The organism is Amycolatopsis sp. H20-H5, from assembly GCF_035828755.1.
In the GTDB taxonomy this organism is placed as follows: domain Bacteria; phylum Actinomycetota; class Actinomycetes; order Mycobacteriales; family Pseudonocardiaceae; genus Amycolatopsis.
Genome location: NZ_JAYMZS010000002.1, coordinates 96,950 through 154,494 on the forward strand (window position 1 = coordinate 96,950; position 57,545 = coordinate 154,494).

The 57,545-nt window shown below is 69.6% G+C and carries 51 protein-coding genes and 1 pseudogene (1 of these 52 cut by a window edge); 22 read left to right on the forward strand and 30 right to left on the reverse strand.

Annotation, left to right across the window (positions count from 1 at the left end):
• From QMK34_RS01525 to QMK34_RS01535, 3 genes are all read right to left on the reverse strand, one after another.
• Positions 1-1,404: GNAT family N-acetyltransferase (locus QMK34_RS01525; RefSeq protein WP_326410474.1), on the reverse strand; the 1,404-nt coding region annotated here is incomplete at its 3' end.
• Position 1,405: 1 nt separating this feature from the next.
• Positions 1,406-2,578: an acetoin utilization protein AcuC gene (locus QMK34_RS01530; protein ID WP_326410477.1), complete on the reverse strand. Its 1,173-nt coding sequence runs from the start codon at positions 2,576-2,578 to the stop codon at positions 1,406-1,408.
• A gap of 50 nt (positions 2,579-2,628) precedes the next feature.
• Positions 2,629-3,477, reverse strand: a complete 849-nt coding sequence (locus QMK34_RS01535) for a sulfurtransferase (RefSeq protein WP_326410480.1) — start codon at positions 3,475-3,477, stop codon at positions 2,629-2,631.
• A 138-nt stretch (positions 3,478-3,615) separates the two neighbouring features.
• Between QMK34_RS01535 and QMK34_RS01540 the strand changes: the two genes are divergently transcribed.
• From QMK34_RS01540 to galE, 3 genes are all read left to right on the forward strand, one after another.
• Complete coding sequence (locus tag QMK34_RS01540; protein WP_326410483.1) at positions 3,616-4,311, forward strand: metal-dependent transcriptional regulator; 696 nt, start codon at positions 3,616-3,618, stop codon at positions 4,309-4,311.
• Entirely contained in the window at positions 4,308-5,516 is a 1,209-nt protein-coding gene (gene galK, locus QMK34_RS01545; protein WP_326410486.1) for a galactokinase, read from the forward strand. Before QMK34_RS01540 ends, galK begins: the two co-directional genes overlap by 4 nt.
• A gap of 102 nt (positions 5,517-5,618) precedes the next feature.
• Positions 5,619-6,611 (forward strand): UDP-glucose 4-epimerase GalE, encoded by a 993-nt coding sequence (gene galE, locus QMK34_RS01550; RefSeq protein WP_326410489.1) that lies wholly within the window; start codon positions 5,619-5,621, stop codon positions 6,609-6,611.
• Here the strand turns inward: galE and QMK34_RS01555 are convergent.
• Entirely contained in the window at positions 6,580-7,656 is a 1,077-nt protein-coding gene (locus QMK34_RS01555) for a DUF4192 domain-containing protein (protein ID WP_326410492.1), read from the reverse strand. The two genes, galE and QMK34_RS01555, sit on opposite strands and share 32 nt — an antisense overlap.
• Positions 7,657-7,877: 221 nt before the next feature.
• Between QMK34_RS01555 and QMK34_RS01560 the strand changes: the two genes are divergently transcribed.
• Complete coding sequence (locus QMK34_RS01560) at positions 7,878-8,954, forward strand: NAD/NADP-dependent octopine/nopaline dehydrogenase family protein (protein WP_326410496.1); 1,077 nt, start codon at positions 7,878-7,880, stop codon at positions 8,952-8,954.
• Between the two features lie 38 nt (positions 8,955-8,992).
• On the opposite strand, the gene QMK34_RS01565 is transcribed toward QMK34_RS01560, so the two are convergent.
• On the reverse strand, positions 8,993-9,844 hold the full coding sequence (locus QMK34_RS01565) for a M23 family metallopeptidase (RefSeq protein ID WP_326410499.1): 852 nt from the start codon (positions 9,842-9,844) through the stop codon (positions 8,993-8,995).
• Positions 9,845-9,941: 97 nt separating this feature from the next.
• On the opposite strand from QMK34_RS01565, the gene QMK34_RS01570 reads away from it, so the two are divergent.
• Positions 9,942-11,066, forward strand: coding sequence for a sensor histidine kinase (locus QMK34_RS01570; protein ID WP_326410505.1), 1,125 nt, complete (start codon positions 9,942-9,944; stop codon positions 11,064-11,066).
• Complete coding sequence (locus QMK34_RS01575) at positions 11,033-11,695, forward strand: response regulator transcription factor (RefSeq protein ID WP_326410508.1); 663 nt, start codon at positions 11,033-11,035, stop codon at positions 11,693-11,695. Before QMK34_RS01570 ends, QMK34_RS01575 begins: the two co-directional genes overlap by 34 nt.
• A 227-nt stretch (positions 11,696-11,922) precedes the next feature.
• Here QMK34_RS01575 and QMK34_RS01580 read toward each other — a convergent pair whose 3' ends face one another.
• Complete coding sequence (locus QMK34_RS01580) at positions 11,923-13,734, reverse strand: Xaa-Pro dipeptidyl-peptidase (RefSeq protein WP_326410510.1); 1,812 nt, start codon at positions 13,732-13,734, stop codon at positions 11,923-11,925.
• Positions 13,735-13,823: 89 nt separating this feature from the next.
• On the opposite strand from QMK34_RS01580, the gene QMK34_RS01585 reads away from it, so the two are divergent.
• Together QMK34_RS01585 and QMK34_RS01590 are read left to right on the forward strand one after the other, a co-directional pair.
• A complete protein-coding gene (locus QMK34_RS01585; protein ID WP_326410513.1) occupies positions 13,824-15,395 on the forward strand; it encodes a DUF4139 domain-containing protein in 1,572 nt (523 codons plus the stop codon).
• 86 nt (positions 15,396-15,481) lie between these two features.
• Positions 15,482-16,414 (forward strand): hypothetical protein, encoded by a 933-nt coding sequence (locus QMK34_RS01590; protein WP_326410516.1) that lies wholly within the window; start codon positions 15,482-15,484, stop codon positions 16,412-16,414.
• Here the strand turns inward: QMK34_RS01590 and QMK34_RS01595 are convergent.
• Positions 16,411-16,839 carry a CBS domain-containing protein gene (locus QMK34_RS01595; RefSeq protein ID WP_326410518.1) on the reverse strand — a complete coding sequence of 143 codons (429 nt, stop codon included), beginning with the start codon at positions 16,837-16,839 and terminating at the stop codon, positions 16,411-16,413. The two genes, QMK34_RS01590 and QMK34_RS01595, sit on opposite strands and share 4 nt — an antisense overlap.
• Positions 16,840-16,936: 97 nt before the next feature.
• On the reverse strand, positions 16,937-18,364 hold the full coding sequence (pdxR, locus tag QMK34_RS01600; protein WP_326410520.1) for a MocR-like pyridoxine biosynthesis transcription factor PdxR: 1,428 nt from the start codon (positions 18,362-18,364) through the stop codon (positions 16,937-16,939).
• A gap of 81 nt (positions 18,365-18,445) precedes the next feature.
• On the opposite strand from pdxR, the gene QMK34_RS01605 reads away from it, so the two are divergent.
• A complete protein-coding gene (locus QMK34_RS01605) occupies positions 18,446-19,021 on the forward strand; it encodes a TIGR03086 family metal-binding protein (RefSeq protein ID WP_326410522.1) in 576 nt (191 codons plus the stop codon).
• A 357-nt stretch (positions 19,022-19,378) separates the two neighbouring features.
• On the opposite strand, the gene QMK34_RS01610 is transcribed toward QMK34_RS01605, so the two are convergent.
• The gene (locus tag QMK34_RS01610; RefSeq protein WP_442785079.1) at positions 19,379-20,329 is read right to left on the reverse strand and encodes a neutral zinc metallopeptidase; all 951 of its coding nucleotides are present in this window, start codon (positions 20,327-20,329) and stop codon (positions 19,379-19,381) included.
• Between the two features lie 256 nt (positions 20,330-20,585).
• Between QMK34_RS01610 and QMK34_RS01615 the strand changes: the two genes are divergently transcribed.
• A complete protein-coding gene (locus QMK34_RS01615; protein WP_326410524.1) occupies positions 20,586-22,601 on the forward strand; it encodes a prolyl oligopeptidase family serine peptidase in 2,016 nt (671 codons plus the stop codon).
• A 93-nt stretch (positions 22,602-22,694) separates the two neighbouring features.
• Positions 22,695-23,177: a hypothetical protein gene (locus QMK34_RS01620; RefSeq protein WP_326410526.1), complete on the forward strand. Its 483-nt coding sequence runs from the start codon at positions 22,695-22,697 to the stop codon at positions 23,175-23,177.
• 228 nt (positions 23,178-23,405) lie between these two features.
• On the opposite strand, the pseudogene QMK34_RS01625 reads toward QMK34_RS01620, so the two are convergent.
• From QMK34_RS01625 to QMK34_RS01635, 3 genes and pseudogenes are all read right to left on the reverse strand, one after another.
• A pseudogene (locus QMK34_RS01625) lies at positions 23,406-28,397 on the reverse strand (LAGLIDADG family homing endonuclease); the annotation flags it as partial.
• A 35-nt stretch (positions 28,398-28,432) separates the two neighbouring features.
• A complete protein-coding gene (gene nrdR / locus QMK34_RS01630) occupies positions 28,433-28,927 on the reverse strand; it encodes a transcriptional regulator NrdR (protein WP_326410531.1) in 495 nt (164 codons plus the stop codon).
• Between the two features lie 295 nt (positions 28,928-29,222).
• Positions 29,223-29,705, reverse strand: coding sequence for a LysM peptidoglycan-binding domain-containing protein (locus QMK34_RS01635; RefSeq protein WP_326410533.1), 483 nt, complete (start codon positions 29,703-29,705; stop codon positions 29,223-29,225).
• A 279-nt stretch (positions 29,706-29,984) separates the two neighbouring features.
• On the opposite strand from QMK34_RS01635, the gene lexA reads away from it, so the two are divergent.
• Entirely contained in the window at positions 29,985-30,701 is a 717-nt protein-coding gene (gene lexA, locus QMK34_RS01640) for a transcriptional repressor LexA (protein WP_326410672.1), read from the forward strand.
• 54 nt (positions 30,702-30,755) lie between these two features.
• Here lexA and QMK34_RS01645 read toward each other — a convergent pair whose 3' ends face one another.
• Genes QMK34_RS01645 through QMK34_RS01655 form a run of 3 tightly spaced genes read right to left on the reverse strand, consistent with a single transcriptional unit; the run spans position 30,756 to position 33,821 of the window.
• Entirely contained in the window at positions 30,756-31,805 is a 1,050-nt protein-coding gene (locus QMK34_RS01645; protein ID WP_442785075.1) for a hypothetical protein, read from the reverse strand.
• Between the two features lie 38 nt (positions 31,806-31,843).
• Positions 31,844-33,277 (reverse strand): GTPase HflX, encoded by a 1,434-nt coding sequence (hflX, locus tag QMK34_RS01650; protein WP_326410540.1) that lies wholly within the window; start codon positions 33,275-33,277, stop codon positions 31,844-31,846.
• A gap of 43 nt (positions 33,278-33,320) precedes the next feature.
• Positions 33,321-33,821 carry an ArsR/SmtB family transcription factor gene (locus QMK34_RS01655; protein WP_326410543.1) on the reverse strand — a complete coding sequence of 167 codons (501 nt, stop codon included), beginning with the start codon at positions 33,819-33,821 and terminating at the stop codon, positions 33,321-33,323.
• A gap of 72 nt (positions 33,822-33,893) precedes the next feature.
• Between QMK34_RS01655 and QMK34_RS01660 the strand changes: the two genes are divergently transcribed.
• Positions 33,894-35,153, forward strand: a complete 1,260-nt coding sequence (locus tag QMK34_RS01660; RefSeq protein ID WP_326410545.1) for an MFS transporter — start codon at positions 33,894-33,896, stop codon at positions 35,151-35,153.
• On the opposite strand, the gene QMK34_RS01665 is transcribed toward QMK34_RS01660, so the two are convergent.
• From QMK34_RS01665 to QMK34_RS01685, 5 genes are all read right to left on the reverse strand, one after another.
• Positions 35,137-35,316 (reverse strand): hypothetical protein, encoded by a 180-nt coding sequence (locus tag QMK34_RS01665; protein ID WP_326410547.1) that lies wholly within the window; start codon positions 35,314-35,316, stop codon positions 35,137-35,139. The two genes, QMK34_RS01660 and QMK34_RS01665, sit on opposite strands and share 17 nt — an antisense overlap.
• Before the next feature lie 125 nt (positions 35,317-35,441).
• On the reverse strand, positions 35,442-35,579 hold the full coding sequence (locus QMK34_RS01670) for a hypothetical protein (RefSeq protein WP_326410549.1): 138 nt from the start codon (positions 35,577-35,579) through the stop codon (positions 35,442-35,444).
• Complete coding sequence (dapF, locus tag QMK34_RS01675; protein ID WP_326410550.1) at positions 35,572-36,399, reverse strand: diaminopimelate epimerase; 828 nt, start codon at positions 36,397-36,399, stop codon at positions 35,572-35,574. Before dapF ends, QMK34_RS01670 begins: the two co-directional genes overlap by 8 nt.
• 10 nt (positions 36,400-36,409) lie before the next feature.
• Positions 36,410-37,312 carry a tRNA (adenosine(37)-N6)-dimethylallyltransferase MiaA gene (gene miaA / locus QMK34_RS01680; RefSeq protein ID WP_326410551.1) on the reverse strand — a complete coding sequence of 301 codons (903 nt, stop codon included), beginning with the start codon at positions 37,310-37,312 and terminating at the stop codon, positions 36,410-36,412.
• Complete coding sequence (locus QMK34_RS01685; RefSeq protein WP_326410554.1) at positions 37,309-37,986, reverse strand: hypothetical protein; 678 nt, start codon at positions 37,984-37,986, stop codon at positions 37,309-37,311. The genes miaA and QMK34_RS01685 overlap by 4 nt, the downstream gene beginning before the upstream one ends.
• Positions 37,987-38,213: 227 nt before the next feature.
• Between QMK34_RS01685 and QMK34_RS01690 the strand changes: the two genes are divergently transcribed.
• Entirely contained in the window at positions 38,214-39,527 is a 1,314-nt protein-coding gene (locus QMK34_RS01690; protein ID WP_326410556.1) for a DUF349 domain-containing protein, read from the forward strand.
• A gap of 359 nt (positions 39,528-39,886) precedes the next feature.
• Here the strand turns inward: QMK34_RS01690 and QMK34_RS01695 are convergent, their stop codons facing one another.
• Positions 39,887-40,357, reverse strand: coding sequence for an Rv2732c family membrane protein (locus QMK34_RS01695; protein ID WP_326410558.1), 471 nt, complete (start codon positions 40,355-40,357; stop codon positions 39,887-39,889).
• Complete coding sequence (gene miaB / locus QMK34_RS01700; protein WP_326410560.1) at positions 40,354-41,835, reverse strand: tRNA (N6-isopentenyl adenosine(37)-C2)-methylthiotransferase MiaB; 1,482 nt, start codon at positions 41,833-41,835, stop codon at positions 40,354-40,356. Before miaB ends, QMK34_RS01695 begins: the two co-directional genes overlap by 4 nt.
• Before the next feature lie 57 nt (positions 41,836-41,892).
• Here miaB and QMK34_RS01705 point away from each other — a divergent pair, with 57 nt between their 5' ends.
• Positions 41,893-42,831, forward strand: coding sequence for a TAXI family TRAP transporter solute-binding subunit (locus tag QMK34_RS01705; RefSeq protein ID WP_442785080.1), 939 nt, complete (start codon positions 41,893-41,895; stop codon positions 42,829-42,831).
• A gap of 438 nt (positions 42,832-43,269) precedes the next feature.
• Here QMK34_RS01705 and QMK34_RS01710 read toward each other — a convergent pair whose 3' ends face one another.
• Both QMK34_RS01710 and QMK34_RS01715 read right to left on the reverse strand, forming a co-directional pair.
• Entirely contained in the window at positions 43,270-44,691 is a 1,422-nt protein-coding gene (locus QMK34_RS01710) for a sensor histidine kinase (protein WP_326410564.1), read from the reverse strand.
• 4 nt (positions 44,692-44,695) lie between these two features.
• Positions 44,696-45,385, reverse strand: coding sequence for a response regulator transcription factor (locus tag QMK34_RS01715; RefSeq protein ID WP_326410566.1), 690 nt, complete (start codon positions 45,383-45,385; stop codon positions 44,696-44,698).
• A gap of 386 nt (positions 45,386-45,771) precedes the next feature.
• On the opposite strand from QMK34_RS01715, the gene QMK34_RS01720 reads away from it, so the two are divergent.
• The 5 genes from QMK34_RS01720 to QMK34_RS01740 all read left to right on the forward strand — a co-directional run bounded on the left by QMK34_RS01720 (position 45,772) and on the right by QMK34_RS01740 (position 49,954).
• Entirely contained in the window at positions 45,772-46,500 is a 729-nt protein-coding gene (locus QMK34_RS01720; RefSeq protein WP_326410674.1) for an amino acid ABC transporter ATP-binding protein, read from the forward strand.
• Between the two features lie 60 nt (positions 46,501-46,560).
• The gene (locus QMK34_RS01725) at positions 46,561-47,475 is read left to right on the forward strand and encodes a glutamate ABC transporter substrate-binding protein (protein ID WP_326410568.1); all 915 of its coding nucleotides are present in this window, start codon (positions 46,561-46,563) and stop codon (positions 47,473-47,475) included.
• Between the two features lie 84 nt (positions 47,476-47,559).
• Complete coding sequence (locus QMK34_RS01730; protein WP_326410570.1) at positions 47,560-48,207, forward strand: amino acid ABC transporter permease; 648 nt, start codon at positions 47,560-47,562, stop codon at positions 48,205-48,207.
• Positions 48,204-49,097, forward strand: coding sequence for an amino acid ABC transporter permease (locus QMK34_RS01735; protein ID WP_326410572.1), 894 nt, complete (start codon positions 48,204-48,206; stop codon positions 49,095-49,097). Before QMK34_RS01730 ends, QMK34_RS01735 begins: the two co-directional genes overlap by 4 nt.
• 122 nt (positions 49,098-49,219) lie before the next feature.
• Positions 49,220-49,954, forward strand: a complete 735-nt coding sequence (locus tag QMK34_RS01740) for a class I SAM-dependent methyltransferase (RefSeq protein WP_326410574.1) — start codon at positions 49,220-49,222, stop codon at positions 49,952-49,954.
• A gap of 30 nt (positions 49,955-49,984) precedes the next feature.
• On the opposite strand, the gene QMK34_RS01745 is transcribed toward QMK34_RS01740, so the two are convergent.
• Positions 49,985-50,164, reverse strand: a complete 180-nt coding sequence (locus QMK34_RS01745; protein ID WP_326410576.1) for a hypothetical protein — start codon at positions 50,162-50,164, stop codon at positions 49,985-49,987.
• Between the two features lie 156 nt (positions 50,165-50,320).
• Positions 50,321-50,887: a hypothetical protein gene (locus QMK34_RS01750; RefSeq protein WP_326410578.1), complete on the reverse strand. Its 567-nt coding sequence runs from the start codon at positions 50,885-50,887 to the stop codon at positions 50,321-50,323.
• 367 nt (positions 50,888-51,254) lie between these two features.
• Between QMK34_RS01750 and QMK34_RS01755 the strand changes: the two genes are divergently transcribed.
• Positions 51,255-51,803 (forward strand): DUF305 domain-containing protein, encoded by a 549-nt coding sequence (locus QMK34_RS01755; protein ID WP_326410580.1) that lies wholly within the window; start codon positions 51,255-51,257, stop codon positions 51,801-51,803.
• Positions 51,804-51,874: 71 nt separating this feature from the next.
• Here the strand turns inward: QMK34_RS01755 and QMK34_RS01760 are convergent, their stop codons facing one another.
• Genes QMK34_RS01760 through QMK34_RS01775 form a run of 4 tightly spaced genes read right to left on the reverse strand, consistent with a single transcriptional unit; the run spans position 51,875 to position 55,684 of the window.
• Entirely contained in the window at positions 51,875-52,624 is a 750-nt protein-coding gene (locus QMK34_RS01760) for a succinate dehydrogenase/fumarate reductase iron-sulfur subunit (RefSeq protein WP_326410582.1), read from the reverse strand.
• A complete protein-coding gene (locus tag QMK34_RS01765) occupies positions 52,621-54,534 on the reverse strand; it encodes a fumarate reductase/succinate dehydrogenase flavoprotein subunit (RefSeq protein WP_326410585.1) in 1,914 nt (637 codons plus the stop codon). The genes QMK34_RS01760 and QMK34_RS01765 overlap by 4 nt, the downstream gene beginning before the upstream one ends.
• A 35-nt stretch (positions 54,535-54,569) precedes the next feature.
• Positions 54,570-55,400: a hypothetical protein gene (locus QMK34_RS01770; RefSeq protein ID WP_326410588.1), complete on the reverse strand. Its 831-nt coding sequence runs from the start codon at positions 55,398-55,400 to the stop codon at positions 54,570-54,572.
• Positions 55,397-55,684, reverse strand: coding sequence for a hypothetical protein (locus tag QMK34_RS01775; protein ID WP_326410590.1), 288 nt, complete (start codon positions 55,682-55,684; stop codon positions 55,397-55,399). Before QMK34_RS01775 ends, QMK34_RS01770 begins: the two co-directional genes overlap by 4 nt.
• A gap of 257 nt (positions 55,685-55,941) precedes the next feature.
• Here QMK34_RS01775 and edd point away from each other — a divergent pair, with 257 nt between their 5' ends.
• Positions 55,942-57,545 carry the 5' portion of a phosphogluconate dehydratase gene (gene edd, locus QMK34_RS01780; RefSeq protein WP_326410592.1) on the forward strand. It continues 286 nt past the right edge of the window, so only the first 1,604 of its 1,890 coding nucleotides appear in the window; its start codon is at positions 55,942-55,944; its stop codon lies beyond the right edge, outside the window.

Sequence of the window (57,545 nt, forward strand, 5' to 3'; positions counted from 1 at the left end):
GACCTCGGCCGAGGCCGCGGCCAGCTGGGGGCGCACCGCGTGCCGGCCGGACTTCACCGCGACGATCGGCTTCGTGCGGGCGAGGCGGCGGGCGAGGCGGGCGAACTTGCGCGGGTTGCCGAAGGACTCCAGATACAGCAGCACCAGGTCGGTTTCGGGGTCGGTCTCCCAGTACTGCAGCAGGTCGTTGCCGGAGACGTCGGCGCGGTTGCCCGCCGAGACGAACGTCGAGAGCCCGAGGCCGCGGGCCTCGGCGTCGGCGAGGATCGCCGTGCCGAGCGCGCCGGACTGGCAGAAGAACCCGGTGCGCCCGCGCGCGGGCAGGCGGGGGGCGAGCGTCGCGTTGAGGCGGACGGACTTCGCGGTGTTGAGCACGCCCAGCGCGTTCGGCCCGACCACCCGCATCCCGTGCGCGCGGGCCTCGCCGACCAGCCGCAGCTCGGCGTGCAGGCCGTGCGGACCGGCCTCGGCGAAGCCGCCGGACACGATCAGCAGTGTCTTGACCCCCTTGGCCAGCGCACCGTCCAAAACGGACTCGACGGCCTCGGCGGGCACCGCGACGAGCGCCAGGTCGACCTGGTCGGGAATGTCCACCACGGACGGATACGCGCGCACGCCGCGTACCGAGCGGTGCTCGGGGTTCACCGGGTAGACCGTGCCGGCGAAGTCCGCCGAGAGCAGGTTGGTCAGCGCGACGTAGCCGATCTTCGTCGGATCGGTCGACGCTCCGATCACCGCGACCACCCGCGGGTGCAGCAGGTTGTGCACGCTGCGCGCTTCGGCGGCCTGCTCCCGCGAACGGGCGACGGCGAGCGATTCCTCGGTGGGGTCGATGTCGAACTCCAGGTGCAGCACGCCCTCCTCGATCTCGCGGCTGACCTGGTAGCCCGCGTCACGGAAGACGCGGACCATCGGGGAGTTCTCGGCGAGCACCTCGGCGACGAACCGGCGCAGCCCGCATTCCGAGGCGGCGGCGGCGAGGTGTTCCAGCAGGATCGAGCCGAGCCCTCGGCCCTGGTGCGCGTCGTCGACCAGGAACGCCACCTCGGCCGACCCGCCGTGGTCGAGCCGTTCGTAGCGGCCGACGGCGACCACGTCGTCGCCCAGCAGCGCGACGAAGGCGACCCGGTCATGGTGGTCGACGGTGGAGAAGCGGACCAGGTCCCGCTGCGGGATCCGCGGGTAGGCGCCGAAGTAGCGGAAGTAGCGGCTGCGCTCCGAGAGCCTGCCGTGCAGGGCCACCAGGCCGTCCGCGTCGTCGGGCACCACGGGCCGCAGGTGGACGGTGCCGCCGTCGGCGAGCACGACGTCGGCCTCCCAGTGCCGCGGGTAGTCGAACGGATCGCGCGGGCCCTCGGTGTTCGGTGGCTCGGTGTTCGGTGGTTCGGGACCGTCGGTTGCCATGTCAGTCCCTCGGATCGTCCGGGTCGAGACCGTGCAGCGGGAACACCGCTCGGCGGGTTTCGCGGATGGCCACGTCGACCTGCTCGTCCGCGCCGTCGCCCCAGGCCTTGAACGCGGTCTCCCGGTCGTCGGTCATCCGGGCCGGGATCTCGGCGGCGGGCGAGGCCTTGGCGACCATCCGGGTCCAGTTCGACGGCAGCGTCGTCTCCGGCGCGACGTCACGGTCGAGCACCGTGGCGATCAGGTGCGTCCACGACCGGGGCACGACGCGGATCAGCTGGTACCCGCCGCCGCCGACGGCGAGCCACCGGCCCCCGGCGTGGGTGTCGGCCAGCTCGCGCAAGGTGGCGTAGATGGCGCGGTGGCCGTCGACCGACAGCGACAGGTCGGCGAGCGGGTCCTCCTCGTGCGAGTCGACCCCGCACTGGGTCACCAGTATCTGCGGCTGGAACTGCTCCAGCAGGGACGGGACGACCGCGGTGAACGCGCGCAGCCAGCCCGCGTCCCTGGTGCCCGGCGGCAGCGGGATGTTGACGGAAGTGCCCTCGGCGCCGTCCGTGCCCGTCTCCGCGGAATAGCCGGTGCCCGGCCACAGGGTGAGGGGATGCTGGTGCAGGGAAACGGTCAGTACCCGCGGGTCGCCGTAGAACGCGGCCTGGACGCCGTCGCCGTGGTGCACGTCGGTGTCCACATAGGCCACCCGCTCGAACCCGTGGTCCAGCAGCCAGGAGATGGCCACCGCGCAGTCGTTGTAGACGCAGAAACCGGACGCGGCGGCGCGCATCGCGTGGTGCAGCCCACCGGCGATGTTGACCGCCCTGGTGACCTCGCCGCCGGCGATCTTGCGGGCGGCGAGCAGGCTGGACCCGACCACCAGCGCGGACGCCTCGTGCATGTCGCTGAACACCGGGTTGTCGGCGGTGCCGAGCCCGTGGCCGACGTCCCAGCCCGCCATCGGCGCCTGTTTGACCGCTTCGAGGTATTCCTGGGCGTGCACCCGCAGCAGCTCCTCCTCGCCCGCGGCGTCCGGGACGAGGAGCTCCACACCGTCGAGCACGCCGAGCGCGGTGGCGAGGCGGATGGTCAGTTCGAGCCGGACCGGGTTGAACGGATGTTCGCCGCCGAGGTCGTAACCCAGCAGCGAGGAGTCCCAAACGACAGCCGGTGCCCGCATGTCCGCACTGTAATCCCCCGGCACGGCACCCGCCCCCGAACGGCCGGGCCTCAGCCGGGCCGGTCGCCGGTCGCGGCGGGCCGCGCCGGGTCTCGTGACCAGTGCGACCAGGAGCCCGTGTACAGCGCGGCGGGCTCGGGGTGACCGGCGACTTCGAGCGCGAGGACCACCGAGCTGGCGGTGACGCCGGAGCCGCAGTAGGCGCCCACCGCCTTGCCCGCGGTGGCGCCAAGCCCGGCGAAACGCTCGGCGAGCTCGCCGGGTGGCAGCCAGCGGCCGTCCTCGCCGAGGTGCCCGGTGAACGGGGCGTTGACCGCACCGGGGATGTGCCCGGCGCGCGGGTCGACCGGCTCGGTCTCCCCCGCGTACCGGGGCCGGGCGCGGGCGTCGAACAGCACGCCACGCCGGGCCAGCCGGGCCGCCTGGTCCGCGTCGAGCACCGGCATCCCGCCGGGTTCGACCACGATGTCCCCCTCGGCGGGCTCGGCCGCGTCGGTGCTCACGGGGTGACCCTCCGTGACCCAGGCCGCGTAACCGCCGTCGAGCACGGAGACCTCGGTGTGCCCGGCCCAGCGCAGCAGCCACCAGGCCCGCGCGGCGACCGAACCGTCGGCGTCGTCGTAGACCACGACCGGGTGACCCGCGCGGACCCCCGCGGCGCGCAGGTGCCGCTGGAGGTCGCCGGGAGCGGGCAGCGGATGACGGCCGCCCTCGCCGGGCTCGCCCGCCAGCGCCTGGTCGAGATCCACGTAAACTGCGCCGGGGAGATGGCCTTCGCGGTACGAATCGGCCCCCGGCGGGCCGGCGAGGCGCCAGCGGACGTCGAGGACCACGGGTGGCGGGAACGCCGCGGCGCCGAGCAGGGCCGCGAGGTCCGTGGTGGTGATCATGGTGCGCATCCGTCCATCCTCCGGGTCCGGTCGTCGTTCACCCAGCTCGGGCGGACTTTCCCCGCCACACGACTTGTTATCCCCACGCGTGACCGTGAGTGTCGGGGCCAGCGACTACGATATGCAACTGCGGACGAAGGGGACAGCGTGAACGATCTCATCGACACCACAGAGATGTACCTGCGTACGATCTACGAGCTCGAGGAAGAGGGTGTCGTCCCGCTGCGCGCGCGGATCGCGGAGCGGTTGCAGCAGAGCGGCCCCACCGTGAGCCAGACAGTCGCCAGGATGGAACGCGACGGGCTGGTGATCGTCGCGGACGACAGGCACCTCAAGCTCACCGACCACGGCCGCGAGCTCGCCATCGCCGTCATGCGCAAGCACCGTCTCGCCGAACGCCTCCTCGTCGACGTCATCGGGCTCGAGTGGGAGCACGTGCACAACGAGGCGTGCCGCTGGGAGCACGTCATGAGCGAGGCCGTCGAGCGCAAGCTGGTCAAGCTCCTCGACCACCCCACCACGTCGCCGTACGGCAACCCGATCCCCGGGCTGGACAAACTGGCCGCGGGCGAGCAGCCCGCCCCGCCGCCGGAGCCGGACCTCGTCCGGCTCGACGAGTTCGCCAGGGCGGGCGGCGGCAAGGTGGAGATCCGCCGGATCGCCGAGCACGTGCAGCTGGACGAGTCGCTGATGACCGAGCTCAAGAGCGTCGGCATCGTGCCGGGGCAGACCGTGCGCGTCTCGAAGTCGAGCAGCGGCTCGACCATCGAGGTCACCGGGGAGCACAGCACCGTCCAGGTCGCCAGCTCCGTCCTGCACGCGGTATTGGCCCAGGCACGGTGAGCTCGGCCGGAGAGGCCGCGGCGGCCTTCCGGAGCGTGCACGGCCGCGCTCCCGGCGGAGTGTGGTCGGCGCCGGGCCGGGTCAACCTGATCGGCGAGCACACCGACTACAACGACGGTTTCGTCCTGCCCTTCGCCCTGCCCCACCGCCTGGCGGCCGCGGCTTCGCGCCGTGACGACCAGGTGCTCACGGTCTCCACCCTGGGGTCCGACGGCAAGCTCCAGCACTCCGGTCCCCTGGAGATCGGCTCACTGCGGCCCGGTGGGATCGAGGGCTGGGCCGCGTACCCGGCTGGGGTCGCCTGGGTCCTGCGGGACGAGGGTTTCGATCGCGGCGCCGACGTCGTCATCGCGGGGGACGTGCCCTCCGGAGCCGGTCTGTCCTCTTCGCACGCCCTCGAATGCGCCGTCTCGCTGGCCCTGCTGGGCCTGGCCGGGATCGAGCTGGACGGGAACGCCCCCGGCACGCCGAGCCTGCAGGAAGTGGCCCGCTGGGTGCAGCGCTCGGAGAACGATTTCGTCGGCGCGCCCACCGGCCTGCTCGACCAGACGGCTTCGCTGTGCTGCACCGAGTCGAACGTGCTGTTCCTCGACGTCCGCTCGGGCGTCTACGAGCACGTCCCGTTCGACGCGGCGGCCTCGGGCGTGGCGGTCCTGATCATCGACACCCGGACGAAACACTCCCACGCCGACGGCGGCTACGGGGAGCGCCGCCGCGGGACGGAGCGCGCCGCGGAGCTGCTTGACGTGAAGGCGCTTCGCGACGTCACACTCGAGACGCTGGCGGACGCGCTCACCCGGCTCCCGGCGGACCTCGGCCCGCTGGTTCGGCACGTAGTGACCGAGAACCAGCGCGTGCTCGAAGTGGTGGAGCTGCTGCGCGCGGGCAGGCTGGCCGAGATCGGGCCGCTGCTCTACGCCTCGCACGAAAGCATGCGTGACGACTACCGGATCTCCACCGCGGAGCTCGACCTCGCGGTCGAATCCGCGCTGACGGCGGGCGCGCTGGGCGCCAGGATGACCGGCGGCGGTTTCGGCGGTTCCGCCATCGCGCTCGTCCGCGAGTCCGAAGTGGACAGTGTGAGCACCACTGTGGACACGGCTTTCGAGAAGGCCGGGTACCGGCGGCCGCGGATGTTCACCGCGGTGCCTTCGCGCGGCGCGGGCAAGGACGCTGGTGGGAACACTGGCGGGGACACCGTCTAGCGAGGCTCCGGGGTGGTACCCAACCCCGGAGCGTGCGGCACGTCCTAAGTAGGAGACACTGCGCCGCGTAGCCGACGCCCTCCGCACGAGAAAGGCCCGAACGTGAGCGACGACCAAAGCAAGGCCCTGAAACTGATCGTCACGGGCGGCGCCGGTTATGTGGGCGGCGTGTGCGCGGCCCGGCTCATCGAGGCGGGCCACGAGGTCACGGTGGTGGACGACCTGTCCACCGGGCACGCGGACGCGGTGCACCCCCAGGCCCGGTTCGTCGAAGGGGACGCCGCCGAGGTGGCGCGCGACATCCTCGGCGAGGGCTTCGACGGGGTGCTGCACTTCGCCGCCAAATCGCTGGTCGGCGAGTCCATGGTGGACCCCGCCAAGTACTGGCAGGGCAACGTGGTGACCTCGCTGGGCCTGCTGGAGGCGATGCGGGCGCACGGCACCCCGCGCCTGGTCTTCTCCTCGACCGCCGCGACCTACGGCGAGCCCGACGTCTCCCCCATCCCGGAGACGGCCCCGACCCGGCCGACCAACACCTACGGCGCGACGAAGCTCGCGATCGACCACGCCATCACCAGCTTCGCCCATGCCCACGGCATCGCCGCGGTCAGCCTGCGGTACTTCAACGTCGCCGGTGCCTACGGCGCGTTCGGCGAGCGCCACACGACCGAAACCCATCTGATCCCCCTCGTCCTCCAGGTCGCCACCGGTGACCGGGAGCGGATCCAGATCTACGGCGACGACTACCCCACCGCCGACGGCACGGCCGTCCGCGACTACATCCACGTCGCCGACCTCGCCGACGCGCACCTGCTGGCCCTGCGCCACGCGCGGGCCGGTGAACACCGCATCTACAACCTCGGCAGCGGCACCGGTTTCTCCGTCCTCGAGGTGATCGAGGCCTGCCGGACGGCGACCGGGCACGCGATCCCCGCCGTGGTCGCCCCCCGGCGCGCGGGCGACCCGTCGACGCTGGTCGCCTCCAGCGACCTCGCTCGCGAGGAGCTGGGCTGGCGGCCCGAGCGCACCGACCTGACGGGCATCGTCGGCGACGCGTGGGAGTTCACTCGCTCCCGCCTGGCGAACCAGGCCTGAACTGTGGCTCGCCGAGCCCGCCGGGCCCGCCGAAAAGCGAACCCATACTGAGCCCGGCCAGTTTCGCCGGGGGCAGCGCCCGGTCGAGGCAAGCGGCGAGCAGTTGTGCCATGACGTACTCCGGATCAGCCTCCAGCGCGTTCTCGAAGGCCATCCCGGCAAGGGCACCGTCGCCTCGCGCATAGGCCGAGTAGCCCGCCAAGCACGCGGCGGCCGCGCGCTCGGGCGCCGGGAGCTCGCGGACAAGGGTGAGCCACAGCGTCTCGGCGTCACGGGCCAGTGACGTGCCCGCGGGGACGGCGGTGCCCAGGCAGGCGTCCCGCACCTGGGTCTGGGACAGTGCCACGGCGAGGCGGACAGCCTGGGCGTCCGAGAGCTGGTGATCGCCCCGCGAAACCCGGCCCAGCGCCGCGCGGACCTCGGCGCTGCCCGCTTCGATCGGGTCCTGGTCTCCCCACGGCGGGTCCGTCAGGGCCGTCAGCATCGCGGAACGCCGGGCGAGAGTGGCCTTCGAACGGGGTTCGAGCAGCTTTTCGACCTCCTCCCGGCTGTCGAAGGTGACGTGCCCCAGCTCGGTGATCGCCGCCGCCGCGACAGTGCTCTGCCCGTCCGGCTGCACACCTCCGCAGTCTTCGTCCCGGTAGCAGCCCCAGCGGGCGCCCCCGGCGATCTCCGGTGTCCAGATCGAGTGCAGGACAGGTCTGCCCACCGCGGCCAGCGCCTCGGTCAGCAGGTCGACGAAAAGGCGGTGAGGTGGACTGTGCGTCCGGGTGCCGGGGCCGGCGATCACGACCAGCGTGACCGCGGTGAACTCCGGACCGGCGTACCGGCCAGCGAGGTGCCCGGCCTGCTGCCGGGCGTGCTCGTCCGGCGGCAGATCGGCGCGCAGCACCAGCCCCAGCCTGGTGCCCCGGGGCACCAGGTGGCCGAGCATGACGACCGACTCGGCGGGGCGGAAACCGAGCAGGTACGGGAGCGAGGCGAGCAGCTGCCCCGGGTCCTTGATGGCGTTCTTGGTCGCGGCTGTCGAGGTGGAAGTGGTCATGGCCCCACCTTGCGCCGGGCCGGGGCCTGGCGGGGACGGCGGCGCGAATCTGTGGACAGGTGGGGGCGGTGTGGATGATCCCGGCCGCCGCCGGGCGCGAAGGCCGGTTCCTGTCGGTGGGGTGGACTACCCTGCCCGCCTTCCCCACAGGAGGGAGGGGAACTTTCCCACCGCGGACAACGACCTGTCCACTACGTGCCGAGTGGACGGGAGTGGGCGGAATGAGTGTGTTCAGCGGGATCGGGGTGGTGGGCGCCGGCGGTGAGGGCCGCGCGGTGGCCGCTTACCTGGCGTCGCGGGATCTCCCGGTACATCTCCACACGCGGGATCCGCGAGCGGTGGCCGGGATCGCGAACCGCCGGGAGATCGACGCGGAAGGGGCGCTGAACGGCCGGTTCCCGATCCGCTCGGTGAGCGACGACCCCGCCGAGCTGGCCGGGCGGGCGGTGATCCTGATCGCCACGATCACCACGGCCTACCCGGAGGTGGCCGCGCGGATAGCGCCTTACCTGTCACCCGGTCAGGTGGTGGTGCTGTTCTCCAGCAAGCTCTGCGGCAGCGTCGAATTCGCCCACGCGCTGGCCGTCGCCGGTGCGCCCGGCGTCGACGTCGTCGAGACCGACGCGCTGTTCGCCGCGCGGCCTGACGGTACTGGCGGGGTGCGGGTGCTCGGCGTCAAAGGCTGGAACCTGCTTTCGGGGTCCTGCCCCGTGGCGGTTACCCGGCACGCCGGGCAGCTGTGCGAATGGTTCCCGATGCTCGAGGTCGCGGGCAACCCGGTCGAACGCGGCCTGCACGACTTCGGCGCGGTCGCCCACGTGCCGATCGCGCTGGCGAACCTCGGCGCCATCGACCGCGCCGAGGACCTGCTGTTCTACCTCGAAGGCCTGTCCCCGAGGACGGTGGCGCTGCTGGAACGGACCGAGGCCGAGTTCGCCGCCGTCGCCGAGGCGTACGGCGCACGGCTGCTGCCGATGACCGAGGTGCTCGACCGCTACTACGGCTGCACCAGGACCTGCCTGCTCGACGCCATCCGCACGGTCGAGCCGTACAAGGCGATCGCGGCACCGGCCAGCCTCGACCACCGGTTCCTCACCGAGGACATCCGCTCCACGCTGGTGCCGCTCCAGGCGCTCGCGCGCTGCGCGGGTGTCGCCACGCCGATGGTGGACGCCGCCATCACCATCATGTCCGTGCTGGGCGGGGAGGACTTCCGCCGCACCGGCCGCACGCTGCGGCGGCTGGACTGGGACGGGCTGAGCCACGACAGGATCCTGCGGCGGCTGGCCGCGGCCTGAAGCGCGGGGCGGGCCCCCAGGACCCGCCCCGCACCGGATCAGCCGCAGTGCTCGAACGGGCTTTCGTAGGTGTTCGAGCCGACCGAACCGCCCCACTTGACGCAGGTCGAACCGGCCACCTTGCTCACGGGACCGGCGTAGTAGGTGAAGTTGCCCTTGTCGGTTGCCCTGACCGAACCCTGTACCTCGAGGAACGCCGACGCGGCCGTGGCCGTGCCGAGCGAGACGGCCTTCAAGGTGGTCACGCAGTTGGCCTTCGACGACGAGTTGTACAGCAGGTACGCGGTACCGGCGGTGGCCAGCGGCGCCGAGTCGACCACGGAGAACCCGCTGCCGCACACCTGCTCGGCCGAGTACGGGTTGCCGCCGCAGTTGTTCTTGCTGGTGAAGTCCTGGTGCCCGTAGTAGGTCACGGCCACGCCGTTCAGCACGGCGTTCTGCGTGACGCCGTTGAGGTTCTCCTCGAAGTGCAGGTGCGGACCGGTCACGCCGCCGGTGGCGCCCGCCTTGCCGATCTCCGTGCCGCCGTTCACCTTCTGCCCGACGGAAACCTCCTGGACGGACAGGTGCGCGTAGCGGGTCCGCCAGCCGCCGCCGTGGTCCAGCTCGATCCAGCGGCCGTAGCTGGTGCTGCCCTCGTTCGCCACCCTGGTCACCGTGCCCGCGGTGGAGGCGACCACCGGCATCCCGGTGATGCCCGACTTCTGGAAGTCGACGGACTTCTGCGGGTTGTGGCCGCTGAACGTGGCCGCGGTGACGGTCACCCCGCACTTGAACGGGACCTGGAAGTTCGGCGCGGCGGACGCCATGCCCGGCGCGGCGATCGCGAGGCCGAGCGCGGGCAGGACGGCGGCCGCGGCGAGCGTCGCCAGACGTCGCAACCTGGACATGGGATACCTCCATCGAACGGGGAAGCCGGACAGGGCACAGCGAAGCCGGTCGAAGTACATTTTCCGTATAAAGACCCGAGGGAAGAGCGCCGCGACGATGACGACACAGGCAGGTGAACGGCAGGCGAAGCCCGCCGCGCTCGATTGGGCGCGCTGGGGTTTCGTCGTGATCCCGATGCTCACCAGCGTAGTGCACGCGACGCCGCTGTCCTGGGTGCTGGCGGCGGTCACCGTCCTCGCCGCGACGCCGTTCCTGCGGGTCTTCCCCGCGCCAGCCTGGCTGATGCCGGTCGCGACGATCGCGGTGGTCGCGCTGAGCGGCGCGCTGGGGGTGGTCCAGCCGAGCAGCTGGGCGTCGGTGGCGATGTTCGCCACCACGTTCTACGCCGTGCGGACCCTGTCCAAGCCGGTGACGATCGGCGCGCTGGTCACGGCCGCCACGGTGATCGTGGTGTGGACCACCTACCGCGAGGTCAACTGGATCGACGCGCTGCCGCTGGCCGGGCTCCTGGTGGTGATCATGCTGCTGGGCATCAACCGGAACACCCGCGCGGCCAAGCTCGAACAGACCGAACTCGCGCTGGCCAGGGCCCAGACGGCCGCCGAGGAGCACGCGCGGGCCGCCGCGCTGGCCGAGCGCACCCGGATCGCGCGCGAACTGCACGACGTCCTCGCGCATTCGCTGGCCGGGCTGGCGCTGAACCTGCAGGGCGCACGGCTGATGCTGGTCCGCGACGGCGCGAATCCCGACGTCGTCGCCCAGATCGTACGGGCGCAGAAACTGGCCACGGAAGGACTCGCCGAGGCCCGCAAGGCCGTCGCCGCGCTGCGGGAGGACGCTGTCCCGGTCGAGCGCGCGGTCTCCGACCTGCTGGCCGGGTACCGGCTCGACACCGGGGCGCGGGCCGACCTGAATGTCGACGGGGAGGCCAGGGAACTGGACGCCGCCGTGGGCACGATGCTCGTGCGCGCGGTTCAGGAAGCCCTGTCGAACACCCGCAAGCACGCACCGAACGCAGCCGTCGCGGTGACGCTCACCTACACCCCGTCGCGGGTCGAGCTGACGGTCGCCGACAGGCAGGGCAGGCGGCCGACGGCGGCGCTCTCGGCAGGCTACGGTTTGCGGGGCATGGGGGAACGGGTCGCGCTGCTCGACGGGCGACTGGACAGCGGGCCGGTGGAGGACGGATGGCGGGTACACCTGACGGTGCCTTGCGCGTAGTGCTGGCCGACGATCAGGCGGTCGTCCGGGAGGGCCTCGTCACCCTGCTGGGCCTGCTGCCGGGCGTCGAGGTGGTCGGCTCCGCGGCGGACGGGCTGGCCGCGCTCGAACTGATCGCCGAGCACCGGCCGGACGTCCTGCTGGTGGATCTGCGCATGCCGCGCTGCGACGGCGTCGAGACCACCAAACGGGTCCGTGCCGAGCATCCGGGCACCGAGGTCGTGGTGCTCACCACCTACGCCGACGACGAATCCCTCCTGGCCGCGCTGAAGGCGGGCGCACGCGGGTTCCTGACCAAGGACGCGGACGCCGAGGCCATCGCCAGGGCGCTGCGCTCCGCCGCCGACGGACAGTCCACAGTGGACGGTGAGCTGCAGCGGCGGCTGGTCGAGGCCGCGACCCGCGGCACCCCCGTGCGCACCCGGGAGGTCGAAGGACTGACCTCGCGGGAGATCGAAGTGCTGCGCCTCATCGCCGCCGGGCTGTCGAACACCGAGATCGCGCGGACGCTGGTGGTCAGCGAAGCGACGGTGAAGACCCACGTGAACCACCTGTTCGCCAAGGCGGGCCTGCGGGACCGGGCGCAGGCCGTGGCGTTCGCCTACCGCGTGGGCATCGCGGCCACCTGACCCCGCGTTCAGTGGTCCCTGAAGGCCACCATGACGGCGTTTAACGCCGTCAGGCCCGTCGCCGACGAGGCGACGGGCCTTTGGGGACACAGTGGCCTTCAGGGACTTGCGGCGGGCACCCGGCGACGACCAGCAGGTCCCGGGGGCCGAGTTCGATCGTGGTCATACGAGCACAACGAACACCGCCCGCCCCATTGTTCCGTTATGTCCGGCTCAGGCGGAACGGGTCAGCCGAAGGCGCCGCGCAGCGCCGGCTTGCCGCCGGTGATCGGCAGGCTCACCGACGTCCGTGTCAGGTCGATCGCCACGCCCGCGCCCGGCTTCGGCCGCAGCGTGTAGTCGTGATCGCTCGAGGCCACCAGGAACTCCAGCTTGTGGCCCGCCGCCAGGATGTAGTCCTTCGGCATCAGCTCGACCGGGATCCGGTAGGTGGTGCCGGGCGTGATCGGCTCGGTGCGCGCCGGGTCGGTGCGGTTCTGCGGGTCGACCCAGCCGCGGCTGATCACGTGGGACTTGCCGTCCGGGGCGCGGTCGACGAGCACCGCGGTCAGGTTCGCGGCGGGCCGGTCGAACGACACGGACAGGTCGGCCCGCGCGGTGCCCGAGAGGCGCACGGCCTGCTTCGCGGCCGTTGTCGAGTACAACAGGCGGTTGCCAGAAGAGGCCGCGTCGGCGAGCTGCTCGACGGTCTTGCTCGCGTCGTCGGCCAAGGTCTCGACGGCCGGGTTGCCCGGCACCGGGTTACGGGTGTCGAGCGTGCCCTTGGACTTGCCGCCCGGCCACGGGTACACCTTCACGTCCGAGGTGCCCGGCGCCGGCCAGTCGGCCTCGTCGGTCCAGGACTTGTCCTCGCGCTGGATCGTGGCCTTCGGCTCGTTCTGGATGCCGTTGTCGACGCCGTAGAGGTAGTGGGACATCCACTTGTTCAGCGTCGCGAGCCACACGTCACGGCGCAGCGAGTACGGGTCGGCGTGGCCGGACTGGTGCAGCCAGATCTTGTGCTCGACGCCGTGGGCGCGCAGCGCCGCGTACCACTCGGCGACCTGGTCGGTCTTGACGTTCCAGTCGTTGAGGCCGTGTACCGCGAGCACCGAGGCGTGCACCTTCGAGACGTCGTTGCGGTAGTTGCGGACGTCCCAGAACGGGCTGTAGTCGCCGGTCACCCGGTCCTGATCCGCCACTAGCTTGTCGATCACCGGACGGCAGATCGCCTTGTCCGCGCGGGTGTAGACATAGTCGGCGAGCACGTCGGCGTCCTCGCCCTGGTAGCCGCCCGCGGCCACGACGGCGCCGTCGTTGCGGTAGTAGTCGTACCAGCTGGAGATCGCCGCGATCGGCACGATCGTCTCGAGGCCCTGCACCCCAGTGCTGGCCACGGCGTTGGGCAGGGTGCCGTTGTAGGACACGCCCATCATGCCGGTCTTGCCGGTGCTCCAGTCCGCGCTGACGGGGGCGCCCGCCGCGTCACGGGCGGGCGCGCGGTGGTTGAGCCAGTCGACGACCGAGCGGGCGCCGATGGTCTCGTTGACGTCGCCGGTGGTCGGGCAGCCGGTCGACTGGCCGCTGCCGAGCGATTCCGCGTAGACCACGGCGAACCCGCGCGCGACGAAGTAGTTCTGGTACGTCCAGCTGATCGGTGCCGCATTGGGGCCGACGCCGGAGGCCGCGACCCGCGGGCCTTCCGCCGCGCGGGCACCGCCCGGCACGGAGAGCTCGACGTCGACGTTGTGGTTGGCGACGTCGTTGCCGCCCGCGTAGTACGGGCTCGCCTGGTACACGACCGGGACCTTCATGCCCTGCTGGGTGGCGCGCGGGCGCACCACCTCGACGTGCACTTGATCGTCCTTGCCGTCGTGGTCGCTGTCCACCGGCGCGGTGACCCAGAGGTTCTCCCTGACCACGTCGGCCGGGTCGAACACCGGTTGCGCCTGTCCGCCGGAGAACACCGGCGCGGGCGGCGGATCCGCTTGTGCGACAACGGAAGTCACGGGCAGGACCAGCACCGACGTGAGCAGGACAGCAAGACGAGCGGCTCTCAAGAGACCCCCAAAGCCGGACGAAGCGGGCGACGAACTCCTCCGAGGGTTCCGGCCGCCCGCTCCCGCGTCAAGAGACTAACGTCGGTGCCATGCCGACCTCCGTGGAAGCGCCGATCGTCGCCGTCACCGTCTACCCGCAGCACGCCCGGATCACCCGCCGGGGCAGCGCCCGGCTCGACACCGGCTCCCGGTTCACCCTCGACGGGCTGCCCGCCGGGCTCGCCGCCGATTCGGTGCGCGTCACCGGCACCGGGCCCGCGACGATCCTCGGCGTCGACGTCACGACGAAACGGCACGCGAACCCGGCCGATCCCGCGCTGCGGGCGCTGACCGACCGGCGCCGGGCAGACCAGGCCGCGCTCGACGAGGTCACCGACGCGGAGACGGCGGAGACCACGAAGGTGGAGCTGCTGACCAGCCTCGCGCAGCGAAGTGGGGGCAGCTTCGCGAAAGCGCTCGCCGCGGGCACCGCCGAACCCGGCCGGGTGGCCGAGGTGACCGACGCGCTCTCGGCACAGCTCGCCACGGCACTCAAGAGCCGCCGGGAGCTGACCGACCGGCGGGCCGGGCTGGCCGAGGACCTCGCGGCGCTGGACCGGGAGATCGCGAACCGGCAAGGCGTGTCCGAACAGGACAGCACGACGGTGACCGTGGAGCTCGAAGCGGAGCCGGACGCCGCCGCGGACGCGGGGCTGGAACTGGAACTGTCCTATGTGGTCACCGAAGCGCACTGGGAGTCCGGCTACGACGTCCGGCTGCGCGACGAGCAGGTCCAGGTGACCTGGCACGGACTGGTCACCCAGCACACCGGCGAGGACTGGCCCGAGTGCGAACTCGCTTTGTCGACCGCGCGGCCCGCGACCACTGTGGACATCCCGGAACTCGGCCCCTGGTACCTCGACCGCGTCCGGCCCGTGCCCGAGCACGCCGTCCTGTCGGTCAACCGCGGCTACGGCGGCGCCGCGCCCGCCGCCGCGCAGCAGCAGGAAGCCGCGCCCGCGCTGCGGAAACTGGCGTTCCGCCCGGCCGAGGTGGAGCAGGGCGCGGCCGCGGCGACCTACCGGCCAGGGCACCCGGTCGCGGTCCCGTCCGGAGCGCAGGGACATCGCACCACGCTCGCGCAGTTCGACTGGACGGCGAAGCTGGGATACGTCACCGCTCCCGTCCTCGCCGAGGAAGCCCACCTGCGCGCGACGGTCGTCAACGGCTCCGAGCACACGCTGCGGCCAGGGCGGGCCGCCGTCTTCCACGGCTCCGAGTTCGTCGGCACCACAAGGCTTTCCGCCTGGGCCCCCGGCGAAGAGGTCGAGCTCGCACTCGGGGTGGACGACCGGATCCGGGTCGAACGGGAACTCGTCCGCCGCACGGCGGGCAAGGCCGCGCTGTCCGGGACGAAACGGCGTGAGGCCGAATACCGCACCACCGTCACCAACCACGGGCCGCGCGAAGCCGCGGTCACCGTGCTCGACCAGTTCCCGGTGTCGCGCGACGACGCGGTGGTCGTCCGCGACGTGCGCGCCACCCCGGATCCGGCCGAGACCACCGAACTCGGCGAGTTCACCTGGCGGATCGCCGTCGCGCCGGGCCAGGCCGCGGTGGTCACGCTGGCCTTCCGGGTGGACGTCGCGAAGGGGGTCGAGCTCGCGGGCTGGCGCGAGTGAGCGAACACAGCGTCCCCACAGCAAGACACAGGAAACGGACAGGTCAGAGCCGCTGCTGAACGCCGGACGGCCGACGTTGACCCGGTATGAGGACACGGGTTCGCGTCACCCTCGCCTGCGCCGCGCTGACGGCCGTCGCACTGACGGCAGGCGGCCTGGTCGTCACCGCCAGGCACACCGTCACGCCGGTCAACCAGGCGGTGACGGCCCCCGCGACGAGCACGCCAGCGTCATCGGTGAACACCCCGACTGAGACGCCGACGCCCAGCACGACCGTCTCGGCCCCGGCGCTGGACCCGGACGAGCTGGCGGACGCGGTGTCCGATGCCGTCAAGCACGCGGTCCCGGGAACAGAGCTGGGACTCGCGATCTTCGATCGCCAGACCGGCGAAACACTGGCCGAGGCGGACCCCGGAAAGCGCTTCTACACGGCTTCGGTGGTGAAGCTGCTCATCGCGCTCGACGCTGTCTACGACAACGGGTGGCAGGTGCCGGACGACGACCTGGCCGAAGACCTCACGACCATGCTCGCGGGCAGCAACGACTCCATCGCGTCGCGGCTGTGGGAGGACGACGGCGGCGTCACGATCGTCAGCCGGATGGCCGACCTGATCGGCCTCGACGACACCGTCCCACCCTCGGATCCCGGGCAGTGGGGCATGACCTGGACCAGCGCCGACGACGTCGTCCAGATCTACGAATACCTCGACGACACGGTGCCGGACGAGGTCGCCCGGCCGATCGTCGACGCCCTCGCCGCCGCCCGGCAGCCCGCCGACGACGGGTTCGCCCAGTACTTCGGCATCCCGGACGGGCTGCCCGGCGTCGACTGGGCCGTCAAGCAGGGCTGGATGATCCTGCGCTCGTCGGTCGTGCTCGACACCACCGGCGTGGTCGGCTCGCGCTACGTCGTCGCGCTGCTCACGGACATGCCGCGCGCGACCAGCTGGGCGAAGGGCCGTGCGGCCGTCACCGCGGGCATCGCGGCGACGGCCCCGGTGCTCGGGACTGCGAGCTAGCCCTGCGAGATGTAGGCTTCCAGCTGTTCACGGCTCTTTTCCAGCTCTTCCATGCGGTTCTTCACCACGTCGCCGATGCTGACGATGCCCGCCAGCTTGCCCTCGACCAGCACCGGCACGTGCCGGATACGGCGTTCGGTCATCAGCACGGTCAGCTGGTCGACGGAGTCCTCCGGCCCGCAGCTGGCGACCATCTTGGTCATGATCTCGGCGACCGGCCGGGCGAGCAGGCCGGGGCCGTGCTCGACGAGGCGCCGGACCACGTCCCGTTCCGACACGATGCCGGCGATCTGGTCGCCGGTGATCACCACCATGGCGCCCACGTTGTGCTCGGCGAGTCTCGCGAGCAGTTCGGTGACCGTCGTCTCGGGGGCGACCGTGGCGACCGCCGTTCCCTTGCCTCGCAGCAGGTCGGAAATCCGCATCGCGATCCTCCCGGGTCGGTGAGCTGGCTCACCTCAGGTTATGGCCTAACGGGCGGCGGCGAAAGTCCAACGGCGACGGCGTCCGGGTATCACCTGGTCACGCCGTGTCCCGCGGTTCGCCGAACAACGCCCGCAAGCGGGCGAGACCGGGTTCGATCCGGGCGGTGGGCAGCGCGCCGTAGCCGAACACCAGCCCGGCGGGCCGCGGGGTGCGCACGGAGAACCACGAGAGGGGGTAGAGCAGGATGCCCGCGTCGCGCGCGGCTCGGACGACGTCACGCGGATCCCTTGTGGCGTAAGCACTCAGGTGCAGTCCGGCGTCCGACGGGATCGGCTCGAGGACCCCGCCGAAGTCCCGTAGGAGCACCTCCCGGACGAGCTCGTGGCGTTCGCGGTAGGTCTTGCGCATCTTCCTGATGTGGCGGGCGAAACCGCCCTCGTCGATGAACTCCGCGAGTGCCGCCTGCTCCAGGTTCGGGGAATGCCAGGTGCTCAGGTACTTGGCCTTGACCAACGACGGCACCAGGGACGGCGGAGCCACCATGAACCCGAGTCGCAGTGCGGGTGAGAGCACCTTGGAGAACGAGCCGACGTAGACCACGCGGCCGCGGGAATCGAGGCTGTGCAAGGGTTCCAGCGGTCGCCCGGTGTAGCGGAACTCGGTGTCGTAGTCGTCCTCGAGGATCACCGCGTCGTGCCGCGCGGCCCAGTCCAGCAGCTCCAGCCGCCGCTCCAGCGACATCGACGTGCCCAGCGGATAGTGATGCGAAGGTGTGACGTAGACCAGGCGGCACCCGGCCGGGATCTCCGCCACGACGATGCCCTCGCCGTCCATCGGGACGGGCACTGGCCGCACGCCGAGTGTGGTCAGCAGGAGTCTCGGCGGCGGGTAGCCGGGGTCCTCGACGGCGGCGAGATCACCTCGCCGCAGCAGGACCCGCGCCACGAGGTCGATCGTCTGCTGCGCGCCGGAGGTGATCACCACGTCGGCGGCCCCGGCCCGGACGTCGCGGGCGACCCCGACGTGCCGGGCGATCGCCACGCGCAGGCCGGGATGACCCTGCGGGTCACCATAGGTCAGCAGGTCAGCCCGCGAGGCCCGGATCTGCCGCGTCACCAGCCGCCGCCAGGTATCGAACGGGAAGCGGCTCAGATCAGGCACCCCGGCCCGGAAGTCGAACTCGGGCGCGGGGGCGAACGCCGCGGGCAACTCGGGGACGTCATCCCACTCCGCCAGCGGCCGAGCCTCGGTGACGCGGCCGCCGGAGGTGGCGGACTGACGCTCGGACCCCGCCCGGACGAAAGTGCCAGAGCCGACGCGAGCCTGCAGGAAGCCCTCCGCCATGAGCCGGTCGTAGGCGGCACTGACCGTAGTGCGGGAGACGGCGAGCCGCTGCGCGAGCTCCCGGCTGGGCGGCAGCGCCTCCCCCGCCTGAATCCGGCCATCAAGGATAGCCGCCCGGATCTGCCGATAGATCGCGTCCCGGTAACCCCGGCCACGACTGAGGTCAATGTGAATCTCCACCAGACCACTCTAGATTGGCACACCAAAGTCCGCCCAGATTTGGCTCTTCAGGTAAGCCGATCCCACCGCTAGTTTCCCCACATGACCACTTTCGACCTGGACCGCCGCTCACTCGCGGTCCTCGACAAGATCCTCGCCGACATGACCACCGCCGACCTCGGCCGCCCCACACCGTGCACAGGCTGGACCCTCACCGAACTGCTCCGTCACCAGGTCAGCGAGAACCACGGCTTCGCGATCGCCGCACGCGACGGCTCAGCACCAAACTGGGACAGCGCCCAACTCGGCAACAACCCCTACGGCGCCTACACAACCTCGGTCGACGCATACCTGGAAGCCTTCGCCGGCAACGAAGTCCTCGAACGCCAACTCACCATCGGCAAACACGGAACCTTCCCAGGCCAAATAGCCCTGGCAATGCACCTGGTCGACACCATCGCCCACGGCTGGGACCTGGCAAAAACACTCAACGTCCCCTACGAACCCGACACCGAAGCAGTACAAATGGCCCTAAAATTCGCCCAGCAAATCCCCACCAGCCCAACAGACCGACTAAACCAAAAAACCTTCGCCCCAGTAGTAAAAGTACCCAAAAACGCACCAGAACTACACCACCTACTAGGCCTCCTAGGCCGCTCCCCCACCTGGACACCATAACCCACAACCCACCCCAAAAAAACCAACCCACCACCCCACCCCACCACAACCCCACCAACCCACCCCAACCCCAGCCCACCTCAACCACAACCCCAGCCCACCCCAGCCACAGCCGTTTGCCCCAACCACAGCGTCTCCCCGAGCCCTGCGAGGGGAGACTTCACCGCCGCGCGCCCTCTTTCAGGCCCGCCAGGGCCTCCCAACTCGCGACGGCAGGTCGCCCCCCTACAAACAAAAGCCGCACTTGCGTACATGGTCAGGGGCGACCTGGCGGCGCGAGTTTGTAAGCGCGCTGGCCAAAAAACACAGGCTTCTAGCCACACCTCAGGACTAAACCAAAAACCCGCACACCAAAACTCAGGTGACGTCGGCAGCAGAAGCCGCCCAGGTATTACAAGCCGACGGAGACTTACCCGCAAAACCTGCCTTGGCCCACTTCAGCTGGTGCTTACGAGAGCCATGCGTGTCACTGTCATCGGCACGGCCGTAATCGGCCACTGTCGCGTTGGCCAGCGACGTACTGATCGCGCCGCGCCCCGCGGCGGCCGCAATGAACACCGCGCCAAAGCAGTTGGCCTGCAGCTCGATCCGGCGAACAAGTTCCTGATCGGCGGGGCTACTTTCATCATCCGAAGTCATCTTGTCCGCAGAAGCAGAAAGTATGCCACTCTCCCGCTGAACATGGTGCCCGTACTCGTGGGCAATCGTCGCCAAATGCCGCGCACGTTCCTGCCCCGCGTCATCAAGCATCCATTCGGTGGGTGCGTAAATCGTGGTGTCACCACCGCAGTAATACGCGACGGCCTCATCCTTACTGGGCGGCTTCCCACACGCGCTATGGTCGGGCAGCGTCACCTGGACGGTAGCGGAAAGCGCTGGCTCGTTCGCCTTGTCCAGCGCCGGTTTCCAAGCCTCGGCCAGACAATCAACCTCAGCCTTATAGAACGCCGCCAGCTGCTCGGGCGCGCGTCCCAGCGCAGGCAGGCTGCAGGTCACCTCCGTCAGCGTCACCCCGTCGGCCAGCAGCGGGTTGGACGCCAGCTGCGAGGACTCCTTCGGTGCCGGTCGCCCGTCCGTTCCCTTCTCCGACGAGGTGCCCCCGCGCGTCAAGTCCACGCCGCTCGCGGGCAGCGCGTGGCCGCTGACGAGCCGGGTCCCGTGGGTGGTGGCGGCCAGGGTGCCGATGAGCAGGGCACCGGCGAGCAGCACGCCGACCACGGCGCGGCCACCCCAGTCCTGGTGTGGCGGCGGGATCAGCACGGGCGGCGGGGTGGCGGTGAACGCGTAGTCAGGGAGCCGGGCCACCACCGGCGGCGGTGGCGGTGGCCCGGAGGTCTCGAGCCGTTCCGAAGTGGCGCCTTCTTCGGCGGCGCCCTCCACAGAACCGGTCACGTTCTCCCCCACGATCACAGTCCGACGTCGGAGCGAACCCGCCCGAGCGCGCGCCCGTCTCCCCGATCGGGACGCTCCGACCAGCATACGGACGCCCGGCGAGCCCGGGATCACGAAACGAAAACGCCGTCCTACCTCGCCAGGAAGGGGGTGTCCCGGGAAGACTGTCGGGATGAGTGACGACGACCCGTACCTGTGGCTGGAAGACGTGACCGGCGAGCAAGCGCTGGATTGGGTGCGCACGCAGAACGCCGGCACGCTCACCGAGCTGACCGGCGGTGAGCGGTTCGCCGGGTTGCGTGACGAAATCCGCGAGGTGCTCGACGCCGACGACAGGATTCCGTACGTCCGGCGGCGTGGCGAGCACCTTTACAACTTCTGGCAGGACGCGGCACACCCGCGGGGCCTGTGGCGGCGGACCACATTGGAGCAGTACCGGCTGGCCGAGCCCGCGTGGGAGCTCCTGCTCGACGTCGACGCGCTGGCCGAGGCCGAGGGCGAGAACTGGGTCTGGCAGGGCGCGGCCGTGCTGCGGCCCGGGTACCGGCTGGGTCTGGTCGAGCTCTCGCGCGGCGGCGCCGACGCGGTCGTGGTGCGCGAGTTCGACCTCGACGCGCACGAATTCGTCGAGAACGGCTTCACCCTGCCCGAGGCGAAGGCCCGTGTCGGCTGGATCGACGCCGATCGCGTGTACGTCGGCACGGACTTCGGCGAGGGCTCGCTGACGAGTTCCGGCTACCCGCGGATCAGCAAGGAATGGCGTCGCGGCACCCCGCTGAGTGAAGCGGCCGTGGTCTTCGAAGGCAAGCCCGAGGATGTGTCGATCGGCGCGTACCACGACCCGACCGGGGGTTTCGAGCGCGACTTCGTCAGCCGCGCGATCGACTTCTACCGCTCCGAGATGTACCTGCGCACGTCCGAGGGCGGGCTGGCCCGTGTCGACGTCCCCGAGGACGCGAACGCGTCGGTGCACCGCGAATGGCTGCTCGTGCAGACCCGGTCGCCGTGGACGGTCGGTGGCACCGAGTACCCGGCGGGCACGCTGCTCGCGTCGCTGTTCGAGCCGTATATGGCCGGTGAGCGCACGCTGACCACGCTGTTCGCACCCGACCCGCACACCTCGCTCGACTACTGGGCCTGGACCCGCAACCACCTGCTGCTGGCGACCCTGCACGACGTCAAGACCGAACTGCGGGCACTGACCCCCGGCCAGGGCGGCTGGGCCGAGGCCCCGCTGGCCGGGGCCCCGGAGCTGGGCAGCGCGGAGATCACCGGCACCGACCCCGAGGTCAGCGACGAGTACTTCCTCAACACGAGCGGCTACACCGAACCGGCGACGCTGACCTACGGCCACGTCGGCGGCGAGGTAGAGATCCTCAAACAGGCACCCGCGTTCTTCGGCAACGAGGGAATGACGGTCGCGCAGTACTTCGCGACCTCGCTGGACGGCACGAAGATCCCGTACTTCGTGGTGCGGCCGTCGGGCGCCGAAGGAGGCCCGACGCTGATGACCGGCTACGGCGGCTTCGAAATCCCGCTGACCCCGGGCTACAGCGGCGTCAACGGGCGAGGCTGGCTCGCGCGCGGGGGCACCTACGTGGTCGCGAACATCCGCGGCGGCGGCGAGTACGGACCCGAATGGCACACCCAGGCGATCAAGGCCGACCGGCACAAGGTGTACGAGGACTTCGCCGCCGTCGCCGCCGACCTGACCGAGCGCGGCATCACCACACCGGCGCGGCTCGGCATCCAGGGCGGCAGCAACGGCGGGCTGCTGATGGGCGTCATGCTCACCCGCTACCCCGAGCTGTTCGGCGCGATCGTCAGCCAGGTACCCCTGCTGGACATGCGGCGCTACCACAAGCTGCTCGCCGGGGCTTCGTGGATGGCCGAGTACGGCAACCCGGACGACCCGGCGGAATGGGCCCACATCGGCGAGTACTCGCCCTACCAGAACGTCCACAGTGGACGCGACTACCCGCCGTCGCTGTTCGTCACCTCCACCCGCGACGACCGGGTGCACCCCGCTCACGCTCGCAAGATGGTGGCCAGGATGCGCGAACAGGGCCACGACGTCCGCTACCACGAAAACATCGAAGGCGGCCACGGCGCGGCGGCCGACAACGAGCAGCTGGCGTTCAAGTGGGCGCTGGTGTTCGAGTTCCTGTGGGAGCGGCTCACGCGCTGATCCGCACCCGCGCGGATCCACTGACACAGGATGGCAGTGGATCCGCGCGATGCTGGCCCGGACAGCGATTCCCGTCCGAAAGGCCACCATCACATGAGCGACACCACCGGCGCCGGCGACTTCGACTTCTTCGTCGGCGACTGGGACATCACCAACCGGCGGCTGCTCAAGCCACTCACCGGCAGCGACGAATGGGACACCTTCCCGGCGACGTCGCGGAGCCACGGCCTGTTCGAGGGCGCGGGCAACTTCGACGAGTTCAGCTGCCCCGCCCGCGGCTTCCGCGGCATGACCCTGCGCCTCTACGCCCCCGAAACCGGCGAGTGGTCGCTGTACTGGGCCAACAACCGCACCGGCCGGCTGCAGTCCCCCGTCACCGGGCGCTACGCCGACAATGGCGAGGGGGAGGGCGAGGGCGACTTCTACGGCGACGACGAGCACGACGGCACCCCGATCCGCGTGCGCTACCGCTGGACCCGCGTCAGCTCGGGCTCGCCCCGCTGGGAGCAGGCCTACTCGACCGACGGCGAGGCGACCTGGGAGACCAACTGGTTCATGGACTTCACGCGCCGCTGAGCCGGGAGGGAGCCCGCCGGGCCGCGGGCTCCCCCTCCGTCAGCTGCAGCCGGACGTGGAGCCGCAACCTTCACACACGTAGCAGGAACCCGCGGGCCTCATCTTGGTTCCGCAGGTCATGCACAGCGGCGCGTCCGCGGCCTTGCCGAGCTGCAGCTCCACCAGCTCGGCAGTGCTGTGCACGTCCTTGACGTGCTCGCTCCCGGCCGGGCGCGGGGTGCCCGAATCCACGCTCGTGCGGAGCTCTTCGAGGTCGGCCGTGCCGTACTCGGCCTCGACCTGGACGGACCGTTCACCGGCGGTGAAGATCCCGAGCTGGGAACGCGTTTCCACCGGCAGGTAGTCCAGTGCCAGCCTGCGGAACAGGTAGTCCAGCACGCTCGTCGCGATCCGGATGTCCGGATCGTCGGTCATGCCCGCCGGCTCGAAGCGCAGGTTGGAGAACTTGGAGATGTAGAACTCCAGCGGGATCCCGTACTGCAGGCCCACCGAGATCGACATCGAGAACGCGTCCATCACCCCGGCCAGCGTCGAGCCCTGCTTGCCGAGCTTGATGAAGATCTCGCCGAGCCCGTCATCCGGGTACGACCCCGCGTGCAGGTATCCCTCCGCACCGCCGACGGTGAACGAAACCGTCTGGCTGGGCCGTTTCTTGGGCAGGCGTTTGCGCACCGGGCGGTATTCGACGACCGGCTCGGTCTCCGTCTCCTTCTTGCCGGTGGACAGCGGCTGGCCGACCTTGCAGTTGTCCCGGTAGATGGCGAGCGCCTTGAGGCCGAGTTTCCAGCCTTGGTAGTAGATCTCCTCGACCTCGTCGATGGTCGCCGACTCCGGCATGTTCACCGTCTTCGAGATGGCACCGGAGAGGAACGGCTGCACCGCGGCCATCATCCGCACGTGCCCCATCGGCGCGATGGACCGCTCGCCGACCGCGCAGTCGAACACGTCGTAGTGCTCGGGACGCAGGCCAGGCGCGTCGACCACATGCCCGCTCTTCGCGACGTAGTCGACTATCGCTTCGACCTGCTCGTCGGGATAGCCGAGCGCGGACAGCGCGCGCGGGACCGTCTGGTTGACGATCTGCATCGAGCCGCCGCCGACGAGCTTCTTGAACTTCACCAGCGAGAAGTCCGGCTCGATCCCGGTGGTGTCACAGTCCATCATGAAGCCGATGGTGTTGTGACTGACGAATCCGTTCGCGACGTAGGTGACGTTGTCCGGGACGGACAGGTCGAAGGTCGGCTGGACCCCACCGTCCTCATTGGCCGCGACCGGCTCGAACAGGAACCCGAGAGCCCGCCCCAGCCTGGGGTCGCCTGTCTCCCCGAAGATCCGGCGAGCGAGCCTCCGCGTCACGCCACCGTGTTCGCGCAGTGCTTGGACGACGACGGCCCGGTCGGCATGGCCGGAAGGCACCAGCTCGTCCCACACCGATCGCGGGAGGTGGATGTGATCGCCGTTCGCGGAACCGCGGGGCTCGAGAGAAACCAACGCCCTGGCCTTGCGTTCGCTCAGGAAGCCGATGACCTCGTCATAGGCCAGCGCGTGGTCGGCGTTGCGCAGCCGGACCTGGGCGCCGCTGGTCGTCGACGCCATCCCCAGTGACAGCAACAGCCCGCGAACGTCCTCGGCGAACAACCCCGAGACGGTCGAGAGGGCAGGAACACCCTCGGTCACGGTGCCACCGGCCTCGAACAGGCCGCGGAGGAACGCAGCGTAGACGACGGGGTCGTTGGTCTCCCGGATGGCGGCGGGGACCCTCGGCGTCCAGCCCTCACCCGTGTGATCGACCCCGGGGAGATCCTTCGCGAAACCAGCGGCCTGCCACCACGCGGCCAGCCTGACGGACTTCAGCGTCACCTCGTGGTGGCCCTGAACCTGGCGGACAATCGGGTCCAGCCCGAACAGTCCCTTCGCCAGTACCCGCACCCGCTCGACCACGTCGAGGTCGGTGTCCGCGACACGCAGCCGGATCCCCTCGGCGCGCAGACCGCCGTCACCCAGGAAGTAACCGGCCAGCTCGGCCAGCTCCTCGTCGACGGCGTCCGGCACCCGAGCCGCGCCGTCATCGGTGTCGAGCGCCTGGTCGAGCACCGGCAGGGGAACACGCCTGGGCTCGCCGACGAGTCCGCCGAGCTGTAACGGCACCAGGTCACCCTGGCGGATGTCGGCGAGGCGTCGCCACACCCAGGCCCCGATCGCGTCGACCACTTTCACGCGATGCGCCAGGGTGCCCTGGACGCGATAACCGCCCTTGGTCACGATGCGGCGGGTGGGTTCCTCACCGTTGACGAAGAACCTGGTCGCCCGCCGAGGCCCTTCGTCGGTCGAGACGGTGAGCTCGACGTCCTGCCAGCGATCGCCGTAGAGCTCGCCGATCTCGGAGAGCCTGGCCAGCCCTCGATCGGTGGTGACCATGGTGTCCGCGGTCAGGCAGCCCGTCGGCGCCAGGACACTCGCCTGTGCGTTGCGCCAGCCTTGCCGGGCACCGATCTCGTTGCCACGCCGCCATTCCCCGGTGGCGAGGGTGCGCACCGCCGCGTCGTTGGCGTGCAGGGTGCGGAGCTGGTCGTTCGCCGCCGCGTGCTTGCGCATGACACGCTGGTGCGGCTCGGCGTTGCGGGCATAGCCCTCGTAGGGGCCGACCACGCCGGCGAGTTCGGCGGAACGGCGGTACGACACTCCCGACATCAGCGAGGTGATCGAGGCCGCGAGAGCTCGGCCACCCTCGGAGTCGTACGCGTGGCCGAGCGCCATCAGCAGGGCGCCAAGGTTCGCGTAGCCGATGCCGAGCTGGCGGAATTCCCGGGTGGTGTTCCCGATCGCCTCGGTCGGGAAATCGGCGAAACAGATGGAGATGTCCATCGCGGTGATGACGAACTCGACGGCCTTGACGAAGCGCTCCGCGTCGAACTCGCCGTCCTCGGTGACGAACTTCAGCAGGTTCAGCGAGGCGAGGTTGCAACTGGAGTTGTCGAGATGCATGTACTCGCTGCAGTTCGCCACCACCGTTCCGCTCACCACGTACGAGTGGTTGCGCGGCTCGGTGAGATTGAAGGTGGTTTCGAACCCGCGGGAAACCCGGGAGACGAGCCGGACCGTCTCATCGACGGCGTAGTGACCCCGCGCTGCCAGGGTTTCCGTCAGTTTCGCGGCTTTGGCGGCGTGGTCGAATCCGACCAGCTCGGCGAAACTCGCCAGGTGGCGCCCGGCGATCCGGAGCTCGAAACCCGGGCCCTGGGTGTCACGGTGGATGCGGCCACGGACACCCAGGCTCACGAGCAGTTCCTGCACACCGATGAGCAGCTCCTCCGAGCGGCTGCCCAGCCCGAGGTACCGGGCGCCCTCCACAACCTGGTCCACTACCCGGCCGTCCGCGTCGAACAGCCCGCGCAGGAACGCGACCAGCGACTCTTCCGGGGCCTCGTAAATCGACTCGGGAACGACCTTCTCCCCGGAGCCCTCTGTCGAGACGCCCAGCGCGTTCAGCAGAACGCCGAATCGGCCCCGCGTCGACCGCAGCCGGGTCGTCCCGTCGGGCCGGACGCTCGGCAAGTGGTCGAAACCGGTGATCCCGGCCAGCAGGGTCCGGTGCCGGGGCAACAGGTTCTCGCGTTCCCACCCGGTGCCGTACACCGTCACGGCTCCGGAGCCGGTGAGCCGGCCGCCACCCACCAGCCAGCCGAGATAGTGCGCCAGCTCGGGGCTCCATTTCTCCGGAACCCCGTTCAGCGCCACTCCCCGCGCGTTTCGGGCACCCTGGATCGCCGCTGTGGGCAACGCCGCCGACGCGTGCGTCCTGGGCGAGTACTCGACCGAGCGCACCACCTGGTCCGCTTCGACGAGCTGCTCGGCGTGCACCCAGCCCCGGTTCGCGGTCCAGACCCGGTGGCCGGGGGTGCACCGCAGGCGGGAACCGTCCGTGAACCGCAGTTCGACGATCTCGTTGGTCCCGGTGACCAGGTACCGGGTGGGCACGGTCGCGACGACTCCGGGCCGTGGCTTTTCGACGTTCGTGACGTCGTTGGTGTAGACGGCGAAGGTCTCCCCCATCGACGCCCTGCGCACCAGGTCGCCGATGCGGACCAGCCCGGCGTCGGTCACGACCCGCTGGTCGGCGGGGAAGCAGGGATTGGAAGCGGTGATCCGGCCGGACTCGGGGCAGGTGTGCCAGTCGTTGATCGCGCCGTCGTACTGGATGCCGGGGTCTGCGCACTCCCAGGCCGCCGTGGTCAGCGAACGGAAGAGCGTCTTCGCGTCGACGTGGTCGATGACCTCGCCGGTGAGGCGGGCGCGCAGGCCGAACGGGTCGCCGGTCTCGACCGCGCGCATGAACTCGTCCGAGACGCGGACCGAGTTATTGGCGTTCTGGTACTGCACGGAGGCGATGTCCGCGCCGGACAGATCCATGTCGAACCCGGCGTCGCGCAGGACCTTGATCTTCTTCTCTTCGCGGGCCTTGGTCTGGATGAACTCTTCGACGTCGGGGTGGTCGACGTCGAGCACGACCATCTTCGCCGCGCGCCGCGTCGCGCCGCCGGACTTGATCGTGCCCGCCGAGGCGTCGGCGCCGCGCATGAACGAGACCGGGCCGGACGCGGTGCCGCCCGAAGTGAGGAGTTCCTTGGAGGAACGGATGCGGGAGAGGTTCAGCCCGGCGCCGGAACCGCCCTTGAAGATCAGGCCTTCCTCGCGGTACCAGTTGAGGATCGACTCCATCGTGTCGTCGACGGCGAGGATGAAACACGCGCTGACCTGCTGTTTCGACGCTGTCCCGACGTTGAACCATACTGGCGAGTTGAAGCTGAACACCTGGTGCAGCAGCATCCAGGTGAGCTCGTGCTCGAAGATCCCGGCATCGGCCTCGCCCGCGAAGTAACCGTGCTCACGCCCAGCCTTGACGTACGTCTTGACCACGCGGTCGATCAGCTGCCTGAGGCCCGTTTCGCGCTGTGGGGTGCCCACGGCGCCGCGGAAGTACTTGCTGGTGACGATGTTGGTCGCGTTGACGGACCAGAAGTCCGGGAACTCGACGCCGCGCTGCTCGAAGTTCACCGTGCCGTCGCGCCAGTTGGTCATCACGACGTCACGCTGTTCCCAGGTGACCTGCTCGTAGGGGTGCACGCCCTCGGTGGTGAACACCCGGCGCACCGTCAGCCCCGCGGCCTTCTTACCGGCCCCGTCCTGCGCTTTCGCGCCGGCTCCCACGGTCTCTGTCATGGGTTTCCCTCACTCCCACGCGCGGTGGCGGCGCGTCAATCGCCGCCCACGCGTTGCTCGCTCTCATCCGGTCCGGCCGATCCCGCCATGGCCTCACGAAGGTCCGCGATCTCTTTTTCGAAGTCTTCGACCGAGGAAAAGGAGCGATAGACACTGGCGAAGCGGAGGTAGGCGACGCCGTCGAGTTCACGCAGCGGGCCCAGTATCGCCAGGCCGACCTCGTGACTCGGGATCTCCGCCAGACCCGCGGAGCGGATCGATTCCTCCACCCGCTGAGCGAGCTGCTTCAGCGCGTCGTCGTCGACCGGGCGGCCCTGACAGGCCCGCCGTACGCCGCTGACGACCTTGTCCCTGCTGAACTGTTCGGTGACGCCGGACCGCTTGACGACGGCGAGCACCATCGTCTCCGACGTGGTGAACCGCCGGCCGCATTCGGCGCAGGAGCGCCGCCGCCGGATGGCCTGACCTTCGTCCACCTCTCGGGAGTCGACGACCCGAGAGTCCGCATGCCGACAGAACGGACACCTCATCCGCCGATCACCTTCCCCTCCGCGCCGGGCGGGCCCGAGGACACCCACGCCGTCCGCCTCGCCACGCGCGACGCGAACCATGATCATTCTGGTGATCGACATGTGGATATCCGGTGGATGAACACCGACCAGCTGTGGACAACTGGTACAGAGTCTACCCCAACTTGTGGACCAACTACAGCGGTGTAACTACCACATATAGCGGTGGACCTTAGATCGGGTCCGGAGCGCGCGCAAGCGCCGGCGCCGACCGGAAACAGGGCCGCCACAGCGGCGGCCGATCGTGCTCGCACGGTCACCTCGCATCAGCCTGGACCGACGCCGCGACCGGGACCGTGAGCGGCAGTCCGGGCACCAGAACGGCGTCTTGCAGGCCATTGAGCTCTTTGATGCGCGCGACAACCGCGTCAGTGTCGCTCTCCGGCGCGAAACGCGCGGCCAGCTCACTCAACGTCTCCCCCGGGGCGACGGACACCGTCGCCGTCCGCTCGGGCACCTGAGCGCCGGAAACGCCCTGGGAAAGTAGACCCAATCCGGTGATACCCAGACAGATCGCGACCGCGAGCCCGGCGAGCCACGGCCAGCGCACCGGCAGCTTGCGCGGCGCCGGGCACAACGCGACCGCGGGACGACGGCCCGCCACCACATGCGCCCTCGACGGCGGGCGCAGCGTTTCCGCCCGCCTGACCCGCACGGGACGCGCCGGGTGGGCCGGCGGCGCCTGCACCGTGCGAATGGCACGGGAGCGGACCTGCCCGCCTTCGACCAGAATCGACATCACGGAACCTCCTCGCAGTCCTGCTGTCCGCCTGACCGGGCACGGAGCTCCATGCGGCCGCTTCAGGTCGAACAAGCGTTCTATCGAACGCCCGTGCGAATGTGTACCACCCGGCACCGACAAAATCGAGCGACACGGCGTGTCCTTCGAACAGATGTTTGAAAACATCGGCCTGTCGGGCTAACGTCGGTGACCAGGGCATCTGCCGGGCAGGTGCCGCCGGTGAAGCCTGCCGAAAGATCGGCAGGCCCGGCAAACGATCGGCTGGGAGGCAACGCAGTGGCCAAGGAGAGCAAGGCGGGGAACGCGGCGGAGGGCGGCGGCAAGGTGCGAACCTTGCCGGAGGTCCACGACGTCGACGAGACCCTGACCGTGCGGCAGCAGCAGATACTCGACGTGATCAGGGGCTGGGTGACCCGCTTCGGCTACCCGCCCAGTGTGCGCGAGATCGGTGAAGCGGTCGGGCTCACCTCGACGTCCTCGGTGTCGCACCAGCTGCGAGCGCTGCAGCGCAAGGGATACCTGAGGCGGGACGCCAACCGGCCGCGCGCGGTCGGCGTGCTGGCCGCGACCGACGACAACCCCATGGGCATCGAGAGCGAGTTCACCGCTGCGCTGCCGAAGGCCGCGTACGTGCCACTGCTGGGCCGGATCGCGGCCGGTGGGCCGGTGCTGGCCGAGCAGGCGGTGGAAGACGTGTTCCCGCTGCCGCGGGAGATCGTCGGCGAGGGCGAGCTGTTCCTGCTCAAGGTCGCCGGCGACTCGATGATCGACGCGGCCATCACCAACGGCGACTGGGTGGTGGTCCGCCAGCAGCCCACCGCCGACAGCGGTGAGATCGTGGCCGCCATGATCGACGGCGAAGCCACGGTGAAGACGTTCAAGCGCAAGGACGGGCACAACTGGCTGATGCCGCACAACGAGGCGTACGAGCCCATCCCGGGTGACGACGCCACCATCCTCGGCAAGGTCGTGGCCGTACTGCGCCGCCTCTGATCCGGCGAGTGATCCGGCGCGGCCGCGGTCCCCGGCGCGAACAGCGCTCCGGGGTCAGCGGCCGCGGCGGCGCAGCCTGCTGAAACCGAACCAGCCACCGAGCACGACCACGAGTGCGACGCCGACGGCGGGCAGCACGGGGAGCCCGGCCCCGTCCCCGGCCTCGTCTTCGTCGGTGCCATTCGTACCCGCGGTGGACTTGCCCGCCACCGGAGACGAACCATCGGACCGCCCGGCCAGGGCCGCCGCTCCCTTCACCGCCCGAATCGGCTGCCCGACGCCCTCCCCGCCGGACAGCAGGGTTCCGTCGGGTTCGAAGGCGAGTGCCTCGCCCTGCTTTTCACCGGGCAGTGGCACCCGGACGGGCGTCCGCTGCAGCGCGGCCATGATGTCGCCGCCGGAAACGGCATAGAGGTAGGCGTCGGTGTAGGTCCGCAGGGCGATCACGGAGCCGTCGGCGGTGGCAGCCGCGCCCGTCACCAGCACCGAACCGAACGAGCCGATCGGCCCGCCAGGGGTGTCGGTTTCCTTGATGTTCAGCGAGCCGACCTTCTCCAGCGGGGTCGGGCCGGGGCTGGCCAGCGGCCCGGTGGGCCGGTAGACCTTCGCGTCGCCGAGGACGTCCTTGGTGATCAGGTACGGCACGCCCCTGGGGTCCATGATCAGGGCCTCGACGTCGTGCTGTCCGTCGGGATAGGTGAGTCTGTGCAGCGTGGCCTTGCCCGAGGTGCTGAGCTCGATCAGCGCCACCGTGTCGCGTTTCTTGCTGTTGTCACCGGTGTCGGCCAGCCACAGTTTGCCGTCGGCGGTCCTCGCGAGGTCCTCGACGTCATACGGGTCGGTGCCCTGGCTGATCACCTTCTGGACCTTGCAGTCACGGCCGAGGACGAACACCTGGACCTTGCTGCCGCCGTCGTTGATGCCGTACCAGCGCTCGCCGTCGGACACCAGCCCGGACAACTCGCTGATCCGCGGGTCGGTCACCGTGCACAAGGTCTCCGGTGCGGGCACGTCGGCCGCCGACGCGGGCGGGGCGAACCCCAGCACCGCCAGGACAGCCGTACCGGCGATCCATCCCCCTGCGCGCACCCCGTACACCTCCATACTGTGAAGCCCCGACGGCTTCACAGTACGGAGACGTTTCAGAGCGTGGACCCGTTGGTCTCGTAGACGCGCAAAGCCGCCGCGAGATCCGGATGGACGCGAACCCGCAGGCGGGTGCCCTCCTCGACGTGCTCCTCTTCGAGGATCTCGCCGTCGGCGTGCGCCCGCGAGACGAGCTCGCCGTGGTTGTACGGCACCAGCGCCTCGATCACGACCTCCGGCCGGGGCAGCCGGTCGGCGATCACCTCGGCCAGCTCGGTGATCCCCGCGCCGGTCCGGGCGGAGATCAGCACGGCGCCGCTCATCAGGTGCCGCAGGCGGGCCAGCGCGACCTCGTCGGCGGCGTCGGCCTTGTTGATCACGAGCAGCTCCGGCGGGAGCGGCTCTTCACGCTTCTGGGTGATTTCCGCGAGCACCTGACGCACGGCGTGCACCTGGTCCTCGGGTGCCGGGTCCGCGCCGTCCACCACATGGACGAGCAGGTCCGCGCCCGCGGCCTCCTCCAGCGTCGACCGGAAGGCGTCGACCAGCTGGTGCGGCAGGTGCCGGACGAAACCGACCGTGTCGGTCAGCGTGTACGTGCGGCCGTCCGAGGTCTGGGCCCGCCGGGTGGTCGGGTCCAGGGTGGCGAACAACGCGTCGTCGACCAGGACACCGGCGTTGGTCAGCGCGTTGAGCAGGCTCGACTTTCCGGCGTTGGTGTAGCCGACGATCGCGACGCTCGGGACCTCGTTGGTGACACGGCGGTTGCGCTTGGTCTCGCGGATCGTGCCCATCGCGGCGATCTCGCGGCGCAGCTTGGACACGCGCTTGCTGATGCGCCGCCGGTCGGTCTCCAGCTTGGTCTCACCGGGACCACGCAGGCCCACCCCGGCACTGCCGCCACCCGCGCTGCCGCCTGCCTGGCGCGACAGCGCCTCACCCCAGCCTCGCAGGCGCGGGACCAGGTACTGGAGCTGGGCGAGCTCGACCTGCGCCTTGCCCTCCTTGGAACTGGCGTGCTGCGCGAAGATGTCGAGGATCAGGGCGGTCCGGTCGATGACCTTGACCTTCACCTTCTCCTCGAGCTGACGCAGCTGACCCGGCGAAAGCTCGCCGTCGCAGATCACCGTGTCCGCGCCGGTGGCGATCACGACGTCGCGCAGCTCCTTCACCTTGCCGGAGCCGATGTAGGTCGCCGGGTCGGGACGGACCCGCCGCTGGACGAGGCCTTCGAGCACCTCGGAACCGGCCGTCTCGGCCAGCCGGGCGAGCTCGGCGAGGGAGGCCTCGGACTGTGCCGCCGTCCCCTCTGCCCACACGCCGACCAGAACCACGCGCTCCAGGCGCAACTGCCGGTACTCGACTTCGGTGACGTCCGCTAGTTCGGTGGACAGTCCCGCGACGCGGCGAAGTGACGCGCGCTCCTCGAGCGCCATGTCGCCGGCGGAAGGGTCCTCGTCGATCAGGTCTTCGTGGGTAAGTTCTGTCATCGTGCCTCCATGGTCCCACGTTTCGAGGTGGGAGCCGAGTTGTTTACCTGCTGGGGTAGAGCGAGACGTAGACCGCGGTGCGCTCGGCCAGCGGTTCGACGGGCCGCGCGCGGAACTCCTCGAGGAGACCTTCGAGCCGTCCCTTGAACTCTTCGAGCCCGCCGGAACCGACCTGGAGGACGAGCCTCGTCTGCTCGACCCGCTCGAACCGGGTGTCCGCGATTTCGGCCAGGTAGGCCTCGAGCATCGCCTGGTCGACCCCCTGGTCGGGATGCGTGTCGAGCAGCCAGGACAGTCCGGTCGAGAGGTACGGGATCTCCTTCGCGCCGCGCGCTCCGCGCCGGGACGGCTGAGCGGTGAGGAAGCCCGTGTCGACCAGCTTGCGCACGTGGTGCAGGGTCGTCGCCGGGTCGCGGCCGAGGCGTTCGGCGAGCTCCTTGTTGGTCAGGGCTTCGGAAAAGGTCAACCGGATGATGCGCAGCCGTATTCCGGAGGCGAGGGCGGCGGCCTCCGCTTCCGTCGCGCGACGACGTTCAGTGAACACCCCACCAGCCTACGGTTCGGCCCGCGACAAAAGTGATTGACACTTCCCAATCACTCCGGCAGGGTTGGGCTCGTGCGCAGCGACTCCCTGTTCCGCCATGCCGACTTCCGCCGGCTGTGGGCGGGCGACACGGCCAGTCAGTTCGGCGCCGCCATCGGCTGGACGGCGATCCCGCTGCTGGCCGCGACCGTACTCGCCGCCAGCCCGGCCCAGATGGGCCTGCTCACCGCGGCCGAGACCGCGGCATTCCTGCTCATCGGCCTGCCCGCCGGGGTCTGGGTGGACCGCAGGCGCCGCCGTCCCCTCATGCTGCGCGCGGACCTCGCCAGGGCGGCACTCCTGCTGACGGTGCCGATCGCGTGGTGGACGGATCTGCTGACGCTGACCCAGCTCATCGTGGTCGCGCTGCTGACCGGGGTGGCGACCGTGTTCTTCGACGTCGCCTATCAGTCCTACCTGCCGGCGCTGGTCGGCCGCGAGCACCTGGTCGAGGGCAACGCGAAACTGCAGGCCAGCCAGTCGGTCGCCCAGGTCACCGGCCCCGGGATCGGCGGCGCTCTGGTCCAGGCGGCGGGGGCCGCCAACGCGGTGCTGGGCACCGGGCTTGGCTTCCTCGCCTCGGCGTTGTGCCTGATGCGCGTCAAAACCGTCGAGCCCGAGCCCGTGCCGCACGAGAACCCGCGGCTGTGGCCGCAGATCGTGGAAGGTCTGCGGTTCGTCTTCGGCAACCCCAGCCTGCGGGCGATCGTCGCCTGCACGGCCACGGCGAACCTGTTCGGCGGGGCGCTGACCGCGGTCCAGATCCTGTTCCTGACCCGCACCCTCGGGCTGTCCCCCGCCGGGGTCGGGACCCTGCTGGCGTTCGGCGGGGCGGGCAGCGTGCTCGGGGCAGTGTGCTCGGGCTCGCTCACGCGCCGGTTCGGGCAGGCGCGGGCGATCTGGCTCGCCCCCTTGCTGAGCTGGCCCTTCCTGCTGATCATGCCGCTGGCCGAACCCGGGTGGCGGGTCGCGCTGGTCGCGGTGGCGCTGGCGGTCAGCGGCTTCGGCGTCATCGTCTACAACGTCGCACAGGTTTCGTACCGGCAAGCCACCTGCCCGGACCGGCTGCTCGGCCGGATGAACGCGAGCGTGCGGTTCGTCGTCTGGGGCACGATGCCGCTGGGCGGGCTGCTGGGCGGCGCGCTCGGCGGCGCGATCGGCCTGCGGGAGACGGTGTGGGTCGGCGTCGCGGGGCAGGTCGCTTCCGTGCTGTGGGTGCTGTGCTCACCGCTGCGCCGGCTGCGGGACCTGCCCCAGCAGGCGGAGCAAGGGACCTTTACTGCCGCGGAGTGAGGCCGTCGAGGAAGGACTCGAAATCCGCCGCGAGGGCCAGTTCGCTCTCGTCGTCGGCGTCGAACCAGGTGACCGAGGGTTCGCACTGGCGGCCGCGGACCCGGTAGTCGAGCCCGATCCAGGTGTGCCCGTCGCCCGAAAGCAGCAGGATCGGCGAGGGCAACTCCCACTCGTCGATCAGTTACGGCGTGTCGAGCAGGGAAAGTCCTCCGCCGCCGATGCCCAGCACCTCGTCGAACGGGACGTGGTCCTCGCTCCACGAAGTCGGCGTGCCCGTCCGCCACCCGATCACCGCCTGCGGATCCGCAGGAGTTCGAGCAGCGACGCAGGGAGCTTCACGTCCAGCAGGCGTTCAGCGTCACGAACGGACTCCTCGCTCGGCGACGCCCCGGGCCCGTCACGCCAGAATCGCGCGGGGTCAGGCACCGGCGGCGGCCCACCAGCGCTCGTCCAGCTCGCCGCGCGCGACGATCTCGGCAGGGCCGGTCAACGTGGCGGCGCCGCGGTCGATCGTCACCCGCACCTGACCGCCGGGGACGTCGACCGTCGAGAATCCAGTGTCGGTGCCCGCGAAGTGCAGCGCGGCGGCGACCGCGGCGACCGTCCCGGTGCCGCAGGCGCGCGTCTCGCCCACGCCACGCTCGTGCACGCGCATCTTCAGCGCGTCGTCGGCGAGGATGTTGATGAACTCGAGGTTCACCCCCGAGGGAAACACGTCGTGGTCGAAATCGGGCTGGTCACGCAGCTCCAGCTCGGCGACGTCGAAGTCGACGACGGACACCAGGTGCGGGTTGCCGACGTCCACGGACACGCCGGAGAACGGCTGCCCGGCCACCACCGTGACCGAGGTGCCGGTGATCGTCGCCAGTCCCATGTGGACGGTCACGTCCCCGTCGGGGTGCAGCTCGACCGGCCGGTCGCCCGCGCGGGTGCCGATGACGAACCGGCCGCTGTCGACCAGCCCCGCGTCCACCAGGTACCGGACGAACACCCGTACGCCGTTGCCGCACATCTCCGCGATCGAGCCGTCGGCGTTGCGGTAGTCCATGAACCACTCGCCGCCGGAGGTCTCCCCCAGCGCCGAGGACCGCACCACGCGCAGCACGCCGTCTGCGCCGAGGCCGCGCTGCCGGTCGCACAGGGCCGCCACCCTCGCCGGGGTCAGCTCCAGGCGGCCTTCGGGGTCGGGAAGCAACACGAAGTCGTTCTGTGTGCCGTGCCCCTTGAGGAATTCGATACCGCCCATGCACACCAGGTTACTGGTCCAGCACGTCGAGCACGCGCGCGGCCAACTCGTCAGTAGCACCGTCGAACCAGCGGATGCGCGCGTCGCGCCGGAACCAGGAACGCTGCCTGCGCACGAACCTCCGGGTCGCCTGCGCGGTGGCCGCGGCGGCCGCCGCGAAATCGCCTTCGCCGTCGAGCTCGGCCAGCACCTGCTGGTACCCCAGCGCGCGTGCCGCGGTCTTGCCCTCGCGCAGTCCGCGGCCGATCAGTTCGTGGACCTCGTCCACCAGCCCGCCCGCGAACATCAGCTCGACGCGCAGGTCGACCCGCGCGTCCAGCTCGGCGATCTCGCGGTCGACGCCGACCAGCACGGTGCCGTACCTCGCGGGCCCCGGCACCGTGAGGTTCGCGGAAAACGGCTCGCCGGTGATCTCGATGACCTCGAGCGCGCGCACGATCCGGCGGACGTCGGTGGGCAGGATCTTCGCGGCCGCGACCGGGTCCAGCGTCGCCAGGCGCGCGTGCATGGCGGGAGTGCCGAGCTCGGCGGCCTCCTCGCCGAGCCGGGCGCGGATCGCGGGTTCAGTGCCGGGGAACCGCAGGTCGTCGAGCACGGCCTGGACGTAGAGCCCGGATCCGCCGGTGAGCACGGGAACCCGGCCCGCCTCGATGAGCTCCTCTGCACGAAGGCGGGCATCGCGCTGGTAGGCCGCGACCGACGCCGTCTGGGTGACGTCGAGTACGTCGAACAGGTGGTGCGGGACGCCGCGTTTCTCCTCCTCGGTGATCTTCGCCGTGCCGATGTCCATGCCCCGGTACAGCTGCAGGGCGTCGGCGTTGATCACCTCCCCGCCGAGCGCGAGCGCCAGCTCGACGGCCAGTGCGGTCTTGCCCGTCGCCGTCGGCCCGACCACCGCGACCGGCCGGATCACCCGCGCTCCCAGACCGCGACGTGGTAGCCGACGCCGAACGGCGCCGCGGAATACAGCAGCTCGCCGTGCCAGGCGGCGCCCTCGGCGAGTGCTGCCAGAACCTGCCACGGCGCCCGGCCCGCGACGCCGAGCTCGTCGGCGAGCACCGGGTCGAGACCGGCGAGCACCGCGACGTCCGCCTCGGCGAACGCCGTGGCGAGCCGGTCGTCGAACGCCGCGGCGCGGCCGTCGTCCTCCGGCCCGCGACGCCGGGAGCCGTCACCGAGGACCAGCAGCGCTTCGGTGTCACCCAGTCCAGCGGCGAAACGCACACAGTCACCGGGAGTAGCCGCCGGGTCGATGAGGTGCGGGTCGACCTCGGACGCTCCTACGCGCTCGCGCAACCAGGCGGCCACCAGCGCGGGCAGCGGGAGGTCGGCCTCGGCGCCAGGGCTCGCGGCGAGCGACACGCCGACGTTGGCACCGAATCCCCGTAAGGATCCCCTGGCCCGGAGCGGAATCACCGGAGCTCCGGTGGCGGCTCCGACGGCGAGCCAGTGGCCCGAAACCTCGGCCAGGCGGGCCACCGCCGACAAGCAGGCTTCGCGCAGCTCCACGCACTCTCCGACGTCGCCGGCGGCCAGCTCGGGCACCAGCAACGGGGGATGCGGGACGACTACGACACGGCTGATCACGCTGGCCGACGCTACCGGCCACCCGATGGGAGCCGACGAACCGCGTCCTCCGGAAGTAGGATCACTGGCTTCAGGTGTCTCATCGGTGTACCACGGTGGACGCTGAGCTGCTTGAATGCCGCGAGGGGGTCAGTACCCCCTCGCGAACCGAACAACCGCATGACCCGGCCCCGCCGCACTGGCGGGGCGCCCGCCACGGCGGGCGTACAGGCGATAAGGAGCCTGCGATGGCCCAGGAGAACACGTCCACCGGTACCCCGGCGCCGCACCCGGTGCCGCACGCACTCGGTGGCGGCCATGCCGCACCCTCGGTGCCGCTCGCCGAGTCCAGCCCGTCCACGTGGGGACGGATCGACGAGGAGGGCACCGTCTACGTCAAGACGGCCGACGGCGAGCGCGCGGTGGGCGTCTGGCAGGCGGGCAGCCCGGACGAGGGCCTGATCCACTACGCCCGCCGGTTCGACGACCTGCGCACCGAGATCGAGCTGCTGGCCACCCGGCTGGCCTCCGGCGCCGGTGACCCGAAGCACGCGCTCGCGAGCGCCACCCAGATCAAGGACGGCCTGGCCGAAGCCGCCGTCGTCGGTGACCTCGCCGCGCTGGCCGGGCGGATCGACCACGTCCTCGCGCACGCCGAGAAGGCGCTGGTCAGCGCCAAGGCGGAGCGCGAGGAGGCGAGGTCCGCGGCGATCACCCGCAAGCAGGCGCTGGCCGAGGAGGCCGAGACGCTGGCCGCGGAGTCGACGCAGTGGAAGTCCGCCGGTGACCGCCTGCGCACGATCCTGGACGAGTGGAAGACCGTCAAGGGAGTCGACCGCAAGACCGACGACGAGCTGTGGAAGCGGTTCTCGAAGGCGCGTGAGGGGTTCAACCGCCGCCGCGGCTCCCACTTCGCCGAACTCGACAAGCAGCGCGCCGGGGCGAAGAACCGCAAGGAAGAGCTGATCGCCGAAGCGGAGGCCATCGCCGAGTCGGACGACTGGAGCGACACGGCGGGCCGCTACAAAGACCTGATGACGGAGTGGAAGGCCGCCGGACGCGCCCCGAAGGACAGCGACGAAGCCCTCTGGCAGCGATTCCGCGCCGCCCAGGACAAGTTCTTCGCCCGCCGGTCCTCAGTATTCACCGAGCGCGACGCCGAGTTCACCGAAAACGCCGCGAAGAAGGAAGCGCTACTCGTCGATGCGGAGAAGATCGACGCGGCGGCAAACCTGGAAGCCGCCAAGAACCAGCTACGCAAGATCCAAGAGCAGTGGGACGAGATCGGCAAGGTCCCCCGCGAACGAATCCGCGAACTGGACGGCCGCCTCAAAGTAGTCCAGGACGCGATAAAGTCCGCGGAAGACAGCAAGTGGCGCCGCACGGACCCCGAAGCCCAAGCACGCGCGGCCCAGTTCCGCGAGCGAGTAGAGCAATTCGAGTCCCAGGCGACAAAAGCCCGAGCAGCAGGCGACGACCGCCGAGCAAAAAAGGCAGAAGCCCAAGCAGCCCAATGGCGCGAATGGCTAGAAGCCGCCGAAGCCGCAATAGCCGACCGCTAAAAACCAAAAACCAAAACAAGAAACAACAAAACAAGCAAAGCCTCTGAAGGCCACCATGAGGGACTCTAACGCCCTCATGGTGGCCTTCAGAGGCTTTAAACCATCAACAAAAACCCACCCACAACACCAACAACAAAAAACCAACAACAGCAGTCCGCCCCAACCACAGCGTCTCCCCGAGCCCTGCGAGGGGAGACTTCACCGCCGCGCGCCCTCTTTCGCGGCCGCCAGGCCGCCCCAACTCGCGACGGTAGGTCGCCCCCCTACAAGCAAAAGCCGCACTTACGCTGGGAGTCAGGGGCGATCTGGCGGCGCGAGTTCGTGAGCGCGCTGGCCAAAAAACACAGGACTAAACCACATCAGGCCCGGGAAAAAGCGGTCCGCATCCAGTTGACGGCAAGCACGATCATGGCCACCCACGCGATCACCATCCCGTACCCAGGCCCGGCCCCCACGGCACCCCCGGCGTGAGAAGACTGCTGAGACCAAATAGACAACAGCCCGTCAACAGTCGCGAACCATCCACCGGCGGCACAAACCCAAGCCAGCCACCACCGCCGACTGGCCAGCGCGAGCGCCGACGCCACCACCCCGATCCCGGTGGAGGTGGCCGCGAAAAGCTGTGGAATCCCGCCACCTTGGCCGAGTAGGACCTGCCAGCCGGCGTGGTCGCCGACCCAAGGCAAGATCTGGGCCACGAGCAGCACGAACGTGAGCACGGCGATGGTGAACCCGCGCCTGCCGAGTTCAACGGTCTTCGACGCCCGCGCGCCGACCTCGTTGATCTCGGCGGCGAGCTGGTCCACCGCGTTGCCTGCGGGCTCGGTCACAGCGAACACCCTTCCACCGGGGCGGTTGCGACGGCGGGGGCGCCGAAAGCGGGCAGCCCGAGCGTCACGCCCTTGGTCTTCGGCCGGACACCGGCCTCGGAGTTGTCACCTGCCGCCGTCCGCCGGTGGGACCGCACGTCCCCGTCGGCGACCAGGTGGTGCGGAGCGCCGTAAGTCACCACGGTCTCGACGACGTCGCCAGGCCGGATGAGCCTGTCGATCGCGGGACCACTCGGCACGAAGTGGACCAGCCTGCCGTCGCGGGCGCGGCCGCTCATGCGGTGTGTTTCGGCGTCCTTGCGGCCTTCACCGGAGGCGACGAGCAGCTCGACCTTGCGGCCGATGACCTTCTTGTTCTCGTCCCATGAGATCTGGTTCTGCAGCTCGACCAGGCGTTCGTAGCGTTCCTGCACGACCTGTTTGGTCAGCTGCCCTGCCATCTCGGCGGCGGGCGTCCCGGGCCGCTTCGAGTACTGGAAGGTGAAGGCGCTGGAGAACCGGGCCTCGCGCACGACGTCGAGCGTCGCCTGGAAGTCCTCTTCGGTCTCGCCGGGGAAGCCGACGATGATGTCGGTGGTGATCGCCGCGTCGGGCATCGTCTCGCGGACTCGCTCGATGATCTTGAGGAACTTCGCGGAGCGGTAGGACCGCTTCATCTCGCGCAGGACCTTGTCCGAGCCGGACTGCAGCGGCATGTGCAGGGAGTGGCACACGTTCGGGGTCTCGGCCATCGCGTCGATGACGTCGTCGGTGAACGACGCCGGGTGCGGCGAGGTGAACCGGACGCGCTCCAGGCCGTCGACCGAGCCGCACGCGCGCAGCAGCTTCCCGAAGGCCAGCCTGTCACCGAACTCGACGCCGTAGGAGTTGACGTTCTGGCCGAGCAGGGTCACCTCGAGCACGCCCTCGTCGACCAGCGCGCCGACCTCGGCCAGTATCTCGCCGGGACGGCGGTCGCGTTCCTTGCCGCGCAGCGCGGGGACGATGCAGAAGGTGCAGGTGTTGTTGCAGCCCACCGAGATCGACACCCAGCCCGCGTACGCGGACTCGCGGCGCGCGGGCAGTGTCGAGGGGAAGGTCTCCAGCGATTCGAGGATCTCGACCTGGGCTTCGGAGTTGTGCCGCGCGCGTTCCAGCAGCGTGGGCAGCGAGCCGATGTTGTGGGTGCCGAACACGACGTCGACCCAGGGCGCGCGCTTGACGATCTCGCCGCGGTCTTTCTGGGCGAGGCAGCCGCCGACGGCGATCTGCAGGTCGGGGTTGGCCAGCTTCTCGGGGCGGATGTGACCGAGCGTGCCGTACAGCTTGTTGTCGGCGTTCTCCCGGACCGCGCAGGTGTTGAACACGATCAGGTCGGGGGCACTCTTGATGGCCACCGGAACGTAGCCCGCGTCCTCCAGCTGCCCGGCGAGGCGCTCGGAGTCGTGCACGTTCATCTGGCAGCCGAAGGTGCGGATCTGGTAAGTACGCGCATTCATCTCGCGCTCGAGGGTACGCGGCCGGGCTGGTCTGGCACGATCGACCCCGTGGCGCGGATCAGAGGTGTACGCGGGGCGGGTGCCCTGCTGGCGGCGGTGGTCGCCGCCGTCGGGATGCTCGCCGGGTGCGCGCCGGACTTCGGCACCCAGCACCTGCGCATCGCGGCGGGCAACGCGGGCGGCGTCTACGACAAGCTGGCGCAGGGGCTGGCCACGGCGTGGAGCGCGCAGCTGGGCATGGACCGGCCCGAGGTCCTGCAGACCCAGGGCTCACCCGACAACGTGAACCGGGTGCTTTCGGGTGACGCGGACGTCGCGTTCGTGGCCGCCGACGTCGCCGCGGACACCTCGGTGCTGCACCCGGGGCGGCTGGCCGCGCTGGCCCGTATCCATGACGACTATCTGCACGTGGTGGTCAGGGACGACGCGCCGGTGACCTCGGTGGCGCAGCTGCGTGGGAAGCGGATCGCGATCGGCTCGGCCGAATCCGGGGTCGAGTACATCGTGCGGAAGATCCTGAAGGTGTCGGGGCTCGACGGGACCGGGGTGGTCAGCTCGCGCAATCTCGGGCTGCCCGAGGCGCTCGCGGCGCTGGAACGCAACGAGATCGACGCGGTGTTCTGGTCCGGCGGCCTGCCGACCGGCCCGATCAGCGCGCTGGCGGGCCGGATCAAGCTGCGGCTGCTCGACATCGCCGCCCTGATGCCCGCGATGCGCACCGCGAACCCCGTCTACCGGACGGCGACGATCCCGAGCACGACTTACCCCGGCATCGGCCCGGTGACGACCCTGGTGGTCCCGAATTTCCTGGTGGTCCGCTCCGAAATGGCGGACAACCTCGCCGAAGCCCTGGTCCAGGGTCTGTTCGACAGCCGCGACGCCCTGGTCCAAGCCAGCAGCGCAGCCCTGTCCATCGACGTCCACCCGGCAATAGAGACGGCCCCCCTCCCCCTCCACCCAGGAGCCCTCAACTACTACCGCACCCACAAAGCCTAAAAAAACAACCACCGGAAAACCCGACCCCAGGCAGCCCACCCAACCAAAGGTCCCACAGCAAACCCGACCCCAGGCACGCCGCCAAACAAACGAAGGTCCCCACAGTCAAGCCGACCCCAGGCAGGCCGCCAAACGAACGAAGGCCCCCACAGTCAAGGTGACCACAGGCAGGCCGCCAAACGAAGGTCCCCACGGCAAAGGTGACCACGGCAAAGGTGACCAAAGTAGTTGGATCGTTCGTCGCGCGCGGCCGAAGGCCCTGCGATCGCGGCGCCAGGCCGCCCCCTGAGCAAACAGGAACCAAGAAGCCCAAGCCACGGCCTGTCGACGCGATCGCAGAGCGCGATCCAGTCGCGGGGCAGGCCGAAGGCCTCAGCGATCTCGGGAGCAGGGCGCCCCACAGCAAAAAAGCAAGCAAAGCGCAAGTAAGCGCCCTGGTCACGAGATCGCTGTCCCCCGCGATAGAGAAACAGGAAACACAGCGCAAACGCTCAGTCCGCCGCCTTCCGGTAGTTCCAGGGTGAGTTCGCCACCCGAGTGGGCGACCACTTGGGCGACGATGGACAGGCCGAGTCCTGAACCGGTGATGTTCTGGTGGGCGGCGCTGCGCCAGAACCGGTCGGTCGCCCGTTCGAGTTCGTCCTCGCGCAGTCCGGGGCCGTGGTCCCGGACCGAAAGGGTGACGGTGTCGGGGCCGCCGTCGACGGCGACCGTCACGGAGGTGCCGGTGGCGGTGAACTTGAACGCGTTGTCCAGCAGCGCGTCCAGGATGACCTCGAGGCCTCGGGGCGGGGCGAGTACGCGCAGGTCGCCGCCGAGGCCGTGGGTCTCCAGCCGGATGTCGCGGGCGGTGCCGACGACCGCCCAGTCGGCGACGCGGTCGGCCACCACCTCGTCGAGGGAGACGGGCAGCAGTTCGCCGCCGGACGCCTCGGCCCTGGCCATCGACAGGAGCTCGTCAAGGATCTGGTTGAGCCGTCTCGCGTCGACGACGGCGGCCTCCAGGTCCGCGGCGGCCAGCTCGTCGTCGACGTGGCCCTGGAGGTTGCCGAGCCGGATCTTCAACGCCGTGAGCGGGTTGCGCAGCTGGTGCGAGGCGTCGGCGACGAACGCGCGCTGCGCCGAGAGCGCCTCGCCGACGCTCGCGGCCATGCGGTCGAACGAGCGGCCAAGCTGACGCAGTTCCGGTGGCCCGCCACCCTCGCCGACCGGCTCTGCCTCGCGGCCGCTCACCACGGCCGCGACCAGTGAGCCGGTGGCCTCGTCGAGCCGCCGCACCGGGCGCAGGATCCACCGCACCACCGGCACGGCGACCAGCAGCGCGACGGTGAACGCGAGTATCCCGCCCACCACCAGCACCACCCACGACCAGAGCAGCTCGGCGCGCGCCTTGCCGGTGTCGGATTCGGTCAGGACGGCCCCGCGGACCTCCCCGTCGATGAGGACCGGCTCCGCGAGCACCAGTGGCGTGCTGTCCCACGGCGTCAGCATCGATCCGGGTTCCGAGCGGCGCCCGGCCAGCGCGGAATGGACGTGGGTGGAGACTTCCGGCGCGGCGAGGTCGATCCCGGTGCCCTGGGCGCCGGGCGAGCTCGCCACCAGCTTGCCGTCCTGGTTCAGCACGACCACCAGGACGCCGTAGACGTCGTTGTAGCGGCGGAGTTCGGCGTCGAGGACCTCGCGGTTGTTGTCGACCAAGGGCCGTTGAGCCAGTGAGGCGAACCGCGCGGTGTCGGTGAGCCGGTCGAGGAACAGGCGCTGCTGGACGCTGCTCGCCACGCTGAGCGCGAGCGGGATGCCAAGGCCGAAGACCAGCAGCGCGACGAGGGTGAGCACGATCCCCTGGAGCCGGACCCGCACGAGGTCAGTCCCGTCGCGCCGGGTCGAAGGCGCCGCCGAGGCGGTAGCCGACCCCGCGGACCGTCTCGATCAGCGAAGGCCTGCCGAGTTTCGTGCGCAGGGTCGCGACGTGGACGTCGAGCGAGCGGCTCTCGGCCGGGCCGCGGTGTCCCCACACCTCGGTCAGCACGTGCTCGCGCGAGCACACCGCCCCGCGCGCCCCGACGACCAGCGCCAGCACCTGGAACTCCTTGCGGGACAAGGCGATCGCCTGGCCGCCGACCTGGACCTCGTGCCGGGAGAGGTCGACGTCGACGTCCCCGAGCCGGACCACCCCGGCGGGTTCCGGTTTGGCCGCACGCTCGCCGCGCCGCCGCCGGACCGCTTCGACCCTGGCTACCAGCTCGTCGACGTCGTACGGCTTGACGAGGTAGTCGTCGGCGCCCGCGCGCAGCCCCTGGATGCGGTTGTCGATCTCGCCGCGCGCGGACACCACGATCACCGCGACGTCGCTGATCGCGCGGATCTGGCGGCACAGGACGATGCCGTCGATGTCGGGCAGGCCGAGATCGAGCAGGATGACGTCGACCTCATGCACCCGTTCGAGGACGCCCGCGCCGGAAGCGAGCCTCTTGATCGCGAGGCCCCGGCGCGCGAGCGCGGGCGCCAGAGCCCCGGCGACCCGGTCGTCGTCCTCCACCAGCAGTACCCGCACTCCATGCCTCCGTGCCGCGTGGTGATCGACAGTGGAACCCACGACTCTATGGGGTAGACGGCCGTCTTCCCAGTGGGCTCGACACCCGGCCGGGTCCCACTGAGGGACTCTAGCGGTCACAATCGGTGATCGAAGCTCTGTGACCCCGGTAACGCCGCGACCCGGTTCCGTCTAGGCTGATCAGCGCCGGACGGGCGCGGACCCCGCTCGACCGGTGGTGGGGAGCGTGCGGGGAATGATACGTAGTTGAAACCCTAAGTATTGCTCAAGCCACCTTTACAGGGGGTCCGACGGGAGTAGGTTCTCGCCATCGCGTGGGAGCCGCTCCCGCAGAACCCGGTACCGAACGCTCTGGAGGCCAGATGACCACGGAGGTGGCGACGCCGATGATCAAGGCGGGCGCCGTGAACAAGTACTTCGGCGACTTGCACGTACTCAAGGACATCACCCTTGAGGTACCGCGTGGCCAGGTCGTCGTGGTCCTCGGTCCGTCCGGGTCGGGCAAGTCGACGTTGTGCCGGGCGATCAACCGCCTCGAGCCCATCAACTCCGGCGAGATCGCGGTCGACGGCACACCGCTGCCCGCCGAGGGCAAGGCGCTCGCCGCCCTGCGCGCGGACGTCGGCATGGTGTTCCAGTCGTTCAACCTGTTCGCGCACAAGACCATCCTCGAAAACGTCATGCTCGCGCCGGTGAAGGTCCGCAAGGTCTCCTCGGCCGAAGCGCGCAAGACGGCGATGGAACTGCTGGAGCGCGTCGGCATCGCCAACCAGGCCGACAAGTACCCGGCGCAGCTTTCCGGTGGGCAGCAGCAGCGGGTCGCGATCGCGCGGGCGCTGGCCATGCGACCCAAGGTCATGCTGTTCGACGAGCCGACCTCCGCGCTGGACCCGGAGATGGTCCAGGAGGTGCTCGACGTGATGACCGGCCTGGCCAAGGACGGGATGACGATGCTCGTCGTCACCCACGAAATGGGCTTCGCCCGCCGTGCCGCCAATCGTGTCGTGTTCATGGCCGACGGCGAGATCGTCGAGGATTCCACCCCGGAAGAGTTCTTCACCAAGCCCAAGAGCGAGCGGGCGAAGGATTTTCTCGGCAAGATCCTTACTCACTGACATTACGTGTAGCGACGCGAGTGCGTATCGCGTCGTCAAAGGGATATAGGAGAGGTTCACATGAGGATCCGCACCCTTGCGGTGGGACTGCTCGTCGGCGGTCTGGCGTTGACCGCTTGTGGCAAGGAGGGAACTCCGGCCGATTCCGGTGCCACCGGCACCGGCACCGCCGCCGCTGCGCTGCCGACCTACACGGTCGACACGGCAGCGGCCGTGACCGGTTCGCCGGCGTTCGACAAGGCCAAGGCCGCGGGCAAGATCACCATCGGCGTCAAGGACGACCAGCCCGGTCTCGGCAAGAAGGACCCGACGACGGGCAAGTTCTCCGGATTCGACGTCGAGATCGCGAAACTGGTGGCCGCGAGCCTCGGCTACGGCGAGGACAAGATCGACTTCAAGCCGGTGGCCTCGGCCAACCGCGAGCAGGCGATCGCGAATGGTGACATCGCGTACTACGTGGGCACCTACACGATCAACGACAAGCGCAAGGCGCAGGTCTCCTTCGTCGGACCGTACTTCGAGGCGGGCCAGGACCTGCTGGTGCGCAAGGACGACACCTCGATCACCGGCCCGGAGACCCTCAAGGGCAAGAAGGTCTGCTCGGCGACCGGGTCGACCCCGATCCAGCGCGTGCGTGACCAGAAGCTGACCGAGCCCGGCAACATCGTCGAGTTCCAGGGCTACTCGCAGTGCGTCGACAAGCTCATCTCCAAGGACGTCGACGCGGTCACCACCGACGACGCCATCCTCAAGGGCTTCGCCGCGCAGGACCCGGACAACCTGAAGGTCGTCGGCAAGACGTTCTCCAAGGAGCCGTACGGCATCGGGCTGGGCCACGACGACAAGGCGCTGCGCGACAAGGTCAACGGAACCCTGCAGAAGGCGCTGGACGACGGCACCTGGGAGAAGATCTACGCCGCGACGCTCGGCAAGTCCGGTTCCCCCGCGACGAAGCCGACGCTCATCAAGTACTGACAGACCCTCGGTGGCCGGTGGACAGTCTAGAAGTCCACCGGCCACTTCGTACCCACTACCAGCCACGGCCTCGGGGATGGCTCCATGGATGTCCTGCTCGACAATCTGGACCTCTTCGGTCCGTTCTTTGTCACCACGATCGAACTGTTCGTACTGTCCGCGATCGGCAGCCTGGTTTTCGGCACCATCCTGGCGATGCTGCGTGTCAGCCCGGTCCCGGTGTTCCGCGCGGTGGGTGCGACCTACGTGACCCTCGTCCGCAACACTCCGCTGACGCTGGTCTTCCTCTTCTTCATCTTCGCCTATCCGCTGCTGGACATCATCAAGATGAGCTACTTCACCGCGGCGATCGTCGCGTTGACGGTCTACACCTCGGCGTTCATCTGTGAGGTCGTCCGCTCGGGTATCAACACCGTCCCGGTCGGGCAGGCCGAAGCGGGTCGCGCACTCGGGCTCACCTTCGGGCAGATCCTGGGCCAGATCGTGCTTCCCCAGGCCGTTCGTTCGGTGGCACCCCCGCTGATCAGCACCTTGATCGCCCTGCTGAAGAACAGCACGATCGCGGGCGGGTTCTCGGTGGCCGAGGCGGGCGCGATCCGCTCGTACATCTCCGAGCGCGGTGGCAACCAGCTCGTCGCGCTGCTGTGGGTGGCGGTCGGGTTCATCATCCTGGTGTCTGTACTGTCGTTCGTCCAGCGGAGCCTGGAAAAGCGCTGGAGCGTGGCCCGATGAGCAACGTCCTGTTCGATGTCCCTGGCCCGAAGGCCCGTGTCCGGCACCGCATGCTGGCCGTGCTCGGCGTGCTCATCATCCTCGCCGTACTCGCCTTCATCGTCTACCGCTTCTACGACTCCGGGCAGTTCGCTGCCAAGAAGTGGGAGTGGCTGCAGTACAAGCAGGTCCAGGAAGACCTCGTCAGCGCCATCGTGGCCACGCTCGAGGCGTTCGCGCTCGGCGCGGTGCTCGCCCTGATCTTCGGTTCGGTCTTCGCGGCCGGCAGGTTGTCCGACCACAAGTGGATCCGCGGGATCGCCGTGACGATCGTCGAGTTCTTCCGGGCGATCCCGCTGCTGGTCCTGATGTCAGTGTTCTACTACGGGCTGCCGATCATCGGGGTGAAGACGACGCCGCTCATCGCGGTCGTGCTGGGCCTCACCCTGTACAACGGTTCGGTGCTGGCGGAGATCTTCCGCGCCGGTGTCCAGGCGCTGCCGAAGGGCCAGTCCGAGGCGGCGTACGCGCTGGGCATGCGCAAGACCCGCGTGATGTTCTCGGTGCTGCTGCCGCAGGCGATCCGGTCGATGTTGCCGACGATCATCAGCCAGCTGGTCGTGCTGCTGAAGGACACCGCGCTCGGTTTCCTGATCACCTACCAGGAACTGCTCTACTACGCACGCTTCATCGGTTCGCAGGGCGAGTTCGGCAGGCCGATCGTGCCGACCACCATCCTGGTCGCCGCGATCTACATCATCATGTGCCTGCTGCTGACGGCACTGGCGACGTACCTGGAGAAGCGCAACCGCCGGAGCAAGAAGCACATCGAGCCGACCAACAACAAGGCCAACCAGATCATGCTGGGCAACGCCGCGGGCGGCGGCGCCGTCGCTGGCGGCAGTGTCTGAGCGCCGCTGATCAGTCTTGCACTGAATGCCCTCGCCGGTTCGCCGGCGGGGGCATTCCGCTGTTCGCACCTGTCTGCGCTGTCCCGCCTGGACTAGCGTTCAGGCGAGCAGAGGAGATTCCGGTGGCGGATCAGTACGACTCGATCGCGGACGTCTACGAGCAGGTCAAGCGAATCCCGATCGGGCTGGCCGAGACGACGACCCTGGTTTCGGCGCTGCCCGACCTCAACGGCAAGTCGGTGCTGGACGTCGGCTGCGGCGCGGGCTACTACCCGCGGCTGTTCCGGTCGGCAGGCGCGCGACGGGTGGCCGGGGTGGACGCGGCGCAGGAGATGATCGCCCACGCCCAGCGGGTGGAGGAGCGCGATCCGATCGGGATCTCCTACGAACTCTACGACGCCGCCGAACTGCCGGTGATGGGCGCTTTCGACGTGGTGACGGCCATCTGGCTGCTCGGCTACGCGCCCGGGGCGGACGCGCTCGACGCCATGGTGACGCGCCTGGCCGCCAACCTGGTGCCCGGCGGCGAACTCGTCGTCCTGTTCCCTAACCCGGACGTCGACTGGGACGTGCTGGCCGGGTACTCGCGGTACGGCATGACCGTCGTGGGGACCGGTGAGTCGGCCGGGCGGCTCAGCTGCACCGTGCACGTCGAGGTCGATCCGCCGTTCGACTTCGAGTCGTTCTACTGGCCGCCGGGCGTCGTCGAAGCCACGCTGGAACGCGGCGGTTTCACCGGCCTGACCCGCTACCCGGTGGTCGTCCCCGCCGAGGCGCTCGCCGAACGCGGCGAAGGGTTCTGGGCCGACCTGCTGGCCTGCCCGACCTTCGCCGTCTACCGCGCCAAGCTCGGCTAGGCCGGGTCGGTCGCGAGGCCGCCATGCTGCTCACGGAGCTCGCGTTTGAGGATCTTGCCGCTGGGGTTCTTGGGCAGCTCGTCGGCGAAGACGACGTACTTGGGCGACGTACTTGGGCCGTTTGTACCCGGCCAGGTGGGCGGCGAGGTGGGCGGCGAGGTGGGCGGCGGTCAGGGTGACGCCCTCGCGCGGTACGACCACCGCGGTCACCGCTTCGATCCAGTGGGATGGCTGATCCCGAACACCGCGACCTCGGCGACGCCGTCGAGCAGGTAGATCGCCTCCTGCGGAGCGACACTGAGCCCCAAGCACGAACAAGGCCCCGGCCGTTCACGAGTCGCTGGGGCCTTCGGCCGTTGCGATGGCTCAGACCTTGATGTGAGCCCACCGGGCGAACCCGGCCAACGAGTCCGTGGCCCGGTGGTCCGCGTTGGCCATCGCGAGCACCGTTTCCCGGACGGCCGGGTGGTGGCGGGTGGTGTTCGGCGCCACCCGGCGAGCCAGGTTGAGCTGTTTCAGCGCGTGACGGCGGTCTCCGTGGAGTACCCACGCGCGCGCCATGTCGATGTGGTGGTGGCCGACGCGCTCGGGCCGGTGGGGGTCCGCGATCTCGACCTCGGCCGCCCGGCGGACTGCTTCCGTGCCGTCATAGTTCTCGACCGGCGCGGCGCACCAGTGGGCGAGGATGTTCGTCATGCTGGCGTCCACGCCGTGGTAAGGCGCTTCCGGGAGACGGAACTCCGTGGATAGCGAGCGGGCTTCCTCAAGGTAGCCGTCTGCCTGAGCTACGTCGCCGGATCTGGCGGCGAGCATGGCCGCGCACAGGTCCAGCTGGACCATGACAGCCTTGCCCGCCGTGTCGCTGCCCACGTTCTCCCGGGCGCGGTCGAGCAGCCGTAGCCCGGCGCTGAAGTCGCCCCTGAAGGCCACCATGACAGCGTTAAACGCCGTGAAGGCTCCCATCAGGGCACACGGCAAGCCTGGGGTCGCGACCGAAGGGGACCTTCCCTCGACTCAACCTCGCAAAAGTCCCCTTCACCAGAACAGACCGCGTGAAAGTCCCCGTCAGTCAACGCGACCCTAGGCACCAAACTGGACGACATGACATCAGTTTCCGGACGCCTTCTCAGGGGTGAAGGGGCTGACCATGGCTCAGTTTGTTACTCCGGGAGCCGCAGGCGCAACCGCGGTCGCTCCGGGGCACTGAAGCCACCGGATTTCTCCGGTTCGCCGCAATCGGGTTGAACCCGCCGGGGTCCGCAGCCGTAGTCATTCAGGGAGGACAACGACAGGAGGACTGTTGAAGACACGTCTGCCGGCCGGGCTGCTGGGGTTGGTGCTCGTCGCCGTGCTCACCGCGTGCTCGGCCGAGGCCAAACCGCCAGGCGCCAACGCCACGGACATCCGCTTCTCGCTCGAGATGATCCCCCATCACGCGCAGACCATCGAACTCGCCGATCTGGTGCCACACCGCGGTTCCCACCCGTTCATCACCGACGTAGCCACCCGCGTCAAGACCGACGAGACCGCCGAGATCGAGCAGATGAGCAGCTGGCAGTCGTGGAACGTCCCGCTGCCGCAGAGCTCGCACCACATGGCCGGCATGGACATGCCAGGCATGGCGACCGAGGCCGAGGTCGTCGCCCTGCGGACCTCGTCCGGCCCGGAGTTCGACCAGCTGTGGCTGTCAACGCTGGCGAAGCACCTGCGCAGCGGCGTCGACATGGCGAAGGCCACACAGGCGGGCGGCGGGATTCACCCGGGTACCAGGGATCTGACGCGGAAGGTCATCACCGAACAGGAGGCGGCGATCGCGGATATCACCCGCCAGCAGTCGTCCTCGACCTGACCCGGATGCCCCTGAAGGCCACCTTCACGGCGTAAAACGCTGTGATGGTGGCCTTCAGGGGCTTTTGGGGCTCAGCCGCGGCGGAACAGTTTGCTGCCCAGCCAGACGATCGGGTCGTACTTGCGGTCGGCGACGCGCTCCTTCATCGGGATGAGCGCGTTGTCCGTGATGTGGATGCCCTCGGGACAGACCTCGGTGCAGCATTTGGTGATGTTGCACATGCCGAGGCCGTGTTCCTCCTGCGCGGCGCCGACTCGGTCGGCGACGTCGAGGGGGTGCATCTCGAGTTCCGCGATCCGCATCAGGTACCGCGGCCCCGCGAAGGACTCCTTGTTCTCCTCGTGATCGCGCACGACGTGACAGGTGTTCTGGCACAGGAAGCACTCGATGCACTTGCGGAACTCCTGCGAGCGTTCCACGTCGACCTGCTGCATCCGGTAGTCCCCCGGCTTGAGGTCCGGCGGCGGCGTGAACGACGGGATCTCGCGGGCCTTCTGGTAGTTGAAGGAAACGTCGGTCACCAGGTCGCGGATCACCGGGAACGCCCGCAGCGGGGTGACCGTGATGACCTCCTCCTCGGTGAAGGTCGACATCCGCGTCATGCACAGCAGCCGCGGCCGCCCGTTGATCTCGGCCGAACAGGAACCGCACTTGCCAGCCTTGCAGTTCCACCGCACCGCCAGGTCGGAGGCCTGGGTGGCCTGCAGGCGGTGGATGATGTCGAGGACGACCTCGCCCTCGTTCACCTCGACCTTGTAGTCCTCCAGCTCGCCGGCCTCCGCGTCGCCGCGCCAGACCCGGAAGCTCGCCTTGTAGCTCATGCCTGACTCCCGGGGTGTGTGGTCAGTTCGCCGTCGGTGTAGTACTTCCCCAGTTCGCCGAACTCGAACAGCTCCAGCAGGTCCTGGCGCATCTGTTCCTGCGCCTTCACGGTGACCGAGACGTCGGGGACGACGGGATCGCCGCCCGCCGTCGCACACACCAGCAGCTTGTTGCGCCACTCGGCGTCCATGCCGGGATGGTCGTCACGCGTGTGCCCGCCACGGCTCTCGGTGCGGGTCAGCGCGGCGCGCGCCACGCATTCGCTGACCAGCAGCATGTTGCGCAGGTCGACGGCGAGGTGCCAGCCGGGGTTGAACTGGCGGTGGCCCTCCACCGTGATCCGCTGGATGCGGCCACGGATCTCGCCCAACTTGACCAGGGCCTTCTCGATCTCCCCTGCCTTGCGGATGATGCCGACCAGGTCGTTCATCGACTGCTGCAGCTCGGTGTGCAGGGTGTACGGGTTCTCCTCGACGCCGTCGGCCGGCGGGTCGAACGGCGACAGCGCCATCTTCGCCGCCGCGTCCACATCGGACTGGCTCACCGCGGGACGTCCGGCCAGACCCTCCACATAGGACGCCGCACCCAGCCCGGCACGGCGGCCGAACACCAGCAGGTCCGACAGCGAGTTCCCGCCGAGCCGGTTGGACCCGTGCATTCCGCCCGAGCACTCTCCCGCGGCGAACAGCCCCGGCACGGTCGACGAGGCGGTGTCCGGGTCGACCTCGATCCCGCCCATCACGTAGTGACAGGTGGGCCCGACCTCCATCGGCTCGTTGGTGATGTCGACGTCGGCGAGTTCCTTGAACTGGTGGTACATCGAGGGCAGCCGCCGCTTGATCTCCTCGGCGGGCAGCCTGCTCGCGATGTCGAGGAACACCCCGCCGTGCGGCGAACCCCGGCCGGCCTTGACCTCGGAGTTGATCGCGCGGGCGACCTCGTCGCGGGGCAGCAGGTCCGGGGTGCGCCGGTTGTTCTCCTGATCGGCGTACCAGCGGTCGGCCTCGTCCTCGCTTTCGGCGTACTGCCCCTTGAACACCTCGGGCACGTACTCGAACATGAACCGCTTGTCCTCGGTGTTCTTCAGGACCCCGCCGTCACCACGCACGCCTTCGGTGACCAGGATGCCCTTCACGCTCGGCGGCCAGACCATGCCCGTCGGGTGGAACTGGACGAACTCCATGTTGATCAGGGTCGCCCCGGCCCGCAGCGCCAGCGCGTGGCCGTCGCCGGTGTACTCCCACGAGTTCGACGTGACCTTGAACGACTTGCCGATGCCGCCGGTGGCCAGCACGACCGCGGGGGCCTCGAACAGGATGAACCGCCCGCTTTCGCGCCAGTAGCCGAAAGCGCCCGCTATCCGGCCGTCGGAGAGCATCAGCTCGGTGACCGTGCACTCGGCGAAGACCTTGATCCTCGACTCGTAGTCACCGGTGGCCGCGAAGTCCTCCTGTTGCAGCGAAACGATTTTCTGCTGCATGGTGCGGATCAGTTCGAGGCCGGTGCGGTCGCCGACGTGCGCCAGCCGCGGGTACGTGTGCCCGCCGAAGTTGCGCTGGCTGATCCGGCCGTCCGCGGTCCGGTCGAACAGCGCGCCGTAGGTCTCGAGTTCCCAGACCCGGTCGGGCGCTTCCCTGGCGTGCAGCTCGGCCATCCGCCAGTTGTTGAGGAATTTCCCGCCGCGCATGGTGTCGCGGTAGTGCACCTGCCAGTTGTCGTTCGAGTTCGCGTTGCCCATCGACGCCGCGCAGCCGCCCTCGGCCATCACCGTGTGCGCCTTGCCGAACAGGGATTTGCACACCACCGCGACGCTGAAACCACGCTCTCTGGCCTCGATGACCGCACGCAGCCCGGCGCCTCCGGCACCGATGACCACCACGTCGTAGCTGTGCCGTTCCACTTCGGTCATTAAATAGCCACCTCAGGAGCCTTTTGACGCCGTTGTCAGTTGATGAACCGCAGATCCGAGATCGCGCCGCTCGCGACGAGCATGACGTAGAGGTCGGTCAGCGTGAGGGTGCCGAGCGTCGTCCACGCCAGCGCCATGTGCCGGGTGTTGAGTTTCGACACCTTGGTCCAGATCCAGTAGCGGACCGGGTGTTTCGAGAAATGCTTCAGCCTGCCGCCGGTGACGTGCCGGCAAGAGTGGCAGGACAGGGTGTACGCCCACAGCAGGATCACGTTGGCGAGCAGGACTATGTTGCCCAGCCCGAAACCGAAGCCCTGCGGGCTGTGGAACGCCAGGATCGAGTCGTAGGTGTTGATCAGCGAGACGAGCAGCGCCACGTAGAAGAAGTAGCGGTGCGCGTTCTGGATGATCAGCGGCAGCTTGGTCTCGCCGGTGTACTTCGCGTGCGGCTCGGCGACCGCGCACGCGGGCGGGGACATCCAGACCGACCGGTAGTAGGCCTTGCGGTAGTAGTAGCAGGTCAGCCGGAAGCCGAGCAGGAACGGCAGCACGACGAAGCCGAGCGGGATGATGCCAGGGAGCTCGCCGAACGGGGTGCCGAAGTGAGTCGACCCCGCGACGCAGGAATCGCTGAGGCACGGGGAATAGAACGGCGTCAGGTAGTGGTAGTCGGGGACCCAGTAAGCGGTGCGCACGAACGACCGGATCGTCGCGTAGACGACAAAAGTGGCCAGCCCCAGCGAAGTGAGCAGGGGCTGGAGCCACCATCGATCGGTGCGCAGTGTGCGTTCGGCGATCCTGGCCCTGGTGGGGGCGTGGACGCCGGTGCCCGCCCGTCCGGCGTCGTTGCCGGCGGGCGCGCTCACCGTTGGTCGCGCTTGTAGCCGCCGACACCCTCGTCGTCCGCGCCCTGCCACAGGGCGGGGTCGTACGGGGTGTCCGGCACGACGACGCGTTCGGCCGCTTTGGCCTGCGCGGGCACCGCGTTGGGCGCGCCGTCGAGGTCGGCCACGTCGATGTCGAGCCGCTCCACGTCGTTCGCCAGGCGCCGCACCGCTGAAGCGTCGCCGTACCGGGACCGCAGTGCGCCGACGCATTGCCTCAGCTGACCGATGGTTCGCCTGAGTTCGGCGATCTCTGTGGTGGACATCGGTACCCTCCCGATAGTTCGGTTCGCCGCCGAGTCACGCCGGAGCGATCGACCGCTCCTTCGACTCTGCCGCCTGTTGTGCAGTGTGACAAGTAGCACAGTAGCTGTAAGGGGTGTGATGGGGCCCACTCGGAGCGATCTTCTGAATCGATTTTGATTAGCGAGTCGAGTCCGGGTACTGTGGCCACTGTCACGACCCAGCGACGCCAGTGCTGCCGTCCCGCGGACCACCACTCACCAGTGATCCGGAGCCGGACATGAGCAGTGCCCCGAACAAGACCACGCTCCACCCCGTCGTCGCGGCGGTCACCGCCCGCATCGCGCAGCGCAGTGCGGCCAGCCGCAGTGCGCATCTCCGGCGCTCCGCGGCCGCGCACGAAGAAGGCCCGATCCGCCGCGGCCTCGCGTGCAGCAACCTCGCGCACGGTTTCGCCGCGATGGAAGGCGGCGACAAGGAAGCGCTGCGTGCCGCGCGAGCGCCCGGCGTCGCCATCGTCTCCGCGTACAACGACATGCTCTCGGCGCACCAGCCGATGCAGGAGTACCCGGCCTGGATCAAGGCATCGGTGCGCGAAGCGGGCGGGGTCGCCCAGTTCGCCGGTGGCGTGCCCGCGATGTGCGACGGGGTCACGCAGGGCCGTCCCGGCATGGAGCTCTCGCTGTTCAGCCGCGAGGTGATCGCGATGTCAACCGCGATCGCGCTGTCCCACGACATGTTCGACGCGAGCCTGCTGCTCGGCGTGTGCGACAAGATCGTGCCCGGCCTGCTGATCGGCGCGCTGTCGTTCGGCCACCTGCCCGCGATCCTCGTTCCGGCCGGGCCGATGAACTCCGGCCTGCCCAATAAGGAGAAGGCCCGCATCCGGCAGTTGTACGCCGAGGGCCTGGCCACCCGCGAGGACCTGCTGGACGCCGAAGCCGCGTCGTACCACTCCGCCGGGACCTGCACGTTCTACGGCACCGCCAACTCGAACCAGATGGTCGTCGAGGTGATGGGCCTGCACCTGTCCGGCGCCAGCTTCGTCCAGCCGAACAGCCCGCTGCGCCGTGCGCTGACGGAAGAAGCGGGCCGCCGGGTTGTCGCGATCTCGCGCGGCGAGTCGTACACCCCGATCTCGCGGGTGCTGGACGAAAAGGCGTTCGTCAACGGCGTCATCTCGCTGCTGGCCACCGGCGGCTCGACCAATCACACGCTGCACCTGGTCGCCATGGCCGCCGCCGCGGGCATCCAGCTGACCTGGGACGACTTCTCCGACCTGTCCGCGGTCATCCCGCTGCTGGCGCGGGTGTACCCGAACGGCAGCGCGGACATCAACCACTTCCACGCCGCCGGGGGCATCCAGTTCCTGGTCGGCACCCTGCTCGACGCCGGGCTGCTGCACGAAGACGTGCACACCGTCGCCGGGCCGGGGCTGCACCGCTACCGGCAGGAGCCTGTCCTCGCCGACGGGGAGCTCCGCTGGCGCGAGGTCCCGGCCAAGAGCCTGGACGAGGACGTCCTGCGCCCGGCGAACCGGCCGTTCTCCCCCGACGGCGGCCTGCGGATGGTGTCGGGCAACCTCGGCCGCGCGGTGACGAAGGTGTCCGCGGTGGCGCCCGAGCACCGTGTCGTCCAGGCCCCGGCCAGGGTCTTCACCACTCAGGAGGGCTTCGCCGAGGCGTTCGCCGCCGGGGAACTGGAGCGGGACGTCGTGGTGGTCATCCGGCACCAGGGCCCGCAGGCCAACGGTATGCCCGAGCTGCACGGGCTCACCCCCGCGCTCGGTGTGCTGATGGATCGCGGGTTCGCGGTCGCGCTGCTCACCGACGGCCGCATGTCGGGCGCGTCGGGCAAGATCCCGGCGGCCATCCAGCTCACCCC

Coding starts and splice junctions, on each gene's coding strand:
- QMK34_RS01595 (WP_326410518.1), bottom strand. CDS start 16,839: ATGCGGATTTCCGACCTGCTGCGAGGCAAGGGAACGGCGGTCGCCACG.
- QMK34_RS01575 (WP_326410508.1), top strand. CDS start 11,033: ATGGCGGGTACACCTGACGGTGCCTTGCGCGTAGTGCTGGCCGACGAT.
- QMK34_RS01555 (WP_326410492.1), bottom strand. CDS start 7,656: ATGACCACTTCCACCTCGACAGCCGCGACCAAGAACGCCATCAAGGAC.
- QMK34_RS01690 (WP_326410556.1), top strand. CDS start 38,214: ATGGCCCAGGAGAACACGTCCACCGGTACCCCGGCGCCGCACCCGGTG.
- QMK34_RS01775 (WP_326410590.1), bottom strand. CDS start 55,684: ATGTCCACCACAGAGATCGCCGAACTCAGGCGAACCATCGGTCAGCTG.
- QMK34_RS01720 (WP_326410674.1), top strand. CDS start 45,772: ATGATCAAGGCGGGCGCCGTGAACAAGTACTTCGGCGACTTGCACGTA.
- QMK34_RS01560 (WP_326410496.1), top strand. CDS start 7,878: ATGAGTGTGTTCAGCGGGATCGGGGTGGTGGGCGCCGGCGGTGAGGGC.
- QMK34_RS01760 (WP_326410582.1), bottom strand. CDS start 52,624: ATGAGCTACAAGGCGAGCTTCCGGGTCTGGCGCGGCGACGCGGAGGCC.
- QMK34_RS01735 (WP_326410572.1), top strand. CDS start 48,204: ATGAGCAACGTCCTGTTCGATGTCCCTGGCCCGAAGGCCCGTGTCCGG.
- QMK34_RS01535 (WP_326410480.1), bottom strand. CDS start 3,477: ATGCGCACCATGATCACCACCACGGACCTCGCGGCCCTGCTCGGCGCC.
- QMK34_RS01765 (WP_326410585.1), bottom strand. CDS start 54,534: ATGACCGAAGTGGAACGGCACAGCTACGACGTGGTGGTCATCGGTGCC.
- hflX (WP_326410540.1), bottom strand. CDS start 33,277: ATGACAGAACTTACCCACGAAGACCTGATCGACGAGGACCCTTCCGCC.
- QMK34_RS01605 (WP_326410522.1), top strand. CDS start 18,446: ATGACCACTTTCGACCTGGACCGCCGCTCACTCGCGGTCCTCGACAAG.
- miaB (WP_326410560.1), bottom strand. CDS start 41,835: ATGAATGCGCGTACTTACCAGATCCGCACCTTCGGCTGCCAGATGAAC.
- QMK34_RS01590 (WP_326410516.1), top strand. CDS start 15,482: ATGAGGACACGGGTTCGCGTCACCCTCGCCTGCGCCGCGCTGACGGCC.
- QMK34_RS01635 (WP_326410533.1), bottom strand. CDS start 29,705: ATGTCGATTCTGGTCGAAGGCGGGCAGGTCCGCTCCCGTGCCATTCGC.
- QMK34_RS01530 (WP_326410477.1), bottom strand. CDS start 2,578: ATGCGGGCACCGGCTGTCGTTTGGGACTCCTCGCTGCTGGGTTACGAC.
- QMK34_RS01570 (WP_326410505.1), top strand. CDS start 9,942: ATGACGACACAGGCAGGTGAACGGCAGGCGAAGCCCGCCGCGCTCGAT.
- QMK34_RS01565 (WP_326410499.1), bottom strand. CDS start 9,844: ATGTCCAGGTTGCGACGTCTGGCGACGCTCGCCGCGGCCGCCGTCCTG.
- QMK34_RS01730 (WP_326410570.1), top strand. CDS start 47,560: ATGGATGTCCTGCTCGACAATCTGGACCTCTTCGGTCCGTTCTTTGTC.
- QMK34_RS01620 (WP_326410526.1), top strand. CDS start 22,695: ATGAGCGACACCACCGGCGCCGGCGACTTCGACTTCTTCGTCGGCGAC.
- QMK34_RS01750 (WP_326410578.1), bottom strand. CDS start 50,887: ATGGTGGCCTTCAGGGGCGACTTCAGCGCCGGGCTACGGCTGCTCGAC.
- QMK34_RS01585 (WP_326410513.1), top strand. CDS start 13,824: ATGCCGACCTCCGTGGAAGCGCCGATCGTCGCCGTCACCGTCTACCCG.
- dapF (WP_326410550.1), bottom strand. CDS start 36,399: ATGGGCGGTATCGAATTCCTCAAGGGGCACGGCACACAGAACGACTTC.
- QMK34_RS01725 (WP_326410568.1), top strand. CDS start 46,561: ATGAGGATCCGCACCCTTGCGGTGGGACTGCTCGTCGGCGGTCTGGCG.
- QMK34_RS01645 (WP_442785075.1), bottom strand. CDS start 31,805: ATGGAGGTGTACGGGGTGCGCGCAGGGGGATGGATCGCCGGTACGGCT.
- nrdR (WP_326410531.1), bottom strand. CDS start 28,927: ATGAGGTGTCCGTTCTGTCGGCATGCGGACTCTCGGGTCGTCGACTCC.
- QMK34_RS01615 (WP_326410524.1), top strand. CDS start 20,586: ATGAGTGACGACGACCCGTACCTGTGGCTGGAAGACGTGACCGGCGAG.